54 protein-coding genes, 6 tRNA genes and 1 pseudogene (2 of these 61 cut by a window edge) are annotated in these 55,114 nt (G+C 65.5%); 40 read left to right on the top strand and 21 right to left on the bottom strand.

Annotation, left to right across the window (positions count from 1 at the left end; translation table 11 throughout):
- Positions 1–1,028, bottom strand: partial view of a hemolysin family protein gene (locus QZH66_RS01025; RefSeq protein ID WP_305804079.1) — the 5' portion only. It extends 283 nt beyond the left edge of the window; only the first 1,028 of its 1,311 coding nucleotides appear in the window; its start codon is at positions 1,026–1,028; its stop codon lies beyond the left edge, outside the window.
- 288 nt (positions 1,029–1,316) lie between these two features.
- Here QZH66_RS01025 and QZH66_RS01020 point away from each other — a divergent pair, with 288 nt between their 5' ends.
- Together QZH66_RS01020 and QZH66_RS01015 are read left to right on the top strand one after the other, a co-directional pair.
- Positions 1,317–1,943, top strand: coding sequence for a DUF47 family protein (locus QZH66_RS01020; RefSeq protein WP_305804078.1), 627 nt, complete (start codon positions 1,317–1,319; stop codon positions 1,941–1,943).
- A 12-nt stretch (positions 1,944–1,955) separates the two neighbouring features.
- Positions 1,956–3,077, top strand: a complete 1,122-nt coding sequence (locus QZH66_RS01015) for an inorganic phosphate transporter (RefSeq protein ID WP_305804077.1) — start codon at positions 1,956–1,958, stop codon at positions 3,075–3,077.
- A 266-nt stretch (positions 3,078–3,343) separates the two neighbouring features.
- Here QZH66_RS01015 and parE read toward each other — a convergent pair whose 3' ends face one another.
- Complete coding sequence (gene parE, locus QZH66_RS01010; protein ID WP_305804076.1) at positions 3,344–5,233, bottom strand: DNA topoisomerase IV subunit B; 1,890 nt, start codon at positions 5,231–5,233, stop codon at positions 3,344–3,346.
- A 165-nt stretch (positions 5,234–5,398) separates the two neighbouring features.
- Between parE and QZH66_RS01005 the strand changes: the two genes are divergently transcribed.
- The 8 genes from QZH66_RS01005 to truD all read left to right on the top strand — a co-directional run bounded on the left by QZH66_RS01005 (position 5,399) and on the right by truD (position 12,566).
- Complete coding sequence (locus tag QZH66_RS01005) at positions 5,399–5,647, top strand: hypothetical protein (RefSeq protein ID WP_305804075.1); 249 nt, start codon at positions 5,399–5,401, stop codon at positions 5,645–5,647.
- Between the two features lie 129 nt (positions 5,648–5,776).
- Entirely contained in the window at positions 5,777–7,441 is a 1,665-nt protein-coding gene (locus QZH66_RS01000; protein WP_305804074.1) for a CTP synthase, read from the top strand.
- 166 nt (positions 7,442–7,607) lie between these two features.
- Positions 7,608–8,444: a 3-deoxy-8-phosphooctulonate synthase gene (gene kdsA, locus QZH66_RS00995; protein WP_305804073.1), complete on the top strand. Its 837-nt coding sequence runs from the start codon at positions 7,608–7,610 to the stop codon at positions 8,442–8,444.
- 192 nt (positions 8,445–8,636) lie between these two features.
- The gene (gene eno / locus QZH66_RS00990) at positions 8,637–9,923 is read left to right on the top strand and encodes a phosphopyruvate hydratase (RefSeq protein ID WP_305804072.1); all 1,287 of its coding nucleotides are present in this window, start codon (positions 8,637–8,639) and stop codon (positions 9,921–9,923) included.
- Positions 9,924–9,928: 5 nt separating this feature from the next.
- Entirely contained in the window at positions 9,929–10,270 is a 342-nt protein-coding gene (ftsB, locus tag QZH66_RS00985; RefSeq protein ID WP_305804071.1) for a cell division protein FtsB, read from the top strand.
- Complete coding sequence (gene ispD / locus QZH66_RS00980; RefSeq protein ID WP_305804108.1) at positions 10,267–10,965, top strand: 2-C-methyl-D-erythritol 4-phosphate cytidylyltransferase; 699 nt, start codon at positions 10,267–10,269, stop codon at positions 10,963–10,965. The genes ftsB and ispD overlap by 4 nt, the downstream gene beginning before the upstream one ends.
- Before the next feature lie 57 nt (positions 10,966–11,022).
- A complete protein-coding gene (gene ispF / locus QZH66_RS00975) occupies positions 11,023–11,523 on the top strand; it encodes a 2-C-methyl-D-erythritol 2,4-cyclodiphosphate synthase (RefSeq protein ID WP_305804070.1) in 501 nt (166 codons plus the stop codon).
- Complete coding sequence (gene truD, locus QZH66_RS00970) at positions 11,520–12,566, top strand: tRNA pseudouridine(13) synthase TruD (protein ID WP_305804069.1); 1,047 nt, start codon at positions 11,520–11,522, stop codon at positions 12,564–12,566. The genes ispF and truD overlap by 4 nt, the downstream gene beginning before the upstream one ends.
- Positions 12,567–12,797: 231 nt before the next feature.
- Here truD and QZH66_RS00965 read toward each other — a convergent pair whose 3' ends face one another.
- Positions 12,798–13,337: a Smr/MutS family protein gene (locus QZH66_RS00965; RefSeq protein WP_305804068.1), complete on the bottom strand. Its 540-nt coding sequence runs from the start codon at positions 13,335–13,337 to the stop codon at positions 12,798–12,800.
- A 100-nt stretch (positions 13,338–13,437) separates the two neighbouring features.
- Here QZH66_RS00965 and surE point away from each other — a divergent pair, with 100 nt between their 5' ends.
- From surE to QZH66_RS00945, 4 genes are read left to right on the top strand one after another with little or no spacing between them, the layout of a single operon-like run.
- Positions 13,438–14,217 carry a 5'/3'-nucleotidase SurE gene (gene surE / locus QZH66_RS00960; RefSeq protein ID WP_305804067.1) on the top strand — a complete coding sequence of 260 codons (780 nt, stop codon included), beginning with the start codon at positions 13,438–13,440 and terminating at the stop codon, positions 14,215–14,217.
- Positions 14,214–14,891, top strand: coding sequence for a protein-L-isoaspartate(D-aspartate) O-methyltransferase (locus QZH66_RS00955; RefSeq protein WP_305804066.1), 678 nt, complete (start codon positions 14,214–14,216; stop codon positions 14,889–14,891). The genes surE and QZH66_RS00955 overlap by 4 nt, the downstream gene beginning before the upstream one ends.
- A gap of 17 nt (positions 14,892–14,908) precedes the next feature.
- Complete coding sequence (locus tag QZH66_RS00950; protein ID WP_305804065.1) at positions 14,909–15,523, top strand: DedA family protein; 615 nt, start codon at positions 14,909–14,911, stop codon at positions 15,521–15,523.
- On the top strand, positions 15,520–16,293 hold the full coding sequence (locus tag QZH66_RS00945) for a peptidoglycan DD-metalloendopeptidase family protein (RefSeq protein WP_305804064.1): 774 nt from the start codon (positions 15,520–15,522) through the stop codon (positions 16,291–16,293). Before QZH66_RS00950 ends, QZH66_RS00945 begins: the two co-directional genes overlap by 4 nt.
- Before the next feature lie 516 nt (positions 16,294–16,809).
- Here the strand turns inward: QZH66_RS00945 and QZH66_RS00940 are convergent.
- Both QZH66_RS00940 and yhbY read right to left on the bottom strand, forming a co-directional pair.
- Positions 16,810–17,190 carry an Mth938-like domain-containing protein gene (locus QZH66_RS00940; RefSeq protein ID WP_305804063.1) on the bottom strand — a complete coding sequence of 127 codons (381 nt, stop codon included), beginning with the start codon at positions 17,188–17,190 and terminating at the stop codon, positions 16,810–16,812.
- An 8-nt stretch (positions 17,191–17,198) separates the two neighbouring features.
- Positions 17,199–17,504 carry a ribosome assembly RNA-binding protein YhbY gene (yhbY, locus tag QZH66_RS00935; protein ID WP_305804062.1) on the bottom strand — a complete coding sequence of 102 codons (306 nt, stop codon included), beginning with the start codon at positions 17,502–17,504 and terminating at the stop codon, positions 17,199–17,201.
- Between the two features lie 65 nt (positions 17,505–17,569).
- Between yhbY and rlmE the strand changes: the two genes are divergently transcribed.
- The 15 genes from rlmE (at position 17,570) to QZH66_RS00860 (ending at position 32,378) form a co-directional block, all read left to right on the top strand.
- Positions 17,570–18,202, top strand: a complete 633-nt coding sequence (rlmE, locus tag QZH66_RS00930; RefSeq protein WP_305804061.1) for a 23S rRNA (uridine(2552)-2'-O)-methyltransferase RlmE — start codon at positions 17,570–17,572, stop codon at positions 18,200–18,202.
- Between the two features lie 54 nt (positions 18,203–18,256).
- On the top strand, positions 18,257–20,194 hold the full coding sequence (ftsH, locus tag QZH66_RS00925; protein WP_305804060.1) for an ATP-dependent zinc metalloprotease FtsH: 1,938 nt from the start codon (positions 18,257–18,259) through the stop codon (positions 20,192–20,194).
- A 138-nt stretch (positions 20,195–20,332) separates the two neighbouring features.
- Positions 20,333–20,515, top strand: coding sequence for a hypothetical protein (locus QZH66_RS00920; protein ID WP_305804059.1), 183 nt, complete (start codon positions 20,333–20,335; stop codon positions 20,513–20,515).
- Positions 20,515–21,414, top strand: a complete 900-nt coding sequence (gene folP, locus QZH66_RS00915; protein ID WP_305804058.1) for a dihydropteroate synthase — start codon at positions 20,515–20,517, stop codon at positions 21,412–21,414. Before QZH66_RS00920 ends, folP begins: the two co-directional genes overlap by 1 nt.
- On the top strand, positions 21,414–22,367 hold the full coding sequence (miaA, locus tag QZH66_RS00910) for a tRNA (adenosine(37)-N6)-dimethylallyltransferase MiaA (RefSeq protein WP_305804057.1): 954 nt from the start codon (positions 21,414–21,416) through the stop codon (positions 22,365–22,367). Before folP ends, miaA begins: the two co-directional genes overlap by 1 nt.
- Before the next feature lie 101 nt (positions 22,368–22,468).
- Positions 22,469–22,744, top strand: a complete 276-nt coding sequence (gene hfq / locus QZH66_RS00905) for an RNA chaperone Hfq (protein WP_305804056.1) — start codon at positions 22,469–22,471, stop codon at positions 22,742–22,744.
- 14 nt (positions 22,745–22,758) lie between these two features.
- Complete coding sequence (hflX, locus tag QZH66_RS00900; protein ID WP_305804055.1) at positions 22,759–24,084, top strand: ribosome rescue GTPase HflX; 1,326 nt, start codon at positions 22,759–22,761, stop codon at positions 24,082–24,084.
- 179 nt (positions 24,085–24,263) lie between these two features.
- The gene (locus QZH66_RS00895; protein WP_305804054.1) at positions 24,264–24,758 is read left to right on the top strand and encodes a CinA family protein; all 495 of its coding nucleotides are present in this window, start codon (positions 24,264–24,266) and stop codon (positions 24,756–24,758) included.
- A gap of 46 nt (positions 24,759–24,804) precedes the next feature.
- Positions 24,805–26,481, top strand: coding sequence for a 2-polyprenylphenol 6-hydroxylase (ubiB, locus tag QZH66_RS00890; RefSeq protein WP_305804053.1), 1,677 nt, complete (start codon positions 24,805–24,807; stop codon positions 26,479–26,481).
- A 162-nt stretch (positions 26,482–26,643) separates the two neighbouring features.
- Positions 26,644–27,291, top strand: a complete 648-nt coding sequence (gene lexA / locus QZH66_RS00885) for a transcriptional repressor LexA (RefSeq protein ID WP_305804052.1) — start codon at positions 26,644–26,646, stop codon at positions 27,289–27,291.
- Positions 27,292–27,468: 177 nt separating this feature from the next.
- The gene (gene recA / locus QZH66_RS00880; protein ID WP_305804051.1) at positions 27,469–28,506 is read left to right on the top strand and encodes a recombinase RecA; all 1,038 of its coding nucleotides are present in this window, start codon (positions 27,469–27,471) and stop codon (positions 28,504–28,506) included.
- Between the two features lie 115 nt (positions 28,507–28,621).
- Positions 28,622–29,113 (top strand): recombination regulator RecX, encoded by a 492-nt coding sequence (recX, locus tag QZH66_RS00875; RefSeq protein ID WP_305804050.1) that lies wholly within the window; start codon positions 28,622–28,624, stop codon positions 29,111–29,113.
- Positions 29,114–29,215: 102 nt separating this feature from the next.
- Positions 29,216–31,867, top strand: a complete 2,652-nt coding sequence (gene alaS / locus QZH66_RS00870) for an alanine--tRNA ligase (protein WP_305804049.1) — start codon at positions 29,216–29,218, stop codon at positions 31,865–31,867.
- A gap of 139 nt (positions 31,868–32,006) precedes the next feature.
- A complete protein-coding gene (gene csrA / locus QZH66_RS00865) occupies positions 32,007–32,210 on the top strand; it encodes a carbon storage regulator CsrA (RefSeq protein ID WP_305804048.1) in 204 nt (67 codons plus the stop codon).
- 75 nt (positions 32,211–32,285) lie between these two features.
- A tRNA-Ser gene (locus tag QZH66_RS00860) sits at positions 32,286–32,378 on the top strand.
- A gap of 1,004 nt (positions 32,379–33,382) precedes the next feature.
- Here QZH66_RS00860 and QZH66_RS00855 read toward each other — a convergent pair.
- From QZH66_RS00855 to QZH66_RS00805, 11 genes and pseudogenes are all read right to left on the bottom strand, one after another.
- A tRNA-Arg gene (locus QZH66_RS00855) sits at positions 33,383–33,459 on the bottom strand.
- Positions 33,460–33,509: 50 nt separating this feature from the next.
- A tRNA-Arg gene (locus tag QZH66_RS00850) sits at positions 33,510–33,586 on the bottom strand.
- Between the two features lie 50 nt (positions 33,587–33,636).
- Positions 33,637–33,713 (bottom strand) — tRNA-Arg (locus QZH66_RS00845).
- A gap of 50 nt (positions 33,714–33,763) precedes the next feature.
- A tRNA-Arg gene (locus QZH66_RS00840) sits at positions 33,764–33,840 on the bottom strand.
- A gap of 62 nt (positions 33,841–33,902) precedes the next feature.
- Positions 33,903–34,745, bottom strand: a complete 843-nt coding sequence (locus tag QZH66_RS00835; protein WP_305804047.1) for an alpha/beta fold hydrolase — start codon at positions 34,743–34,745, stop codon at positions 33,903–33,905.
- A gap of 83 nt (positions 34,746–34,828) precedes the next feature.
- A pseudogene (locus tag QZH66_RS00830) lies at positions 34,829–35,017 on the bottom strand (bifunctional hydroxymethylpyrimidine kinase/phosphomethylpyrimidine kinase); the annotation flags it as partial.
- A gap of 37 nt (positions 35,018–35,054) precedes the next feature.
- Positions 35,055–35,729, bottom strand: coding sequence for a YoaK family protein (locus QZH66_RS00825; protein ID WP_305804046.1), 675 nt, complete (start codon positions 35,727–35,729; stop codon positions 35,055–35,057).
- 51 nt (positions 35,730–35,780) lie between these two features.
- The gene (locus QZH66_RS00820) at positions 35,781–36,242 is read right to left on the bottom strand and encodes a hypothetical protein (RefSeq protein ID WP_345783817.1); all 462 of its coding nucleotides are present in this window, start codon (positions 36,240–36,242) and stop codon (positions 35,781–35,783) included.
- Between the two features lie 26 nt (positions 36,243–36,268).
- Entirely contained in the window at positions 36,269–37,669 is a 1,401-nt protein-coding gene (locus QZH66_RS00815; RefSeq protein WP_305804045.1) for a PhoH family protein, read from the bottom strand.
- Between the two features lie 81 nt (positions 37,670–37,750).
- Positions 37,751–38,230: a peroxiredoxin gene (locus tag QZH66_RS00810; RefSeq protein WP_305804044.1), complete on the bottom strand. Its 480-nt coding sequence runs from the start codon at positions 38,228–38,230 to the stop codon at positions 37,751–37,753.
- A 77-nt stretch (positions 38,231–38,307) separates the two neighbouring features.
- Positions 38,308–38,868: a glycine cleavage system protein R gene (locus tag QZH66_RS00805; protein WP_305804043.1), complete on the bottom strand. Its 561-nt coding sequence runs from the start codon at positions 38,866–38,868 to the stop codon at positions 38,308–38,310.
- Between the two features lie 160 nt (positions 38,869–39,028).
- On the opposite strand from QZH66_RS00805, the gene dapA reads away from it, so the two are divergent.
- Positions 39,029–39,922 carry a 4-hydroxy-tetrahydrodipicolinate synthase gene (gene dapA, locus QZH66_RS00800; protein WP_305804042.1) on the top strand — a complete coding sequence of 298 codons (894 nt, stop codon included), beginning with the start codon at positions 39,029–39,031 and terminating at the stop codon, positions 39,920–39,922.
- Between the two features lie 30 nt (positions 39,923–39,952).
- Positions 39,953–40,468, top strand: a complete 516-nt coding sequence (locus QZH66_RS00795) for a hypothetical protein (RefSeq protein WP_305804041.1) — start codon at positions 39,953–39,955, stop codon at positions 40,466–40,468.
- 73 nt (positions 40,469–40,541) lie between these two features.
- On the opposite strand, the gene fdxA is transcribed toward QZH66_RS00795, so the two are convergent.
- On the bottom strand, positions 40,542–40,865 hold the full coding sequence (gene fdxA / locus QZH66_RS00790) for a ferredoxin FdxA (RefSeq protein ID WP_305804040.1): 324 nt from the start codon (positions 40,863–40,865) through the stop codon (positions 40,542–40,544).
- Between the two features lie 334 nt (positions 40,866–41,199).
- Positions 41,200–41,274 (bottom strand) — tRNA-Glu (locus QZH66_RS00785).
- Between the two features lie 42 nt (positions 41,275–41,316).
- On the opposite strand from QZH66_RS00785, the gene pcnB reads away from it, so the two are divergent.
- From pcnB to pgi, 6 genes are all read left to right on the top strand, one after another.
- Positions 41,317–42,696 (top strand): polynucleotide adenylyltransferase PcnB, encoded by a 1,380-nt coding sequence (gene pcnB, locus QZH66_RS00780; protein WP_305804039.1) that lies wholly within the window; start codon positions 41,317–41,319, stop codon positions 42,694–42,696.
- A gap of 4 nt (positions 42,697–42,700) precedes the next feature.
- Complete coding sequence (folK, locus tag QZH66_RS00775; protein WP_305804038.1) at positions 42,701–43,189, top strand: 2-amino-4-hydroxy-6-hydroxymethyldihydropteridine diphosphokinase; 489 nt, start codon at positions 42,701–42,703, stop codon at positions 43,187–43,189.
- A 31-nt stretch (positions 43,190–43,220) separates the two neighbouring features.
- A complete protein-coding gene (panB, locus tag QZH66_RS00770) occupies positions 43,221–44,036 on the top strand; it encodes a 3-methyl-2-oxobutanoate hydroxymethyltransferase (protein WP_305804037.1) in 816 nt (271 codons plus the stop codon).
- Positions 44,033–44,875 (top strand): pantoate--beta-alanine ligase, encoded by an 843-nt coding sequence (panC, locus tag QZH66_RS00765; protein WP_305804036.1) that lies wholly within the window; start codon positions 44,033–44,035, stop codon positions 44,873–44,875. Before panB ends, panC begins: the two co-directional genes overlap by 4 nt.
- A 178-nt stretch (positions 44,876–45,053) precedes the next feature.
- Positions 45,054–45,434: an aspartate 1-decarboxylase gene (gene panD, locus QZH66_RS00760; protein ID WP_305804035.1), complete on the top strand. Its 381-nt coding sequence runs from the start codon at positions 45,054–45,056 to the stop codon at positions 45,432–45,434.
- Positions 45,431–46,966: a glucose-6-phosphate isomerase gene (pgi, locus tag QZH66_RS00755; RefSeq protein ID WP_305804034.1), complete on the top strand. Its 1,536-nt coding sequence runs from the start codon at positions 45,431–45,433 to the stop codon at positions 46,964–46,966. The genes panD and pgi overlap by 4 nt, the downstream gene beginning before the upstream one ends.
- A gap of 258 nt (positions 46,967–47,224) precedes the next feature.
- Here the strand turns inward: pgi and QZH66_RS00750 are convergent, their stop codons facing one another.
- Complete coding sequence (locus QZH66_RS00750; protein WP_305804033.1) at positions 47,225–47,797, bottom strand: response regulator transcription factor; 573 nt, start codon at positions 47,795–47,797, stop codon at positions 47,225–47,227.
- Positions 47,794–49,020 carry an ATP-binding protein gene (locus QZH66_RS00745; protein ID WP_305804032.1) on the bottom strand — a complete coding sequence of 409 codons (1,227 nt, stop codon included), beginning with the start codon at positions 49,018–49,020 and terminating at the stop codon, positions 47,794–47,796. Before QZH66_RS00745 ends, QZH66_RS00750 begins: the two co-directional genes overlap by 4 nt.
- A 115-nt stretch (positions 49,021–49,135) precedes the next feature.
- Here QZH66_RS00745 and ispG point away from each other — a divergent pair, with 115 nt between their 5' ends.
- The 3 genes from ispG to QZH66_RS00730 all read left to right on the top strand — a co-directional run bounded on the left by ispG (position 49,136) and on the right by QZH66_RS00730 (position 52,050).
- Positions 49,136–50,401, top strand: coding sequence for a flavodoxin-dependent (E)-4-hydroxy-3-methylbut-2-enyl-diphosphate synthase (ispG, locus tag QZH66_RS00740; RefSeq protein ID WP_305804031.1), 1,266 nt, complete (start codon positions 49,136–49,138; stop codon positions 50,399–50,401).
- On the top strand, positions 50,382–51,080 hold the full coding sequence (locus QZH66_RS00735; protein ID WP_305804030.1) for a phosphatase PAP2 family protein: 699 nt from the start codon (positions 50,382–50,384) through the stop codon (positions 51,078–51,080). Before ispG ends, QZH66_RS00735 begins: the two co-directional genes overlap by 20 nt.
- Positions 51,081–51,402: 322 nt before the next feature.
- Positions 51,403–52,050: a response regulator gene (locus tag QZH66_RS00730; protein WP_305804029.1), complete on the top strand. Its 648-nt coding sequence runs from the start codon at positions 51,403–51,405 to the stop codon at positions 52,048–52,050.
- Positions 52,051–52,148: 98 nt separating this feature from the next.
- Here the strand turns inward: QZH66_RS00730 and QZH66_RS00725 are convergent, their stop codons facing one another.
- On the bottom strand, positions 52,149–55,114 hold the 3' portion of the coding sequence (locus QZH66_RS00725) for an Rne/Rng family ribonuclease (RefSeq protein WP_305804028.1). 88 nt of this gene lie beyond the right edge of the window; only the last 2,966 of its 3,054 coding nucleotides appear in the window; the start codon falls outside the window, past its right edge — the gene reads right to left on this strand; the stop codon is at positions 52,149–52,151.

The raw sequence follows: 55,114 nt of genomic DNA, 5'->3' as shown, positions 1-55,114 counted from the left end.
AGCGCATCCTCATCGGCGTTTTCCGGCGCCTGCAGGCGGCCGACCACCGCGCCCATCAGGTCGCTGATGGTCACCAGCCCCTGGATTTCGCCATATTCATCCACCACCAGCGCCATCGACTGCTGTTCTTCGCGGAAGATCTCCAGCAGCTTCATCGCATGGGTGGATTCGGACACATACAGCGTCTCGCGCAGGTTCTGGAACAGCGACTCGTCCTCGCCATGCAGGCGGGTGACCAGGCTCTTCACTTCGAGGATGCCGGCGATGTCTTGGTCGTGGCCGCGATACACCGGGTAGCGCGAGAACGCGTGTTCGCGCATGGTCGCCAGGTTTTTTTCCACCGCCGCGGTGGTGTCCAGCCAGGCGATGCGGTTGCGCGGGGTCATCAGGCTGTCGGCGGTACGGTCACCCAGGCGCATGACCCGGTTCATCATGTCGCGCTCGTAGGAGTCGATCACGCCCTGTTCGTGGCTCTCGGCCACCAGCATGCGGATCTCCTCTTCCGTCACCGAAGCCGACTCGTCCTTGCCCAGCCCCATCGCCCGCATCACCAGCCGGGTCGAGCGCGACAGCAGCCAGACGGCCGGGGCGGCGATTCTGGCCAGTACCGACATCGGCATGGCCACCAGTCCTGCAATGTGCTCGGAGCGGGTCAGCGCCAGCCGTTTGGGCACCAGTTCGCCGAAAATCAGCGTCAGGAAGGTGATCAGCGCCACCGCCAGGGTTTTCCCCACGGCGTCGGCATAACTGAAGGTGGGGGCGATCCCGCGCAGCCATTCGGCAATGGCCAGGCCGATCGCTTCGCCGCCGAACAGGCCGGTCAGCACCCCGATCAGGGTGATGCCGATCTGCACCGTGGACAGGAAGTTCTCAGGTTTCTCCGACAGCGCCAGCGCCCTGGCCGCACGCTTGCTGGAGCCGGCCATGTGCTTCAGGCGACTTTTGCGCGACGTCATGACCGACATCTCGGACATGGCGAAAAACCCGTTCAGCAAGACCAGGGCAAGAACAATCAAAAACTCAAGCACGGGCAGCCTCCCCGGTTGATGGCAGGGGAGACGGGGTCAGGCAGGTGGGGAAACCTGCATCACCACGGTCGTGGAGTGCGCGCGGTTGCGGCGGGGGGGGAGGGTCGTCGTCCATAAGTTGCGCCCGGGGCGCCGGCGGATATTAACAAAAGCCGGGGATGCCCGCTGCAACCGGGCATTCACACGGCTCCGCGGGCCCTCGCCAGCCAGAGCTATTACCCGAGCGGGCCGGTAACGGTCATAATTCCCCGTGGTGCCGTCCTTCCCGCGACGGCGAATAGGTTCCTCATGTTTTCGTTGCAGACCATTTTCGGCTCCGGCAAGCAGTTCTACACCTTCCTTGACGAGGCCGCCCAAGCGGCTTCCGACAGCGCCAAGGCGCTGTACGAGATGATGCGCGAAGCTGACCGGCAGCCGGCACTGGATGCGTTCAAGCTGGCGCGTCTGCGCGAGCGCGCCGCATCGGACAAGATCAGCCAGGCGCTGGTGGACAGCTTCATGACCCCGATCGAGCGCGAGGACATCGAAGCGCTGGGTTCGGCGCTGTACAAGATTCCCAAGCAGATCGAGAAATTCGCCGATCGCTACTCGCTGGCGGTGCAGCACCTGGAGCACATCGATTTCGCGCCGCGCGCGGCGATGCTCGAGCAGGCGGCCGGGGTGGTGGTGGAAATGGTCAACGACCTGCGGCATATGAACCTGGACCGGATGACCGCGCTGAACGAGAAGCTGCGTGCGCTGGAAAACGAAGCCGACCGCCTGATGCTGGAGCTGTACCGCGACATCTACTCCGGTCGTCTGGACAACCTGCAGATGTTCCTGCTCAAGGAATTCTTCGAGATTCTGGAAAAAGCCATCGACCGTTGCCGTGAGGCCGGTGTGGTGGCGTACCAGATCGTGCTCAAGAACAGCTGACGGGGTCTGCTGATGCTCACCCTTGTCCTGGTGGTGATCTTTGCCGCGCTCGTTTTCGAGTTCATCAACGGCTTCCACGACACCGCCAACTCCATTGCCACGGTCGTGGCGACCAAGGTGCTTTCGCCCGGCTGGGCGGTGATGCTGGCCGCGGTCATGAACCTCATCGGCGCCCTGACCGGTACCGCGGTGGCGCTGACCATCGCCTCGGGCCTGCTGAACACCAGCGTGGTCGAGGTGACCCCGCAGGTGATCCTGTGCGCGCTGCTCGGCGGCATCATCTGGAACCTGATCACCTGGTGGAAAGGCCTGCCGTCGTCGTCCTCGCACGCTCTGATCGGTGGTCTGTGCGGTGCCGGCCTGGCCGCTGCGCACAACAACTGGGATGCGCTGGTGTGGTCGCAGAATGTCGGCGACTGGGCCCAGAACAAGGGCCTGCTGTGGAAGGTGTTCATCCCGATGATCACCTCGCCGATCGCCGGTTTTGCGCTGGGCGTGATCGTGATGATGCTGTTGTGGGCCATCATCGCGGCCATGTCGCGCGCCGGGGGCGTACTGCGGCGGCTGGCGCGTCCGCGCTGGGTCAACGCCTTCTTCGGCAAGGCGCAGATCGCCTCGGCGGCCTACATGGGGTTTGCCCATGGCCACAACGACGCGCAGAAGACCATGGGCATCATCGCCATGACCCTGATCGGCGCCGAGGCAACCGGGGCGTTGGACGACCTGCCGTCATGGCTGGCATTCATGCATCCGGCGGCCAGTGAAGGGCAGGGGATCGCAATGTGGATCGTGCTGACCTGTGCGGTGGTGATGGCGGCCGGTACCGCTTCGGGCGGCTGGCGGATCATCAAGACCCTGGGTCACAAGATGGTCAAGCTGCATCCGATCCATGGCTTCGCCGCGGAAACCAGTTCGGCCACGATCCTGACCCTGGCAGCGCACTTCGGCATGCCGGTCTCGACCACCCACAGCATCTCCACCGCGATCATGGGCGTGGGCTTTGCCAAGAACCCGAAGTCGCTGCGGCTGGGCGTGATCGAGCGCATCGTCTGGGCCTGGATCCTGACGATTCCCGCCGCCGGCGGCTGCGCCTACTTGACCCTGCGCCTGTTCGAGATGGCGGGCTGGACCTGACCGGAGCGCCCGCTCTGGCGGGTGGTCGGCGCAAACAAAAAGCCCACCTCTCAGGAGGTGGGCTTTTTCGTGGGGGCTGCTGCAGCGGGAAGTTGCGCGGCTTGCGGTTGCTTGATAACTGCCCGGTCGCGAACCGTGTCCAGCTGCACCGGATCAAACCGGCATCAGGTCGCAATGGGGCGAGGTCGCCGTTGGCTGCGGCCGCGCCACGCAGGTCCAGCTCGTGGCGACATTGGTGGGCCGCCACGGCGGGAATTGCGCCGGCTTCAGACCTCCAGTGAAGCCAGGTCGCCCTTGGTCTCCAGCCATCCCTTGCGGTCACTGGCGCGCTTTTTGGCCAGCAGCATGTCCATCAGCGCGTGGGTCTGTTCGCCGTCATCGATCGTCAACTGCACCAGCCGCCGGGTGTCGGGGTGGATGGTGGACTCGCGCAGCTGCGGCGGGTTCATCTCACCCAGGCCCTTGAAGCGGGTCACGCTGATCGCGCCCTTGAGCTTCTCGCGCTCGATCTTTTCCAGCATCGAGCGTTTTTCCTCTTCGTCCAGCGCATAGAACACCTGCTTGCCCACGTCGATGCGGAACAGCGGCGGCATCGCCACAAATACGTGGCCGGCGTTCACCAGGGCCGGGAAGTGCTTCAGGAACAGCGCCGCCAGCAGGGTGGCGATATGCAGCCCGTCGGAGTCGGCGTCGGCCAGGATCACCACTTTGCCGTAACGCAGGCCGCTGATGTCGTCCTTGCCCGGGTCGCAGCCGATGGCGATGGCCAGGTTATGGACTTCCTCGGACGCCAGCACGCTGCCGGACGCCACTTCCCAGGTATTCAGGATCTTGCCGCGCAGCGGCATGATCGCCTGGAAATCCTTGTCGCGGGCCTGCTTGGCGCTGCCGCCGGCCGAGTCGCCTTCCACCAGGAACAGTTCGGTGCGTGACAGGTCCTGGCTGATGCAGTCGGCCAGTTTGCCGGGCAGGGCCGGGCCCTGGGTCACTTTCTTGCGGGTGATCTGCTTTTCGGTTTTCAGCCGCGCACTGGCGCGGTCGATGGCGATCTGCGCGATCTTTTCGCCCAGTTCCACGTTCTGGTTGAGCAGCAGGCTGAAAGCGTCGTGGGCGGCGCCTTCGATGAAGCTGGCGGCCTGGCGCGAGGACAGCCGCTCCTTGGTCTGGCCGCTGAACTGCGGGTCGGTCATTTTCAGCGACAGCACGAACGTCACCCGGTCCCATACATCTTCCGGCGCCAGCTTCACGCCCCTCGGCAGCAGGTTGCGGAAGTCGCAGAACTCGCGCAGCGCCTCGGTCAGGCCGGTGCGCAGGCCGTTGACGTGGGTGCCGTGCTGGGCGGTGGGGATCAGGTTGACGTAGCTTTCCTGGATCAACTCACCTTCCGGCAGCCAGGCTGCGGCCCAGTCGACAATCTCCGATTCCTTGCGCAGGCTGCCGACGAAAAGCTCGGCCGGGAGCATCTCGCACGCGCCCAGTTCCGATTTCAGGTAGTCGCGCAGGCCGTCTTCGAAATACCAGGTGTCGCGCTCGCCGGTGGCTTCGTCGTGGAGCTTGACCGTCAGCCCCGGGCACAGCACCGCCTTGGCGCGCAGCAGGTGGCGCAGCGCGCGCACGTTGATCTTGGGGGAATCGAAGTAGCTGGGGTCCGGCCAGAACCGCAGGCGGGTGCCGGTGTTCTTCTTGCCGACGCTGCCGACCACTTCCAGCGGAGTGGCGCGTTCGCCGTTGCGGAAGGTGATGCGGTGTTCGCTGCCGTCGCGGCGGATGTGGATTTCCACCAGCGTCGACAGGGCGTTGACCACCGACACGCCCACGCCGTGCAGGCCGCCGGAGAACGTGTAGTTGCGGTTGTTGAATTTGCCGCCGGCATGCAGCCGGGTCAGGATCAGCTCGACACCCGGAATTTTCTCTTCCGGGTGGATGTCCACCGGCATGCCGCGGCCGTCATCACTGACTTCGCAGCTGCCATCCTTGAACAGGGTGACCTCGACGGTGCGGGCGTGCCCGGCAAGGGCTTCGTCCACCGAGTTGTCGATCACCTCCTGCGCCAGATGGTTCGGGCGGGTGGTGTCGGTGTACATGCCAGGGCGGCGCTTGACCGGGTCCAGGCCGGAAAGGACTTCAATATCGGCGGCGTTGTAACGGGCGTTCATGGATCTCGGGCAGTCGCAATGCGACGTAGGAGTGTGCGGGGTGCCGGCAAATTTTGCACGCAGGGCATTCAGTTCGCGGCCGGTGCCGGGGCGGTATCCTTGCCGCCACTGGAAATCACCTGCCAGCAACCCCATCTCAGCTGGCGAAAGCTCCGGAGGATAATGATGAAAGCTCGCGTATTACTGGCTCTTGCGGCTGTTGTGGCCGCCGTTGTTGCGGTGCCCGTCGCGTTGGCGCAGAGCGCTGGGCAGTCCACCGCCACCACTGCACAGGGTACCCAGGCCGACAAGGGCCAGAGCGAAGCCGAGCAGAAGGCCAAGCGCCGGGCGGCGGCCGCGGCCAAACAGAAGGCCGATGCCGACAAACCCGCTCCCCGCGAAGAGGAGGAGGAAGAGCTCAAGCGTCGCCGCTGAGCCTTTTCCGCATCGTTTGATGACGCCCCGGCGCTGTCCGGGGCGTCTTTTTTTGTGATTGCCGCATCTGCTGCTTGGGCATTGCCGTCACAACCTTTAAACTAGGGCTTTCCGGGAGGCGCTTCAGCCATGACCCCCCTTATTTTTGTTACCGGTGGTGTGGTGTCCTCGCTTGGCAAGGGCATTGCCGCCGCGTCGCTGGCCTCCATCCTCGAGGCGCGTGGCCTGAAGGTCACGATGATGAAGCTGGATCCGTACATCAACGTCGATCCGGGCACGATGAGTCCGTTCCAGCACGGTGAGGTCTATGTCACCGACGATGGGGCGGAGACCGACCTGGATCTGGGCCACTACGAACGTTTCGTGCGGACCCGTCTGGGTCGCAAGAATTCGATCACCACCGGCCGCATCTACGAGAACGTCATCCGCAAGGAACGGCGCGGCGACTATCTCGGCGCGACCGTGCAGGTGATTCCGCATATCACCGACGAGATCCGCCGCTGCATGGACGAGGCCACCGCCGGCTTCGACGTGGCGCTGGTGGAAATCGGTGGCACCGTGGGCGATATCGAGTCGCTGCCGTTCCTGGAGGCGATCCGCCAGGTGCGCACCGAACGCGGGCCGGAGAAGGCGCTGTTCATGCACCTCACCCTGGTGCCGTATATCGCGGCGGCCGGTGAATTGAAGACCAAGCCGACCCAGCACTCGGTCAAGGAGCTGCGTTCGATCGGCATCCAGCCGGACGTGCTGCTGTGCCGTTCCGAGCAGGTGATTCCGGATTCGGAGCGCCGCAAGATTTCGCTGTTCACCAACGTCTCCGAGCGTGCGGTGATCAGCGTGCCCGACGTGAGCGTGTTGTACAGCGTGCCGATGGGCCTGCATGCACAGGGGCTGGATGAGATCGTCGTCAACCAGCTGAAGCTGGGCGACAAGGCCGGCCCGGCCGATCTGTCCGAATGGGAGGCGGTGGTCGATGCCGCCTTGCATCCGCTGGACGACGTCACCATCGCCGTGGTCGGAAAATATGTCGATCACCAGGATGCGTACAAATCGGTGGGCGAGGCGCTCAAACATGGCGGCCTGCGTCAGCGCACCCGGGTCAACCTGAAATGGCTGGAAGCGCAGGAGCTGGAAGCCAGCGGTATGGACGCGCTCGATGGCGTCGATGGCATCCTGGTGCCGGGCGGTTTCGGTGATCGTGGCTTTGAGGGCAAGGTGCTGACTTCGCAGTACGCCCGCCAGCACCATGTTCCCTATTTCGGCATCTGCTACGGCATGCAGGCGGCGGTGGTGGATTTCGCCCGTCACGTGGCCGGACTGGAAGGGGCCAACAGCACCGAGAACGACCGCCAGTCGCCGCATCCGGTGATCGGCCTGATCACCGAGTGGCGCACCGCCAGTGGGGATGTCGAGCGTCGCGATGAAAAATCGGATCTGGGCGGCACCATGCGCCTGGGACTGCAGGAACAGCGCCTCAAGCCCGGCACCCTGGCCCACGAGCTGTACGGCAAGGATGTCGTCGCCGAGCGTCACCGCCATCGTTACGAGTTCAACAACCGCTATCGCACCCAGCTGGAAGACGCGGGGCTGGTGATCGCCGGCAAGTCGATGGACGACACCCTGGTGGAGATGGTCGAATTGCCGCGTGACCAGCATCCGTGGTTCCTGGCCTGCCAGGCGCATCCGGAGTTCCTCTCCACCCCGCGCGAAGGCCATCCGCTGTTCATCGGCTTCATCCGCGCCGCGCGCGAGAAGAAAGCCGGCGGCAAGCTGCTGCAGGAAGTGCGGGCGTGATTCGCGGCCGTTGTGGGGGCCGGGAAATCCGCGCCCCCATGACGGCAGCCGGAGTGCGCGGGCCACGCTTGCCGTGTGGTCGCGAGATTTCATGTTTTTCCCTACCCGCGCGCCCGGATACCAGTGGCGCGATCGCGGCCGACGCCGCCCCCAACGAGGCATTGCAATGAAACTTTGCGGATTTGAAGTCGGGCTGGACCAGCCGCTGTTCCTGATCGCCGGTCCGTGCGTGATCGAATCGATGCAGTTGCAGCTGGATGTGGCCGGCAAGCTGAAGGAAATAACCGGCAAGCTCGGCATGAATTTCATCTTCAAGTCCAGTTTCGACAAGGCCAACCGCACCTCCGGCACGGCGTTCCGCGGTCCGGGCCTGGAAGAGGGGTTGAAGGTGCTGGCCGAAGTGAAGCGCCAGATCGGCGTGCCGGTGCTGACCGACGTGCACGAGTACACGCCGATGGACGAGGTGGCCTCGGTGGTCGATGTGCTGCAGACCCCGGCCTTTCTGGTGCGCCAGACCGACTTCATCACCAGGGTGTGTGCGGCCGGCAAGCCGGTCAATATCAAGAAGGGCCAGTTCCTGTCGCCGTGGGACATGAAGCCGGTGGTCGAAAAGGCCAGGGCGACCGGCAACAACGCCATCATGGTCTGCGAGCGCGGCGCCAGCTTCGGTTACAACAATCTGGTCAGCGACATGCGCTCGCTGTCGGTGATGCGTGACACCGGCTGCCCGGTGGTGTTCGACGCCACCCATTCGGTGCAGCTGCCGGGCGGGCAGGGCAACAGCTCCGGTGGCCAGCGCGAGTTCGTGCCGGTGCTGGCGCGGGCCGCGGTAGCCGTGGGCGTGGCCGGCCTGTTCGCCGAAACCCATCCGGACCCGTCCAAGGCCTTGTCCGACGGCCCCAACGCGTGGCCGCTGCACAAGATGGAAGCGCTGCTGGAAACCCTGCTGGCGCTGGATTCGATCACCAAGAAGAACGGGTTTCTCGAGAATTCGCTGCTCTGATGGAGCCGGGCGCCAGGTTGCCGTTCAACTGGCCGGGGCCGAACGCTGCCTGCTTCTTGCTTCCGCGCCGCCCGACGGGAGCAGGCCCGTACCTGCGCGCGGTTCGTTTAAACTTGACGGCAGTGCTCACCCGCGCGACCCGCTGGGCAAGCCCGAAGCCCTACCCAACCCCAAGGCACCTATTACCTCACCATGACCAATATCGCCAAGATCCATGCCCGTGAAATCCTCGACAGCCGTGGCAATCCCACGCTGGAGGCTGAAGTCACCCTGGAGGACGGATCGTTCGGCCGCGCCGCCGTGCCCTCGGGTGCCTCGACGGGCACCAAGGAAGCGGTGGAACTGCGTGATGGTGACAAGACCCGCTACTTTGGCAAAGGGGTGCGCAGTGCCGTTGCCAACGTCAATACCACGCTCGCCAAAGCGCTCAAGGGCTTCGACAGCACCGACCAGGAAGGCCTCGACCGCCGGCTGATCGATCTGGACGGCACCGAGAACAAGGGCCGTCTGGGCGCCAACGCGCTGCTCGGGGTGTCGATGGCCAATGCCCATGCCGTGGCCGCCTCGAAGAAGCAGGCGCTGTGGCAGCACCTGGCGAACGGCCGCGACGTGAGCCTGCCGGTGCCGATGATGAACATCATCAATGGCGGCGCGCATGCCGACAACAACGTCGATTTCCAGGAATTCATGGTGCTGCCGGTCGGCTTCGATTCGTTTGCCGAATCCCTGCGCGCCGGGACCGAGATTTTCCATTCGCTCAAGTCGGTGCTCAAGGGCCATGGTCTGAGCACGGCGGTGGGCGACGAAGGCGGCTTTGCGCCGGACTTCCGCAGCAACGTCGAGGCCCTGGACACGATTCTCGAGGCGGTCGGCAAGGCCGGTTACACCGCAGGTGAGGACGTGCTGCTGGGTCTGGACGTGGCCTCCAGCGAATTCTATGAGAACGGCAAATACAACCTGGTCGGCGAGAACAAGCGCCTGACCTCGGAACAGTTTGTCGATTTCCTTGCCGACTGGGCCACGCAGTACCCGATCATCACTATCGAAGATGGCCTGGCCGAGAACGACTGGGCCGGATGGAAGTTGCTCACTGACCGCATCGGCAAGAAAGTGCAGCTGGTCGGCGACGATCTGTTCGTGACCAACCCGAAGATCTTCAAGGAAGGTATCGAGTCCGGCACTGCCAATGCGATCCTGATCAAGGTCAACCAGATCGGTACCCTGACCGAGACGCTGGAGGCGATCGCGATGGCGCATCACGCCAATTACGCGGCGATCATCTCGCACCGTTCCGGCGAGACCGAAGACACCACCATCGCCGACATCGCCGTGGCCACCACCGCCACCCAGATCAAGACCGGCTCGCTGTGCCGTAGTGATCGCGTGGCCAAGTACAACCAGCTGCTGCGCATCGAGGAATTCCTGGGTGCCGGTGCGCGTTACGTCGGCCGTGACGCGTTCGTGTCGCTGAAGCGCTGATTGCGATGCGTAACTGGCGCTGGCTGCTGCTGGTGCTTGCGGTACTGCTGGCGTGGCTGCAGTACCGCTTCTGGTTCGGCCCGGGAAATTCCGGCGAAGTGATGATGCTGGAAACCCAGGTCGAACATCAGAAGCGTGACAACGCGGGCCTTCAACAACGTAATGACGCGCTCGCCGCCGAGGTCAAGGATCTCAAGGACGGCGAAGCGGCGATCGAGGAGCGTGCGCGCAGCGAACTGGGCATGATCAAGCCCGGCGAGAAGTTCTACCGCGTGGTCGAAAATGCGCCGGTGGCAACCCGATCGCCAGCGGCCCCCGCTTCGGCCCCGCCGATGGATGTGCCCTGATGGCGCAGGTCTGGGTGGTGGTGCCCGCGGCCGGTCGGGGTACCCGTTTTGGTGGCCCGCTGCCCAAGCAGTATCTGCCCGCAGGAGGCCAGCCGGTGCTGGTGCATACGCTGGAGGCGCTGCTGCAGCATCCCGGCGTTGCCGGGGCGATGGTGGCCATTTCCGAAAACGATGCCGACTGGCCGGGCTGGAGCGAGATCGCCGGCAAGCCGGTGCTGACCTGTACCGGCGGCGCCAGCCGCGCAGCATCGGTGCTGGCCGGATTGCTGGCCTTGCCGGACAGTGTGCGTGCCGATGAGTTCGTGCTGGTCCATGACGCGGCCCGCCCCAATCTGGCGCAGGCGGATCTGGGCCGGCTGCTGGAGGTGGGGCGGCAGGATCCGGTGGGGGCGATTCTGGCCGCACCGGTGCGCGATACGCTCAAGCGTGCCGGCGATGACGGTGGCATTGACCGCACCGAGCCGCGTCAGCGCCTGTGGCGTGCGTTGACGCCGCAGCTGTTCCGCCGTCACCAGCTGATCCGGGCGCTGCAGGATGCCGCCGCCGCCGGCGTCGAGGTGACCGATGATGCGATGGCCATGGAGCGGCTCGGTGCCCGCCCGTTGCTGGTCGAAGGCGCCGAGAGCAATTTCAAGATCACCACCCCGGCGGATCTTCTGCGCTTCGAATTCGAACTTTCCCGCCGCGCCGTCTGACCGTTTCCTGGTCGCTGTGCGTGGCCGTATCGCCCCTTCCAGAAGTCCATTGCCGCCATGAATCCATCTGTTTCCATTCCCGCCATCCGCATCGGCCAGGGCTACGACGTGCACGCCTTCGGTGAGGGCGACCACCTCATGCTCGGCGGCGTGCGCGTGCCGCATCGCTGCGGCGTGCTGGCCCACAGCGATGGCGATGTGATCATCCATGCACTGTGTGATGCGATGCTCGGTGCGCTGGCGTTGGGCGATATCGGCCTCCACTTTCCGCCCTCGGACGAGCGCTGGAAGGGAGCCGACAGCAGCCAGTTCCTGACGCATTGCAATGAGCTGCTGCGTGAGCGCGGCTGGCAGGTCGGCAATGCCGATATCACCGTGATCTGTGAGCGCCCCAAGGTCGGGCCGCATGCGCTGGCCATGCGCGAAACACTGGCGAACCTGCTGGGTATCGAACTGGACCGGGTCAGCGTCAAGGCCACCACCAGCGAGAAGCTGGGGTTCATCGGCCGCGAGGAAGCCATCGCCGCACAGGCGGTGACGCTGCTGGTGGCGCTGTGAGTGCGCTGCCGCTGGCGTTCGGGGCGCCGGTGCTGAATGCGGCGATCCGCACCCTGCCGGAAGATTTCCAGGTCGACGAACTGGCGGCCTTCGAGGCCACGGGCGAGGGCGAACACCTGCTGCTGGATATCCGCAAACGCGGCGCCAATACCGTGGCGGTGGCCAAGCGCCTGGCGCAATGGGCCGGCTTGCCGGAGATGGCGGTCAGTTATGCCGGCCAGAAGGACCGGCATGCGGTGACCACCCAGCGCTTCAGCGTACACCTGCCCAAACGGGTGGCACCGGAACTGGCCACGCTTGAATCGGGCGAGATCCAGGTCGTGGCGTCAACCTGGCACAACCGCAAGCTGCAGCGCGGGGCGCTGGCCGGCAATCGCTTCAAGCTGGTATTGCGGCAGGTGCAGGGTGACCCGACGGCGATTGCGCGGCGTCTGGATACGATTGCCGCACGCGGTCTGCCCAACTGGTTCGGGGAACAGCGCTTTGGCCGCGATGGCGGCAACGTGCCGGCGGCGCTGGCGATGTTTGCCGGGCGCCGGGTGCGCAAGGACCAGCGCTCGATGTTGCTGTCCGCGGCCCGCTCGGCGCTGTTCAACCGGGTGCTGGCGGCGCGGGTGGGGCAGGGCAGCTGGGATCAGCCGCTGGAGGGCGAGGTATGGATGCTCGATGGCAGTCGCAGCGTATTCGGCCCGGAGCCGTTCACCGAGCTGTTGGCCGACCGCTTGGCACGCTTCGATATCCATCCCAGTGGCCCGTTGTGGGGTGAGGGCGGGTTGCGCAGCAGCGGTCACGCGCTGGAAGTTGAACAGCAGGCGGTGGCTGACGAGCAGGCGCTGGCGCTGCGCGCCGGGCTGGAACAGGCCGGACTGAAACAGGAGCGGCGTGCACTGCGCTTGCGACCGGCATCGCTGCAGTACCAGTGGCTGCAGCCGGAAATGCTGGAAATCACCTTCGCGTTGCCCCCGGGTTGCTATGCCACCGCGGTATTGCATGAGCTCGGCGAAGTGCGTGATGCCAGCCATGGTGGCGCGCCCGAAGCCTGAGTGACCGGTAAGGGCGCCGGGCTCTCCGGTCTTTGTAGGGCCGGGTGACGTGCGGCTCTTTTCCGTTTCAATGCCGGGACCGCCGCAAGGAAGGCCCCGGGCGGTTTGCGCGCTCGACGACGGCACGCGGGCGTGTGCGGATGATTGGCGGGCGCTTGTGCCGCGCCGGTACGTCGTCGAGCGATACCCGGCTCCGCAGGGCCCGCTTCCGCAGGCCGAGGCGCTGCCACCCTAGCGGTGGGCCAGCAACACCAGCAGCGCACCGGTGCCGCCCTGGGCGGGTGGGGCGGAATGGAAGGCGAGCACATCGCTGCGCTGGCGCAACATGCGGTCGACCAGGTTTTTCAGCACCGGCGCACCCCTGTCCGACTGCAGGCCTTTGCCGTGGATGATGCGCACACAGCCGTGTTCGTGCGCCTGTGCCTCCCGCAGGAAATGGCGCAGCAGCGTTTCCGCCTGCGCGGCGGTGGCGCCATGCAGGTCAAGCTCATCCTGTACCGAGTACTGCCCGCGCTTGAGCCGCTGGAACATGCGCGCCGGCAGGTTTTCGCGGCGGTAGCTGGCGGTGTCGCCGGCTTCCAGCGGCGTGGAGGCACCAAGCAACTGCGCGAACTCGCCGCGTGCCTGCTGGTCGTCCTGTTCGGCCATGCGCGCCCGTGGCCTGGGACGTGGCCGTACCACCGCGGGCACGTCGATCCGGCGCAGCGGCGTCACCTCGCCGATCGCCGAACGGAACAGCGCGCCATCATCTTCATCTTCTGGGTGTGACATCGCTACAGCGTAACGTGACCGTGGTTTCAGGCAAGGACCGTTTGCAGGGGGGAAGGGATCGGACGCATCCGGTATCATGGTCTGGTTTTCGAGGAACACCATGCGCGTACTTGTTAGCAATGACGATGGCGTCGACGCTCCCGGCATCAGGATGCTTGCCGAGGAACTGCGGGGCGCCGGACATGAAGTCACCGTGGTGGCACCGGATCGCGACCGCTCCGGGGCCAGCAACTCGCTGACGCTGGACCAGCCCATCCGCTTGCGGCGTATCGATCACTACACCTGCGCGGTGGCGGGCACGCCGACCGATTGCGTGCACCTGGCGCTGACCGGCATGCTTGAATTCGAGCCGGACATGGTGGTCTCGGGCATCAACAACGCCGCCAACCTGGGCGATGACGTGATCTATTCCGGCACCGTGTCTGCGGCGATGGAAGGGCGCGGGCTGGGCTTGCCGGCGGTGGCGGTGTCTCTGGTCACCCGCAACCACGACGCCAAAAATTTCCAGACCGCGGCGCGCGCGGCGGTGGAGATCGTGGCACGCCTCATCGCCGACCCGCTGCCTGCCGACACCATCCTCAACGTCAATGTGCCGGACCTGCCGTGGGCGCAGATCCGTGGTTTTGAAGTCACCCGTCTGGGCAATCGCCATCGCGCCGAAGCCTGCATCCCGCAGAGCGATCCGCGCGGCAATACCGTGTACTGGATCGGTCCGGCCGGCGGTGAGCAGGATGCCGGTCCGGGAACCGATTTCCATGCGGTGCGCACCGGGCATATTTCGATCACGCCGATCCAGGTCGACCTGACCCGCTACCAGGCGCTTGAAAAAGTCGCCGGTTGGGTAGCCGGGCTCACCGCCTCATTGGACAGCACGGCATGACCCCACGACTGCGGTTGCAGCCGGAGGCCGTCGGTATCGGCATGACCTCGCAGCGGGTGCGCGACCGCCTGGTCGATCGCCTGCGCGAAGCCGGCATCGCCGACGAACCCACGCTCAACGCGATCCGCGTGGTGCCGCGCCATCTTTTCATTGATGAGGCGCTGGCCTCGCGCGCCTATGAGGACACCGCGCTGCCGATCGGGCACGGGCAGACCATCTCGCAGCCGTGGGTGGTGGCGCGCATGACCGAGGCGGTGTTGCAGGTGGCGCCGAAGAAGGTGCTCGAGGTCGGAACCGGTTCCGGTTACCAGGCCGCCGTGCTGGCCGCGCTCGGGCTGGAGGTCTATACCGTCGAGCGCATTGGCGAGCTGCTGCGCCAGGCGCGCAAGCGCTTCCGCCAACTGGGGATGAACATCCGCAGCAAGCACGACGACGGCCGCGTCGGCTGGAGCGAGCATGCCCCGTATGACGCCATTGTCGTCACCGCCGCCGCCCCGGCGCTGGTGGAGGCCCTGCTCGAGCAGCTGGCGGTCGGGGGGCGACTGGTGGCCCCGGTGGGAAGTTCGGGCGGGCAGGCGCTGATGCAGTTGACCCGTCGCGAAGATGGCACTTTTGAACAGCAGGATCTGGCTTCCGTCAGTTTCGTGCCGTTGTTGTCAGGCATGTTGGACTGAATGCGGAGCATCACCGGATGAAGATTTTTGGACCGTTGTACGAGCGTGCGATCGGCTGGGCCAACCACCGGCGGGCGCCGACCTATCTGACCCTGCTCAGTTTTATCGAGGCGATCATTTTTCCGGTGATGCCGGAGGTGATGCTGGCGCCGATGTGTGTGGCGCAGCCGCGGCGCGGCTGGTGGTTTGCAAGCTTGAGCCTGGCCGGCTCCATGGCCGGTGCGATGGTGGGCTACGCGCTGGGTCACTTCGCCTATGAGGCGCTCAAGCCGATGTTCGCGGTGCTGGGCATGTTGGGCGGTATCGAATCCGGGATCGCGCTGGTACAGGCGAAAATGGCGGAATCGCCGTGGGCCGTGTTCACCTTCCTGGTGCTGGGCGGTTTCATGCCGATTCCGATGAAGGTCTTCACCTGGGCGTCGGGTATTGTCGGTGTGCCGTTGCCGCAGTACGCATTGAGCATGCTGGTCGGGCGCGGCAAGCGGGTGTTTTTGCTGGCCGCGATGATCCGGATCGGCGGTCCGCGTGCCGAATCGGCACTGCGGCGCTGGATTGAACCATTGGGCTGGGTAGCTACCGCGCTGGTCGCAGCGGGCGTGGCCTGGCTGGTCTGGAGGGCGAAATTCGCATGAGCGCAGCAGTTATGAGCAACACAATCCGGATGGTGGCGATGGCGTTGCTGGTGACCACGTTGGGTGCCTGTGGCACCGCGACCGTGGTCAGGCCGGCAGGTGCGGGCTCCAGCACGGCGGCTGCGCCCCGTACTTCGGTGGCCAAACCCGGCCAGACCGCGGTGGTTAAGCGTGGCGATACGCTGTACGCGCTGGCACGGATCCACAACATCACCCCGCGTGATCTGGCCGCCTGGAATGGTCTGTCCGAGCCGTACACCATCTATCCGGGACAGCCGTTGCGGCTGTATCCGGGCGGGACGGCCGCCAGTTCACGGCCGTCCACGGCAACCGCGGCGGGAACCCCGGCGACGCGGCCGCCGGCCGCCGCCACGCCGGTGGCCGCTCCGGTCAACAGTGGTATCGGCTGGCGCTGGCCGGCTGATGGCGTCGTGGTCGGGCGCTACGTGGCGGGCGAGGCCACCAAGCAGGGGGTGGATATCGCCGGTGCCAGTGGCCAGAGTGTCCGCGCGGCCGGTCCCGGCGTGGTGGTGTATTCCGGCGCCGGGCTGGTGGGGTACGGCGAACTGATCATCATCAAGCACAACGAGCAATGGCTGTCGGCGTATGGCCACAACCGCAAGCGGCTGGTGAACGAGGGGCAGAACGTCAAGGCCGGCGAGCAGATTGCCGAAATGGGGCGTACCGGTGCGGCACGCGACATGCTGCACTTCGAGATCCGCTACAACGGCAAGCCGGTGGACCCGCTGCTGTATCTGCCGGCAAGGTAACCGGCGTATTTTTCCCGGTCGCTCGGATCCCCCGGTCCGGCGCCGCACGCCAGGTGTCCGCTGGCGGGTGGGGCTGGTGGCCGCGAGCGGCGCCGAATGCCCCCGTGCAGCCGCACTCCGTTGGGCCCGACGGTGACAGGGCGCGCGGGCCCGGCATGCGCGGTGCGCGAACTGCGAGCGCTTGCGCCACCCGGCAGGCGCTGTCGGCGGAGTGGCGGCAACGGCAAGCCGGCAGCGATCGACAGGTGGATCAACCGGGGCAATCTCATTGCCCGGCGGTTTCGCGCAGCGGTCCTGGCGCAATCTCCCGCCGTCATGCTTTCAATGCGCTGCCAGCGGCCGCGTGCGTCTGGGCAACGACGGGGTGGCTGTCGCCGGTTGTCCTTCAGCAACAACGGCTTGGCTGGCGTGCATCGGGCTGGGTCGGGCTGCCCGGTCCGGTGTTGGCCGTTGGCCGCGTCAGTTCCGGACGCCGGCGCGATGCGGCGGCCTGCCCTGCAATGACAGACCGGTGGATCAGGCCTGCGGCTCGAGGATGAATCCGGCCACCACACGCCGCCCTTCACCGGCAAGCACATTGAACGTGCGTGCGGCCGAAGCATTGGTCATGACTTCAATGCCGATGCCGCGGGTGAGGCAGGTGGCCATGATCGCTGCCGGGGGGAACACCTGGCGTGCGCCGGTGCCGAGCAGGACCAGTTCCGGGTTGAGTGCAAGCAGCGGCTGCAGGTGCGCGGTGGTCAGTTCGGCAAGCGCGGCCACCGGCCAGTCCTCGGACAGGCTGTCCGGGGTGAGAATGAAGCTGTGGGTGAGTACCCGCTCGTTCACCCGCGCCACGCTGCCGTCCGCCGAGCGGAGCGCGTACTGGTAGTCGGGCAGTTCGTGGTTCAGTTGCATCGGGTTGCTCAGCCGCGCGGCAGGACGATCTGCCGGTGTTCCTTGCTTGGGCGATACAGCACGGCGACGTGGCCGATGCGCTGTACCAGGGCGCTGCCGGAGCGCTGTACCAGCTCGCCGATCATGGCGTCACGGGCCTCGCGGTCGTCAGCGGCGATTTTCACCTTGACCAGCTCGTGGTGTTCCAGCACCTCGTCCAGCTCCGTGAGGAAGGCCGGCGTAACGCCCTTGCCGCCGATCTGCAACAGGGCTTTCAGGTCATGGGCAACGCCGCGCAGGAATCGGGTCTGGGCCGAGGTAAGGGCGATAGACATGCAGGAATACAAGGTAATCAAGGGGGTTCAGGGTATCATGGCCACCCGATCCGACCCTATTTCCAATGGCTTCCCGCAGCAAAAGCAGCCAACGCTGGTTGAAAGAACACTTCGCAGATCCCTTCGTCAAGAAGGCGCAGGCCGAAGGCATGCGTTCGCGCGCGGCCTACAAGCTGGAGGAGCTGCTCGAACGTGACCGGTTGCTGAAGCCCGGCATGCTGGTGGTGGACCTGGGAGCCGCCCCCGGCGGGTGGTCGCAGCAGGTGCGCAAATCCCTGGGCGATCGCGGCCGGGTGCTGGCGCTGGACATTCTGGAGATGCCACCGTTGGCCGGCGTGGAGTTCCTTCACGGCGACTTCAGGGAGCAGGACGTCCTATCGCGGTTCGAATCCATGCTGGGTGGGCATCCGGTAGACCTTGTGCTGTCGGATATGGCCCCCAATAAGAGTGGCATGGACGCGGTGGACCAGCCGCGGATGATGCACTTGGCCGAGCTGGCAATGGATTTTGCCGACACCCATCTCAAGCCCGGTGGAGCTTTCCTCATCAAACTGTTCCAGGGTGTCGGGTTTGACGATTACATCCGCCAGATGCGGCGCCGTTACGACAAGGTCGTCATCCGCAAGCCGGAAGCCTCGCGCAAGCGTTCGCCGGAAGTGTATGCCCTCGGTCAGGGCAAGCGTACGCAGATCAAGTAAGCTCACCACGAATCAGAATTATCTAGGAATAAAGGGGCACCGGAGTCAATGAGGATGAACGACTTGACCAAAAATCTGTTGTTGTGGGTGGTCGTCGCCGTCGTGCTGATGGTGGTGTTCCAGAGTTTTTCGCCGCGCACCGGCGCGGTGGCGCCCGGCGATGCCAGCAACTACACCCAGTTCCTGCAGGAAGTGGATTCGGGGCGGATCAAGTCGGTGGAAATCACCGACAACAGCACCCTGACCGCCACGGCGATCCGCTTCAAGCGCAGTGATGGCAGCGAAGGCTCGCTGTTTGCCCCGCGCGATGAAAAGCTGATCGATCAGCTGGTCAGCAAGAACGTGCCGCTGACACGTCAGGAGCCGGCCACGGGCCCGAGCTTCTGGTCGATCCTGCTGCAGTTCCTGCCGGTCGTGCTGCTGATCGGTTTCTGGATCTTCATGATGCGGCAGATGCAGGGCGGTGGCGGCGGTGCCAAGGGCGCCATGTCGTTTGGCAAGTCGCGCGCCAAGCTGCAGGGCGAAGACCAGATCAAGGTCACCTTCGCCGACGTGGCCGGTTGCGATGAGGCCAAGGAAGAAGTGGGCGAGCTGGTCGAATTCCTGCGTGATCCATCCAAGTTCACCAAGCTGGGCGGCAAGATTCCGCGTGGCGTGCTGATGGTGGGCCCGCCGGGTACCGGTAAAACCTTGCTGGCGCGTGCGATTGCCGGTGAAGCCAAGGTGCCGTTCTTCTCGATCTCCGGTTCGGACTTCGTGGAAATGTTCGTCGGCGTCGGTGCCAGCCGCGTGCGCGACATGTTCGAGCAGGCCAAGAAGCAGGCGCCGTGCATCATCTTCATCGACGAAATCGATGCCGTGGGTCGCCATCGCGGTGCCGGCCTGGGCGGCGGTCATGACGAGCGCGAGCAGACCCTGAACCAGTTGCTGGTGGAAATGGACGGCTTCGAGGGAGGCGAGGGCGTGATCGTCATCGCCGCCACCAACCGTCCTGACGTGCTCGATCCGGCGCTGCTGCGCCCGGGCCGTTTCGACCGCCAGGTCGTGGTGGGCCTGCCGGACGTGCGCGGCCGCGAGCAGATCCTCAAGGTGCACATGCGCAAGCTGCCGCTGGCCGACGATGTCGAGCCGATGGTGATCGCGCGCGGCACCCCGGGTTTCTCCGGTGCGGACCTGGCCAACCTTTGCAATGAGGCGGCACTGTTCGCGGCACGCAAGAACGAGAAGGAAGTCCGCATGGACGACTTCGACCGGGCCCGCGACAAGATCCTGATGGGCGCCGAGCGCCGTTCGATGGCGATGAGCGAAGAGGAAAAGACGCTTACCGCCTATCACGAGGCCGGCCACGCCATCGTCGGCCGCCTGGTGCCCGAGCATGACCCGGTCTACAAGGTCACCATCATTCCGCGCGGCCGTGCGCTGGGTGTGACCATGTATCTGCCCGAGGGCGACAAGTACTCGATCAACCGGGTGGCGATCGAATCGCAGCTGTGCTCGCTGTATGGCGGCCGTGTGGCCGAAGAGCTGATCTTCGGTGCCGACAAGGTCACCACCGGTGCCTCCAACGATATCGAGCGGGCCACCAAGATGGCGCGCAACATGGTCACCAAGTGGGGCCTGTCCGAGCAGCTCGGTCCGATCGCCTATGGCGAGGAGGATGACGAGGTGTTTCTCGGCCGCTCGGTCACCCAGCACAAGAGCGTTTCCGACGATACCGCGCGCAAGATCGATGAGGTGGTGCGCGCGATTCTCGACAAGGCGTACGCCAAGACGACCGAGCTGCTGACCGCGAACCTGGACAAGCTGCACGCGATGACGCAGTTGCTGCTGCAGTACGAAACCATCGATGCGCCGCAGATCGACGCGATCATGGAAGGCCGCGACCCACCGCCGCCGATGGGCTGGACCAAGTCCAAGGAAGACGGTGACAAGAACGACAAGAACGATCCGCGGCCGTTGCCGCCGATTGTCGGACCTGCCGAACAGGTGTGATGCGCAACAGGCCGGGGAAACCCGGCCTGTTTGTCTGTGGAGGCGCGGCGTTGCGGTATCCGGCGGTTGGCCATCCGCGCTGCCGCTGCGCGACAATAGCGGTCTGTCGCTACGACCGTGATTTTTCAGGAGTCCGTCATGTCCACCCCGCCTCCCCAGCCGGTTTCCCTGCTCCGGGAAATGGTCATCGCCACCGTCGTCGGGGTCGCGACAGGCATGTACACCGGCAACATCGTCGTCGGTAGTGCGGTCGGCATCGGGCTCGGTACCGTGCTGAGCATCGTCAAGACACTGCGCAGCGGTCGCGGAGGGCGCTCGTGATGTTCGACCTGTCGCCGGTACTGGACTGCGGTGGGCGCCTGTTGCGGCTGGACCGGCCGCGGGTGATGGGCATCGTCAATGTCACCCCGGATTCGTTTTCCGATGGCGGCGAGCACCCTACTGTGGAGGCGGCGCTCGCCCATGGCCTGAAGCTGGTCGCCGAGGGCGCCGACATCCTCGACATCGGTGGCCAATCGACGCGGCCGGGCAGCGCGCCGGTGCCGCTGGAAGAAGAGCTGCGCCGGGTGGTGCCGGTCATCGAGCGTCTGGCGGCGCAGACGGCCGTGCCCATCAGCATCGACACCTTCAGGCCGGAAGTGATGCGTGCGGCCGTGGCTGCCGGTGCCGGGCTTGTCAATGATGTCTATGCCCTGCGTCAGCCGGGGGCCTTGGCCGCGGCCGCCGCGCTTGGCGTGCCGGTGGTGCTGATGCACATGCTGGGCGAGCCCGGCACGATGCAGCAGGACCCGCAGTACGATGACGTCGTCGCCGAGGTCCAGCGGTTTCTGGCCGAACGTATTTTTGCCGCCGAAATGGCCGGAATCGAAAAGAAGCGGATCGTCATCGATCCCGGTTACGGCTTTGGCAAGAGCACCGCACACAATATGACGCTGCTGGCGGGTTCGTCGCGGCTGCTGGATCTGGGAGTGCCGATGCTGGCCGGGTTGTCGCGCAAGCGCAGCATCGGTGAATTGACCGGGCGTGAAGTGCCGGGCGAGCGCGTGGCCGGCTCGGTCGCCGCGCACCTGATTGCCGCCCAGCGTGGGGCGATGATCCTGCGCGTGCACGATGTGGCCGCCACCGTGGATGCGCTCAGGATCTGGGAAGCGGTTGCCGCGGTGCCCGAGCCCCGGCGCCGCGATGCGCCGGCCTCCCTGCGTTGGCCGGACGAGGACTGATGTCCGCCGACCGCCGGCCGCTGGCCATCGCGTTGATGGGGCCGACGGCGTCCGGGAAAACCGCCACCGCCCTCGCTCTGGCCGAACGCCTGGGCGGTGAGATTGTCAGCGTCGACTCGGCGCTGGTATATCGCGGGCTGGATATCGGCGCGGCCAAGCCCGATGCGGCCGAACAGGCGCGCGTCCGCCACCATCTGCTCGACCTGCGCGACCCGTGGCAGACCTATTCGGCCGCCGAATTCGCCAGCGATGCGGCGGCGGCGGTGACCGATATCGTCGCGCGCGGGCGGGTGCCGATTCTGGCCGGAGGTACCGGGCTGTACTTCCGTGCGCTGCTGGAAGGGCTTTCGCCCATGCCGCAGGCCGATCCGGCCATACGCGCCACACTTGCCGCCGAAGCCGCGCGTGCAGGCTGGCCGGCGCTGCATGCGCAGCTGCACCAGGTGGATCCCGCAGCGGCACGCCGCATCCACGCCACCGACCCGCAACGCATCCAGCGCGCACTGGAAGTGTTCCGGCTGACCGGCAGGCCGATCAGTGAATGGCAGGCGATGGCGGGCCGGCAGCGCTTGCCGGTACGCATACTCAAACTGGTGCTGGCGCCCGCCGACCGGGCCGTACTCCACCGCCGCATCGAGATGCGTTTCGACATGATGCTGGCGCACGGATTTCTGGAGGAGGTGCGGCGGTTGCGCGCGCTGCCACAGATGGGCGCGGTGGCCGAGCCGCTGGATCTGCCGGCGATCCGCGCCGTCGGTTATCGCCAGGCCTGGCAGCATCTGTCCGGGCAGCTGGAGATTGGCGAATTCCGTGAGCGCGGCATCTTCGCCACCCGGCAACTGGCCAAGCGCCAGCTGACCTGGCTGCGTGGCGAGCTGGATGCGCGCTGGTTCGATCCAGCCACCGACATGCAACGACTGAATGCGGCGGTTTCGGCCTTCATGGGCCGTTGAGGCGATGCCGCGCAGGCGCGCGCCGTGTAACATCGCGCTATTCGGGAGGCTGGGGAGGCCGTGGTTCCCGGATCCATAAGAACAATAACGAGGAGTAACAGATGTCCAAGGGGCAATCTCTGCAGGACCCGTTCCTGAACGCACTGCGCCGCGAGCGCGTGCCGGTATCGGTGTACCTGGTCAACGGCATCAAACTGCAGGGCACGATCGAATCGTTCGACCAGTTCGTGGTGCTGCTGCGCAATACCGTCAGTCAGATGGTCTACAAGCACGCGATTTCCACCGTCGTGCCCGCGCGCAACGTGCGGGTCGGTCCGGGTGGGGGTTACGTGCAGTCGAACGAGGATGCTCAGGTTGCTGAAGACGACAACGGGTAAGACAGGAGCGGCGCGTGTTTGACCGTTCGAAAAAGGGCGAACACGCGCTGTTGATCCAGCCGCACCGCGGGCGGGTGGAAGAGGATGTGCTTGAGGAATTCACCGATCTGGCGCGCTCGGCGGGCGCCACCATCGCCGCCACCATCAACGCGCGCATGGACCGGCCCAATCCTTCGACCCTGATCGGCAGTGGCAAGCTGGACGAGGTCAAGGCCGCCGCGGAGGCGACCGGGGCCGACCTGATCCTGGTCAACCATGCGTTGTCGCCGGTGCAGGAGCGCAACCTGGAGCGCTTCCTCGAGCGCCGCGTGATCGATCGTACCGGGCTGATCCTGGATATCTTTGCCCAGCGTGCACACAGCCACGAAGGCAAGCTGCAGGTGGAATTGGCCCAGTTGCGCCATCTCGCCACCCGGCTGGTGCGCGGTTGGACCCATCTTGAGCGCCAGCGCGGTGGTTCGATCGGTCTGCGTGGCCCGGGTGAAACCCAGCTGGAAACCGACCGCCGGTTGCTGCAGATACGGGTGGAACAGCTGCAGAAGCGGCTGGAGAAGGTCGAGGTGCAACGCACCCAGATGCGGCGCGCGCGGGTGCGCAGCGAGCTGCCCCGGATCGCGCTGGTGGGCTATACCAATGCCGGAAAATCGACCCTGTTCAACGCGTTGACCGGCGCGCAGGCCTACGCCGCCGATCAGCTGTTTGCCACCCTCGACCCGACCGTGCGTCGCATCGCGCTGCCCGGCGGCAACGTGGTGCTGGCCGATACCGTGGGGTTTGTGCGCGATTTGCCGCACGAACTGGTCGCCGCGTTCCGTTCCACGCTGTCCGAGGCGCGCGAAGCCGACATGTTGCTGCATCTGGTCGACGCCGCCGATCCGCTGCGCGAGGAGCGCATCGCCCAGGTGGATGAAGTGCTGCAGGCGGTGGGTGCCGGTGAGCTGCCGCAGCTGCTGGTGTTCAACAAGATCGACCGCATCGAGGGCGCGGAAGTCCGTCACGATGCGCAGGATGGCGTGCCGGACCATTCACGGCGCGAGCGGGTGTGGATCTCCGCACGCGATGGACGCGGGCTGGAGTTGCTGCAATCGGTGCTGGGCAAGCGTCTGGGCCTGCAGCATGTGACCGGGACGTTGCGACTGCCTCCGGAAGCCGGTCGCTTGCGCTCGCGCCTGCATCAGCTGGAAGTGATCCGCAGTGAGCAGGCCGATGACGAGGGGTGGCTGCTGGAGGTGGATATTCCCATTGCCGAAGCCGAGCGGCTGGCCGCCAGCGCGGATGGCGCAGCGATCCGCCCGTTGTTGCCCGCGCGTGAACCGGATTGGTGGCTGCCGGCCCGCTGAGTCGGGCGCCTTTGCAGCGTTTTCACTGCGCCAGGCCGCCCACGGGTGGCCTGGCGCGTTTCAGCGGGGCAGCGGCAGCGGGCGAGTTGACGGCAACGTTGGCCAGGGACGTGGCGGACGCCGCGGGCAGCACGCGCCGTTTTGCGCTAAAACAGTGTGATTCCGCAAAAGAAGCCACCATGCCTGTGATGTCAGATATCGAACTGCACCAGCTTGCCGAACGCCTGGGCGAGCGCCTGCGTGCCGGCCGCGATCGTGTTGCGACGGCTGAAAGCTGCACTGGCGGCTGGATCGCCAAGGCGATGACCGGCGTGGCGGGATCTTCGGACTGGTTCGACAGCGGCATGGTCGCCTACAGCTATGAGGCCAAGCAGGCGTTGCTGGGTGTACGCCCGCAGACCCTGGAAACCCAGGGGGCGGTCAGCCGTGAAACCGTGCTGGAGATGGTGTCCGGCGCACTGGTCAACTCCGGCGCGAGCGTGGCCGTGGCGGTGACCGGGATCGCCGGGCCGGGCGGCGGCAGCGCCGACAAGCCGGTGGGCACGGTCTGGATCGGCTGGAAGCGGCGCGGCGGTTACACCCACGCCGAAGTGTTCCACTTCGATGGGGATCGCGATGCGGTCCGGCGGCAGACGGTGACCTGTGCGCTGCAGGGGCTGGAGGCGCTGCTGTGAGCTGCGCCCGGTGGTGGCCGCGCCATGGCGGCAAGGGCGCCGGCTGATGTGGGACACGCTGGCCACCGTCCGTGACCTGGGGCGTCTGCAGGAAATCGCTGCGGTCCTGATCCGCTACGGCTTTGGCGACATCGTCCGGCGCATGGGCATGGCCGAGGTGCTGGAGCGGGCAGGGCGACTGCTGCACTGGAGTGATCCGGAGCAGATGTTGCGCATGTCAGCGCCGGTACGGGTGCGGCGGGCGATGGAGGAGCTCGGTCCCACCTTCGTCAAACTCGGGCAGGTGCTGGCGACCCGCGTGGATCTGTTTTCGCCCGAGTGGATTGCCGAATTCAGTGAGCTGCAGAATGCGGTGCCGGCGCTGCCTTACGCACAGGTGCGCGAGCAGCTCGAACGGGATCTGGGTGAGCCGCCCGAGCAGGCGTTTGCGCGGCTTGACGAGCAGGCGCTGGCGGCCGCATCGCTGGCCCAGGCCCACCGCGCGTGGTTGCATGACGGTACCGCGGTGGTGCTGAAGATCCGCCGCCCCGGCATCCGTGAGGTGATCGAGGCCGACCTGCGCCTGCTGGCGCGACTGGCCGACATCATTGAAGCGCGCATCTCCGACCTGCGCCGCTACCATCCGGCCGACGTGGTGCAGCAATTCACCCAGTCGTTGCGCGGCGAGCTCGACTTCGCCGCCGAGTGCCGCCACGCCGAACGGATCGCCAGCAATTTCAAGGGGCACGGGGAGATGCTGGTGCCTCGCGTCTACTGGCAGTGGACCTGCGAAAGCCTGAACGTGCAGGACTTCGTCGACGGCATTGGCGGGCGCGATCTGGCCGGCGTGGACGCCGCCGGGCTGGACCGGGTTGCGCTGGCCCGCACCGGCGCCGGCATCATCCTGAAAATGGTGCTGGAAGACGGCTGCTTCCACGCCGATCCGCATCAGGGCAACATTTTCTACATGCGCGATGGCCGCATCGCGGTGATCGATTTCGGCATGATCGGGCGCCTGTCTGAGCAACGCCGTTTCCAGGTCGCGCAGTTGCTGTATGGGCTGGTCAGCCAGGACCCCGAATCGGTGACGGACGTGCTGCTCGAGTGGGCCGGTGGCGTCGAGGTCGACGAATCGCGGCTGCAGCAGGATATCGGCAGTTTTGTCGACCAGTACCGCGGAGTGCCACTGAAAGACCTGCGTATCGGGATGATGCTCGGCGACGTCACCAGCCTGCTGCGCCAATACCGTTTGACCCTGCCGGCCGACCTGGCGCTGATGATCAAGACTTTTCTCACCCTGGAAGGACTGGGGCGCCAGCTGGATCCGGATTTCGACATGGCCAGCGTCGCCCGCCCCTACCTGCAGCGGGCGATGCGCCAGCGCTATGCGCCTGCGGCGGTGCTGCGCCGCGGCCGCCGCAGTCTGTTCAGCGCGATGGATCTGGTCGGGGAGCTGCCGCGCGACCTGCGCCGGCTGATCCTGGCCGCCCGCCGCGGACGCATCCAGCTCAATGTCGAGACCACGGCGCTGAAAGGCTTCGGCGACCAGGTCAATCGATCGGCGAACCGGCTGACCGTGGGTATCGTCACCGCCGCGCTCATCATCGGCTCCTCGATCGTCATGAACAGCGTGGGCGGCAGCGCCAGTCGCTGGTTGCTGGGCATCGGCGTGGCCGGATTCATCGGCGCGGCGCTGTGCGGGATGTGGATCATCATCTCGATCTGGCGCAGCGGACGGCATTAGTCGCGGGCAGTTGCGGCCCCCGTACCGGCCGGTTACCTGCGGCGCAACCCTGCTGGCGGTTGCGCTCTCCCATGGGGCTGGACGTGCACGGCTGTGGGCCCATTGCGATTTGCACGCACGGATCATTGACGGGGTCGGCAGTTAGTAGCAATACTACTAAACATGAACCTGACCGACACCCAGCAGGCCATCCTGGCGATGATCACCGAACGGATCGAATCCGACGGGGTGCCGCCTTCGCAGACCGAAATTGCCCGGGCCTTCGGTTTCAAGGGGGTACGCGCCGCGCAATACCACCTTGAAGCGCTGGAACAGGCCGGCGCAATCCGCCGCATACCGGGCCAGGCCCGCGGCATCCGGCTTGTGCTCGCGCCATCTGCTCCCGTCTCCCACGTGCCGGCTCCGTCCCCGGCCGTGCCGGATGACGTGTTGCGCTTGCCGATTCTGGGGCGGGTCGCGGCCGGTTTGCCGATTGGCGCCGATATCGGTTCGGAGGATTTCGTGGTGCTGGACCGGGTGTTTTTCTCGCCGGCACCTGACTACCTGCTCAAGGTGCAGGGCGATTCGATGATCGACGAGGGTATCTTTGACGGCGATCTGATCGGTGTGCACCGTACCCGCGATGCGCGGTCCGGACAGATCGTCGTGGCACGCATCGACGACGAGGTCACCGTGAAGCTGCTCAAGATTGGCAAGGACCGCATCCGGCTGCTGCCACGCAATCCCGATTACGCTCCCATTGAAGTGTCGCCAGACCAGGACTTCGCCATTGAAGGGCTGTATTGCGGCCTGTTGCGGCCAAACCGCTGACGCGCGGCTTAGTCCCAGCGCCGGCCCCGTGTTTTTCCTACCCCCGGCGCGCGCTTTGGCCGCTGCCCGGATCCCTCCCCGATAAATAATCTGGCCGTACCGCTCCCAGTCTCAGCTCTTGCGATACGGCATCACTACAGTGAACCCATGACGAAATCAGCGACGAGGACCAACCCGATGGACGAGAACAAGAAGCGCGCGCTTACCGCTGCCCTGAGTCAGATCGAGAAGCAGTTCGGCAAGGGCTCGGTGATGCGCATGGGCGACCGGATCATCGAGGCCGTGGAGGTTATCCCGACCGGTTCGCTGATGCTGGATATCGCATTGGGAATTGGCGGCCTGCCCAAGGGGCGCGTGGTGGAGATCTACGGCCCCGAATCCTCGGGCAAGACCACGCTGACCCTGCAGGCAATCGCCGAATGCCAGAAAAAGGGCGGCACCGCGGCCTTTATCGATGCCGAGCATGCGCTGGACCCGATCTATGCCGCCAAGCTGGGTGTCAACGTCGACGATCTGCTGCTGTCCCAGCCCGACACCGGCGAGCAGGCGCTGGAGATCGCCGACATGCTGGTGCGCTCCGGTTCCGTCGACATCGTGGTGGTCGACTCGGTGGCCGCCTTGACGCCGCGCGCGGAAATCGAAGGGGAGATGGGCGACCAGCTGCCGGGTCTGCAGGCCCGTCTGATGAGCCAGGCGCTGCGCAAGCTGACCGGCAACATCAAGCGTTCCAACACGCTGGTGGTGTTCATCAACCAGCTGCGCCACAAGATCGGCGTGATGATGCCGGGGCAGAGTCCGGAAGTGACCACCGGCGGCAACGCCTTGAAGTTCTACGCCTCGGTGCGTCTGGATATCCGCCGTATCGGTGCGATCAAGAAGGGTGACGAGATCATCGGCAACCAGACCAAGATCAAGGTGGTCAAGAACAAGCTGGCGCCACCGTTCAAGCAGGTTGTCACCGAGATCCTCTATGGCGAAGGCATCAGTCGCGAAGGTGAGCTGATCGACATGGGGGTGGAAGCCAAGCTGGTCGACAAGGCAGGTGCCTGGTACAGCTACGGCGAAGAGCGTATCGGACAGGGCAAGGACAACGCCCGCGGCTATCTGCGTGACAACCCGCAAGTGGCGGCACGGCTGGAGGCCGAGCTGCGTGAGCGTTTCCAGCCGGAAGAGGTCTCACCTGGCGAAGAAGAAGCTGACATCGCGGCAGAGTGAGTTTTCCCGCGGGAGCGGGCGGCGCCGTCAGTGACGCCTGCGCGCTCCCGCGTTTTGTGCAAACCAGGAGGGCCTGCGCCAGGGACGGCGCGATCTTCGCTGGAGATGAATCCATATGATCGATCACGAGGTTCCAGCGGGTCGCCGCAAGCGGCGGGGGCAGGAGCAGACGCCCGTGCAGCGGGCCTTGGCACTGCTGGTGCGGCGCGAGCATTCGCGCAAGGAGTTGAGCCGCAAGTTGCAGGTGCGGGGCATCGAACCCGAAGCGATCGAAGCGGCAGTGTCGCAGCTGGCCGACGCGGGCTGGCAGGATGACGCGCGCTTCGCGGAAATGCTGGTGCGCAGCCGCGCCAGTGGAGGTTACGGGCCGTTGCATATCAGGGCCGAGTTGGGGACCCATGGTCTGGATGGCGACCAGGTCGAGGCCGCAATGGCCTCGTTTGATGGCGACTGGGTGGAGAAGGCAAGGGATCTGGTACGGCGTCGTTTTGGCGAGGCGGGGCCGGTTGACCTCGCGCAGCGGCGCAAGGCCGCCGACCTGCTGGCCCGGCGCGGGTTCGACGGTGGCTGCATACGCCATGCCACGCGTTACGATCCACAGGACTGAGCGGTCCGGGCCTGCTACCCTTTGGTGTTTCGGCTGTCCCGAATTGCCAGCGTCCCTCGCGGACGCCCCGGCAGCCGCTCGCCCGCCCAATGCCAGTCCCCCATGAACGCACCCGCCAAACTCACCACCTCCCAGATCCGCAGCGACTTCCTCGAATTCTTCAAGGGCAAGGGCCACACCATCGTGCCGTCCGCGCCGCTGGTGCCGGGCAATGATCCGACCCTGTTGTTCACCAATTCCGGCATGGTGCAGTTCAAGGACGTGTTCCTTGGCGCCGAGAAGCGCAGCTATGTGCGCGCGGCCGACGTCCAGCGCTGCCTGCGGGCCGGTGGCAAGCACAACGACCTGGACCAGGTCGGTTACACCGCGCGCCACCACACCTTCTTCGAAATGCTGGGCAACTGGTCTTTTGGCGATTACTTCAAGAAGGACGCCATTGCCTGGGCTTGGGAGCTGCTGACCCAGGTCTGGAAGCTGCCTGCCGAGCGCCTGCTGGTCACCGTGTACCAGACCGATGACGAAGCCTACGCGCTGTGGCGCGACATGGTCGGCATCCCGGAAGACCGCATCGTGCGCATCGGCGACAACAAGGGGGCGCCGTTCGCCTCGGACAACTTCTGGCAGATGGCCGAGACCGGCCCGTGCGGCCCGTGTACTGAAATCTTCTATGACCATGGCGACCACATCGCCGGCGGTCCCCCGGGGTCTCCGGACGAAGATGGCGATCGCTTCATCGAGATCTGGAACCTGGTGTTCATGCAGTTCGACCGCCAGCCCGACGGCACCCTGGTGCCGCTGCCGGCGCCGTGCGTGGACACTGGCATGGGCCTGGAGCGTCTGGCCGCGATCCTGCAGCACGTCCACACCAATTACGAAATCGACCTGTTCCAGGCGCTGATCCGCAAGGCCAGTGAACTGACCGGCATGGCCGACCTGGAGAACAAGTCGCTGCGCGTGATCGCCGACCATATCCGCGCCTGCTCGTTCCTGATCGTCGATGGCGTGCTGCCGTCCAACGAAGGCCGCGGCTATGTACTGCGCCGGATCATCCGCCGCGCCCTGCGCCATGGCTGGATGCTGGGCGTGCGCCAGCCGTTCTTCAGCAAGCTGGTACCAACCCTGGTCGAGCAGATGGGCGAAGCCTATGCCGAGCTGGCGGCGCAGGCCGATACCGTGGTGCGCGCACTGCAGGCCGAAGAAGAACGTTTTGCGGAAACCCTCGACTCGGGCATGAAGATCTTCGACGACATCGCCGCCAAGGTCAGCGATGGCGTGATCCCGGGCGTGGATGCCTTCCGTCTGTACGACACCTATGGTTTTCCGGTCGACCTGACCGCCGACATCGCCCGCGAGCACGATATGACGGTGGACATGGATGGCTTCAATGCCGCGATGGAGCACCAGCGCGAGACCGCGCGTGCGGCCGGCAAGTTCGGCGCTGGTGTGAGCCTGCCCGCCGATCTGGTCGCCACCCTTTCGCCGACCGTGTTCCTCGGCTACGACCGGCTGCAGGCCGATGGCCTGACTGTGGTCGCGCTGCTCAAGGACGGCCGTCCGGTGGATATCGCCGATGCCGGTGACGAGGTCGTCGTGTTCACCACGCAAACGCCGTTCTATGCCGAATCCGGTGGCCAGGTCGGTGACACCGGCGTGCTGTCAGGGGCGGATCTGCAACTGCAGGTGGGTGACACCCAGAAGTTCGCCGGCCAGTTCCATGGCCACGTCGGCAGGATCACCCAAGGCAGCCTGAGGGTGGGTGACCGCGTGACCGGCCAGGTCGATGGCCTGCGCCGCAACGCCACGATCCTCAACCATTCGGCCACCCATCTGTTGCACGCTGCCTTGCGTGAAGTGCTGGGCACCCATGTGCAGCAGAAGGGCTCGCTGGTCGCGCCAGACCGGCTGCGCTTCGATTTCTCGCACTTCCAGCCGATCACCGCCGAAGAGCTGGCGCTCATCGAGCGCAAGGTCAACGAGCAGATACGCGCCAACAGCGTCGCCGAAGTGCACAACATGGGCATGCAGGAAGCGCTCGATTTCGGCGCGATGGCGCTGTTCGGGGAGAAATACGGTGAGCACGTGCGCGTGTTGAAGATGGGTGAGTACTCGACCGAGCTGTGCGGCGGTACCCATGTCACGCGTACCGGCGACATCGGGCTGTTCAAGATCACCTCCGAAGGCGGCGTGTCCTCGGGCGTGCGCCGCATCGAAGCGGTGACCGGACAGGGGGCGCTGGATTATGTGGCGGCTGAGGAGCAGAGCCTGCGTGATGCGGCCAGCCTGCTCGGTGGCAACGCCAGTGATGTGGTCGACAAGATCCGTCAGCTCGGTGAGCGCCAGAAGAAGCTCGAGCGCGAGCTTGAAGGATTGAAGGCCAAGGTCGCCTCCGGTGCCACGGCAGACCTGGGCGCTGCAGCGGTGGACATCGCCGGTGTGAAAGTGCTGGCGGCGCGGCTGGAAGGTTTCGATGCCAAGGCGTTGCGCGATGCGGTGGACCGGCTGAAACAGCAGCTGGGCAATGCGGTGATCCTGCTGGCCGGTGTGCAGGACGGCAAGGCGGCCTTGGTGGCAGGTGTGAATGGCTCGGCAATGGGCAAGGTCAAGGCCGGGGAACTGTTGGCCCACGTCGCCGGTCTCACCGGGGGCAAAGGAGGAGGGCGTGCGGACCTTGCCCAGGGCGGTGGCGAAGATGGTCCAGCGCTTGTTGCAGCTCTCGAGGAGGTGCCGGAGTGGGTCAAGCCGCACTTGGCCTGAACGTAGTTCCGTCCTAGTCTTGAAGGTCGTTCAGCCCTGACGTTACTATCGGGAGTCTTTTCCCTTTGTCGTGGGGCGCATTGAAACCAGCGCGCCAATGCCGGCGGGAATCCCAGCCGGTTCCATGGAGATTTGCAAAATGTTGATCCTGACTCGCCGAGTAGGCGAAACCCTGATGATCGGAGATTCGGTCAGCGTGACCGTGCTCGGCGTCAAGGGCAACCAGGTGCGTATCGGTATCACCGCTCCGAAGGATGTGGCGGTGCACCGTGAGGAGATTTTCCAGCGCATCCAGCGTGGTGAAGAGCCCGCATCGCCCGGAAATGAAGAAAGTTCGGAATAAGGGTTTACCTGAGGCCCTATTAACCGGTATTCTTCGCGGCCTGCTACAGAACAACGCGGCAGGCAGAAAAATTCTGGAGTGATGCCCGAGTGGCTGAAGGGGCTCCCCTGCTAAGGGAGTATAGGGTTAATAGCTCTATCGAGGGTTCGAATCCCTCTCACTCCGCCAGTTACGAAAAAGCCCCTGTTTCAGGGGCTTTTTTGTTGTCTGGAGTTTTCCCGGGCCGCCATTTTTTCCGATTGCCAGCTCCCGACTTGCCAGACTCTCCGGAAGGGTGGGGCGAAGGTTCTCGATGAATTTGTGATGGCCCAGGCTTGCTGCCTCATCGCCCGGTTGGCGGGTGCACCGAGGCGCCGCGGTCACTGGCGTTCCTGGCGTTGGGTTGCCGGTGTGCTGGAGCGTATCGAGCCGGGCCGGCCGGGAGTTCGTCGATCTGGCCGGCGGCGCTCACAGGCGAGGCTTTTGCCAGTATCGAAAGCGGCGGGTGTGTGGCCGAGGCAATCCGCGATGCGCCCCGCGGTGCTGCTGCCAGCTGGGGACGTCACCGTCGCTCGCCTGGAAAGCGCGATCGCGTTTGCTGCAGGACGTGGCGCTTGTTTCGGCGACTGGGCTGCTTCATCTGTGCTGGCACTCTGCACCAGCCGCAGGACCGGGAGTCGCGGATTCAACGTGCCACTGCGCTCGTTTCTGCGTGGCTCTGGATGTGGTGCGCGGTCGTGCCGGTTGCATCCCTGTGGCCGGGTAAGGCCTCGCTGCGGTCTCGGCTATCGACGTCCCGTCGGTCAGAGGCCGCTGGGCAAGGCGCCGGATCTGCGCATTCTGTAAGTGCCCATGTGGCGTGTACCCGTAACCGTGGCCCTGCAAATCGCTGCGACGCTTCGGCGTAGGTGCTCTGCAGGGCTTGGGAGTTGTTTCTTGTGGTCGCTGTGTTGCGTCCATGTGGCGCCAGCGGTCGCGCAGCTGATCGAGTGCCCGCCAGGCACCAGCCGCAGTGGAGCCGGGCGCAGCGCCAATACGGGCGTCGGCTGTTGCATCGTGCCGGCGTGCACCGGGCGGCGGAGGCGGCAGATGGACTGCAAGTGGATCTCAGCGTCCCGCAGTCAGTGGCCGGGCCGAAGTCTTGTTGCCTGCGCAAAAAAAAACAGCAGCCAAGGGCTGCTGTCTTGATGTAATGGTGCGCCCGGAGAGATTCGAACTCCCGACCGCCTGGTTCGTAGCCAGGTACTCTATCCAACTGAGCTACGGGCGCCTTTACATTATTTGGTTTGAAGCTGCAGAGGTGGACTCTGCTTTCTGACGTGGTGCGCCCGGAGAGATTCGAACTCCCGACCGCCTGGTTCGTAGCCAGGTACTCTATCCAACTGAGCTACGGGCGCCTTTACATTATTTGGTTTGAAGCTGCAGAGGTGGACTCTGCTTTCTGACGTGGTGCGCCCGGAGAGATTCGAACTCCCGACCGCCTGGTTCGTAGCCAGGTACTCTATCCAACTGAGCTACGGGCGCCTTTACATTATTTGGTTTGAAGCTGCAGAGGTGGACTCTGCTTTCTGACGTGGTGCGCCCGGAGAGATTCGAACTCCCGACCGCCTGGTTCGTAGCCAGGTACTCTATCCAACTGAGCTACGGGCGCGTCGTCAGGAGCGGAATTATGCGGATGCGCCGCGCATGCGTCAATCCCTTTGTGAAATTTTCTTAATCATTTCCGTCATACAGCACGTTTACAACGCGTTCTGGTGATTTCATCCATGAAAAATGATCCGCTGGTGCATGCAGCTGCGCTCGGGAAAGCGTTTCAAGTCGATGGGTGGCGGCGGGCATTTTTTCCAGCAGCGCCTGCGTGGAGCTGACCGGTGCCAGCCAGTCGCTGTCGAAGACCACGGCAGTTGCGGGTGCATCCACGCGCCTCAGCGCCTGCTCGAGGTCGACTGCCATTCCTGATGCGGCATAGCGGTTGCTCAGGCCCACGCTGGACCAGTCGCGGATCAGGCTGCGCGCTTCATTGCCGCCGAAGCCGAGCGCGCGGCCGGGCATCACGCCGCGTCGCTGCGCCAGCCAGGGCAGGACGCGATAGGCCAGTGGAAGCAGATAACGGCGGGGTGCGGGAAAGCTGCGCCACCAGGGAGTTCCGCTTGCCACCAGCCACAGGGCGAGCCACTCGCTCTGTGCCAATCCTGCGTGGCAGCACGCCAGTTGCCCGCCCAGGCTATGTCCGCCCAGTATCCGGGGCAGGTCGGGCAGCTGCCGGGCGATCGCCATGGCGCTGGCCGGCAGGTCGTATTGCAGCAGTTCCCGATAGCCCCAGTCCTGCGTACGTGACGGGCGCAGGCTGCTGCTGCCATTGCCGCGCCATTCGTGCAGGAATACGGCGATGCCGCGGGCGGCCAGGGCATCGGCCAACGGCAGGTAGTGACGGGCTGAAACCCCGAGTGCGGGCAACCACAACAGGCTGGCGCGCGGTTGCGCGGGGAGCCGGCTGATCAGCTCGAAGCGGTGTGCGTCGGTGCTGGCAACCTTCAGCGTGCCCTGCCTGATCATGCCGGTCGCGCGGCGCCGAAATGATCCAGCACCACGATGTCGCCGCGCCCGGGCTGATAGCCCGACTGCAGGCCGCGGGTGACCAGGAATTCCAGTGCCGTCGCATGCACTGCGATTACCCCGCGGATATGTTGCGCGGTGAGTGCGGCGATCGCGGAACGGCCATGCACGCGGTGCGCGGCAAAGGTCTTCAGGTTGGCCTGGATGCCGGCGCCGCCGTCCGAATCGGAACCGGCGATGGTCAGTGCGGAAACAGGAATGGAAGTACGCATGCGACGATTGTGCAACGTTTGCCGCGGGCTTGCTGGGTCAGCCGCGCAGGCGCAAGAGCTGCCATTGCCGGTAAAGCATGTAGATCACCCCGGTGGCGCCGGTCACAGCAGCCGGCGCCAGCAGGGCGTCGTAGCCGAAGCGTAAAAACAGCCACGTGCCGATCATGCCGCCGCCCAGGAAACCGCTGATGATCAGGCCGCTCAATGTGAGGCGGCGGATGGGCAACGGCAGGCCGCGCAGCAGGTGGCCCAGGCCGATGCCCAGATCGGTGAACATGCCACTCAGGTGGGTGGTGCGCACGACGGCGCCGCTGAAGGTTGTGGCCATCGCGTTCTGCATGCCGCACGCGCCAGCGCAAGCCAATGCACCCCACACCTGCTGGTGTTTGAAAAGAGGGATGGCGGCCAGCAGCAGCAGCGCTTCGACCACCAGAACCACACCATAGCGGCGGCCGAGTTGCAGCACGCTGTCCTGGATCACCATCCCGCTGAACGTCGCCCCGGCACAGAATGCCAGCAACAGGCTCCACAGCCAGGCCACGCTGCTCCATTGGCCCTGCACGAATGCCATGCCCAGTTCGCTGGTGGTGCCGGTGAGATGGCTGACGGCATGCCGTTCAAAGCCGAGGAAACCGACGACATTGACCATGCCGGCGACACACGACAGCAGAATCGCGCCTATCCATACCCAGCGTGGCAGCTGCATGCCCATGGTGATTGCGGCTTGTGGCCGGGCGGGCAGTGACCCGGCCGGCCGTCACCGTCAGAAGCTCCCGTTTATGGCGATGTCGGAAAACTGCCCGCTCTGCGGATCGAACACGGCCCCCCAGAAGCGCGCGCCGCCGTCGCAGATGCGCACGGCTTCGCGTACCGGGTTGATTGTCGGATGGTCGGGCAAGGTGAACGCGTTGATGTAGATCAGCTGCCGCCCCTGCGATTCGATGCCAACGTACTGCCGGTCGGATTTTTCCGGCTCGGCAATCTGCGGCTGCAACTGTGACAAGCGCATTTCCAGCTGTTCCACCTGGGCGCGGCTGGGCGCCCAGTAGCCGCTGACGCCACCGGCATGCTTGCCGGGGCTGTCACGCGAGCAGGTATCCAGTACTTGGGCGGCGACCAGCGGACGGGTAACCACCCACGACTGCCCGGCCTTGATCGCGGTAGGAACGCTGCCATGGCGAACGTTGGGCGTGCAGGCCGCGAGTGCGGTCAGTGCCGTGAGCATGGCGGCGATTGCGGGAAAGCGATATGTCACAGAACCTCCGAAGCGTAGTCGGCCAGACGCGAGCGCTCCCCGCGGCGCAGGGTGATGTGCGCGCTGTGTGGCCAGTTCTTGAAGCGGTCCACCGCGTAGGTGAGGCCTGAGGTGGTTTCGGTCAGGTAGGGCGTGTCGATCTGCTCGACGTTGCCCAGGCAGACGATCTTGGTGCCGGGGCCGGCACGCGTGATCAGGGTTTTCATCTGCTTCGGCGTCAGGTTCTGCGCCTCGTCCAGAATCAGGTAGCGCGACAGGAACGTGCGTCCGCGCATGAAGTTCAGCGAGCGGATCTTGATGCGGCTGGCCAGCAGGTCGTTGGTGGCCGCGCGGCCCCAGGCCCCGCCATCCTGGTTGTGCGTCAGCACTTCCAGGTTGTCGGTGAGCGCGCCCATCCATGGCGTCATCTTCTCTTCCTCGGTGCCGGGCAGGAAGCCGATGTCCTCGCCGACGCTGACCGTGGCGCGGGTCATGATGATCTCGCGGTAGCGCTGCTGGTCCATCGTCTGCACCAGGCCGGCGGCCAGCGCCAGCAGGGTCTTGCCGGTGCCGGCGGTGCCGAGCAGGGTGACGAAATCGATTTCCGGGTCGAGCAGGGCGTTGAGTGCGAAGTTCTGCTCGCGGTTGCGCGCGGTGATGCCCCACACCGAATGGCTGCCATGGCGCACGTCGTTGATCAGCGACAGGGTGATGCGGCCGTCAGCCTCGACCTTGGAGACACGCATCTCCACCGCGTCTTCGCCGGGCAGGTAGGCGTACTGGTTTGGATACCACTCCTCGTCGGCCGTGGCGCGGATCTCGTAGCGGGTACGGCCCTTGTCGTTCCAGCTGCGCAGATCGTCGGTGTGCTTCTTCCAGAAGTCTTCCGGCAGCTCGGTGGCGCCGGTGTAGAGCAGGTTGAAATCGTTCAGTGCGCGATCGTTCTCGTAGTCTTCCGAGACGATGCCGGCAATGGCGGCCTTGATCCGCAGGTTGATGTCCTTGGAAACGAACACCACTGGCAGATCGGGACTCTGTTCCTTCAGGGCCAGGATGGCGCCAAGGATGGCATTGTCGGGAATGACCGCGCCAAAGCTCTTGCCAGCGTTGAAGTGGCTGGTCTGGAAATGCAGGTTGCCGGCACTCTGCGCGCCGCGCAGCTGCAACTCTTTCGGCCGCAGCAGCGGAATGCCGCTGGCGATGCCCTCGATACCGGCCGCCTCCACCAGTTCGTTGAGGAAGCGGCTGACCTGGCGCGCATTGCGGCTGGCCTCCGAGGTGCCCTTCTTGGCGTAGTCCAGTTCCTCGATCACCTGCATCGGCAGGTACACGTCATGCTCTTCGAACTTGAACAGCGCAGTCGGATCGTGCATCAGCACGTTGGTATCCAGCACGTAGATGCGTTTGCCTCTGGTCATCGTGGATTCCTGGTGGCGGGACAGGGTCGAGCCATCACGCCTGCGGGGCAGGGTGATGGGGCATGCAGGGAACGGGGGTGGTCACCGGGTTTGCGCGGCCTTCAGCGCGTCGAGCACCGCATCGGCGTGGCCGGCCACCTTGACCTTGCGCCACGCCTGCACGATCCGGCTGTCCGGCGCAATCAGGAAGGTGCTGCGTTCAATGCCGCGCACCTGCTTGCCGTACATGTTCTTCATCTTGATCACGTCGAACGCGTTGCACAGCGCTTCGTCGCTGTCGCTGATCAGGGGGAAGTTGAACCCCTGTTTGGCGCAGAAGTTGTCGTGCGATTTCAGCGAGTCGCGGGACACGCCCAGCACTTTGGCGCCGAGCCGGCTGAATTCGGACAGCCGCGCATTGAAATCGATGCCTTCGGTGGTGCAGCCCGGGGTGCTGTCCTTCGGATAGAAGTACAGCACCAGCCAGTGGCCGGCGAGGCCGCCCAAGGTGGTGTGGGCGCCGCCGGAAAGTGCCAGCGGCAGGCTGAGGGTGCTGTGGTCCAGGGTGTCGCCGATGTTCATCAGATCCTTCCGGAGCCTGGGGTGGTTCCATTGCAGGCACATGAAACGCCGCGTGCCGGTGACGGGCACGCGAACACTCAGAACTTCATCGGGTCCATGATCGCGTCCAGGTTGAGATGGTCGCAGAACTCGAGGAAATCGTCGCGCAAGGCGGCGATGTGCATGTTGTCGGGCACGCCGATGGTGATCTGCGCGGAAAACATTTCCGCACCCGTCTGCATCGCCTGGTAACGGGTGCTCTGCAGGTTTTCGATGGTGATGCCCTGGCGGTCGAAGAAATCGGCCAGCTGGAACAGGATGCCCGGCTTGTCGGCGGCGATGACTTCCACGATATAGGGCAGCAGGTTGGACTGCGCCTGCTTGGCCTCGGTGCGATACCACACCAGCTTCAGCCCTTCCTCGCGTTCGAGACGGGTCAGCATCGCTTCGAGCTTGGCGACCGAATCCCAGGAGCCGGTGGCCAGTGTGGTCACCGACACATCGCGGCCCACGGTGGACAGTCGCGCGTCGACCAGGTTGCAGCCGCTGTCGGCAATGCGGCGGGTGACGGACAGCAGTGGAGACTCCGGATGCGTCGTATAGGCGTTGATCAGGAGGTGGTTTTCAGTCGGCAACGGACGGGGAGTGGGGTCGGTCAAGGCGATTCCGGTAGTACGGGTGAGTCTGAACGGCGCCCGCGAAGGCCCGTTTGCCAGTGTCCAGCATACTTGCCCGTGCTTTCGACCCGCAAGTAACATGCTTCAGTTCACGAACCTGCCTGCTGGCGGGCCTCTTTACCCCACGAAGAGCAACGGTTCCTTGTCCCTTTCCGGCATCATTACCGCGCTGGCGACGCCTTTCCAGGCCGACGGCGCACTCGACCCCGATGGCTGGCAGCGGTTGCTGCAAATGCAGCTGGCGGGCGGCGTGCATGGCGTTGTGGTGGCCGGTTCCACCGGTGAAGCGGCCATGCTGTCCGACGACGAATACGAGGCCCTGCTGCGCAGTGCCGTCGCCTTTGTCGCCGGCCGGGTGCCGGTGCTGGCCGGTACCGGTCTTTCGGGAACCGCCAAAACCATCGAGATGACCCGGCGTGCCGCACACAATGGCGCCACCCATGCGCTGGTGGTCACGCCACCGTATGTGCGTCCGACCCAGGCCGGGTTGCTTGCACATTATCTGGCGGTTGCCGAGAACGGTGGCCTGCCGGTGGTGCTGTACAACGTGCCCGGACGCACCGGTTGCGATCTGCTGCCGGAAACGGTGGCGCAGCTGGCGCAGCACCCGAATATCGTCGGTATCAAGGAGGCGGTGGGCGAGGTGGGTCGCGTCAAGGCGTTGCTGGCGCTGCGCAGCGACAGCTTCGCCATCCTCAGTGGCGACGACGGCAGTGCCTCGCGTTCGATGCTGGCCGGTGCTGATGGTCTGGTGTCGGTGGGGTCCAATGCGCTGCCGGCGTCCTATCGGCAGATGTGCGATCTGGCACGTGCCGGTGAGCGCGCCGCCGCCGAAGCCTGGGATGCGCGTCTGCAGCCGTACCATGAATTCTGTGGCATCGAATCCAACCCCATTCCGGTCAAGGCACTGCTGCAACGCGCCGGTATCGGCCACGGACTGCGCTTGCCGCTGCTGCCGTTGTCGCCCGCGCACCATGCCACCGCCGACCACCTTGCTGCCGACGTTCGCGCGTTGGAAGAGCTATCCAGCCGCTGACCATCAGTGGCCTGACCCAGGAGATTCACCATGCGTCACTCCGTTTCCCTCGTTCGCGCGCTGTCTCTGGCTTTGTTGGCCACCGTTACCGTGGCCGCCACCACCGGCTGCTTCAGGAAGGGCGCGCGCGGCGATTACGCCTTGCCGGCGGAAACCCGCCCGCTGGAAGTCCCGCCGGACCTGACCCTGCCCAATACCGCTGGCGCGGCCCAGGTGCCGGCACTGGCCTCGACAGCGGCGCGCCCCACCCCGGTTGCCGGCCAGGCTGAAGCCGGCCACAGCGGCTTCACCGTCAGCGGTACCCGTGACGAGGCGTTCGGCAAGGTGGGCGATGCATTGGCCGCCATCGAGGGTGTGACTATCGCCAGCCGTGCGCAGCTGCTGGGTTCGTATGACGTCGCCTACGAAGGCAGCAACTTCCTGGTGCGCGTGGTCGCAGTGGACGCCGGCGCCTATGTGTCGGCGGTGGATCCGCGCGGCCTGCCGGCGACCGATCCGGCCGCGGTCAAACTGGTGGCTGAGCTTAAGACCCGCATGGGCGGCTGATCCGGCTCTGGTCGGATGGCAGAACGGGCGCCGCGGCGCCCGTTTCTGTCTGTGTGGTGTCCCGGTGAGCGGCTCAGCGTTCCAGCAGCTTCAGTTTGTCCGGTTTGCCATTCCACTCCTCCGCATCGGCGGGCGGGTCCTTGCGGATGGTCAGTACCGGCCAGGCCTTGGCCAGTTCGGCATTCAACGCGACAAATCCCTCCTGGCCGGCGGGAACATCGTCTTCCGGGTAGATGGCGTTGACCGGACATTCCGGCTCGCAGAGGGTGCAATCGATGCACTCGTCCGGGTCGATGACCAGAAAGTTGGGGCCTTCATGGAAGCAGTCCACAGGACAGACTTCCACGCAATCGGTGTGTTTGCACTTGATGCAGTTTTCGGTAACGACGAAGGGCATGGCAGGATCCGGCTTTAACCATGCCAATTCTAGAGCAGGATGCTGCCCTGGGTTCGGATCGTTCTCATTTGCCTGTGAGGTGGGACGGGGTGCCGCAGCGCACCGGGCCGCAGGTTTCCGTGGCGCATGTGCCGGAGCGGTGAAGTGCGGGCCCAAGGTGGATTGCAGCGCCGCGGCCCGGGCAGGCAGGCATCACCGGCCCGCTTCCGTGGATACCGCCGCTCCCCCGGCGGGGGTATGCCCGCAATGGAAAATGCGGGGTGCCCGCAGGACCCGGGCGGGCGGAAAACAAAAAGCCCCGCATGGCGGGGCTTTTATGTAGCGCTGACGGAGTTGGTGCTCCCTAGGGGACTCGAACCCCTGTTTTAGCCTTGAGAGGGCCACGTCCTAACCTCTAGACGAAGGGAGCATTTTGTCGCGTCCGGCGCAGCGCGCTAGTATATTGACCTGGATGCCATTGGGCAATCCCAAAACCTCAACCGGAAGCGCCAACATCAATTCCCCAGTTACAACGCCGTTCTCCCTGCGGACCATTCCGCGCGATCAGCACACCATCTCCCGCAAGGACATCAGCCCCAACGCGCTGCGCGTGCTGTACCGCTTGCGCGATGCCGGGTTCGGCGCCTACCTGGTGGGTGGCGCGGTGCGGGACCTGCTGGTAGCTGGACGCCCCAAGGATTTCGACGTGGCCACCAGCGCCACGCCGGAAGAGGTCAAGCATCTTTTCCGCAATTGCCGGCTGATCGGCCGCCGGTTTCGCCTGGCGCATGTGGTGTTCGGCCGCGAGATCATCGAGGTCGCCACCTTCCGCGCCAACAGTGACGATGGCAGCGGTGATCGCGAGATGGAAAACGGCATGCTGGTGCGGGACAACGTCTACGGCAGCATCGAAGACGATGCCGTGCGTCGCGACTTCACCTGCAACGCGTTGTACTACGCCATTGAAGACTTCTCGGTGCGGGATTATGTCGGTGGCTTCGAGGACGTGCAGGCGCGGCTGATGAAGCTGATAGGCGATCCCGAGCAGCGTTATCAGGAAGATCCGGTGCGCATGCTGCGCGCAGTGCGGCTGGCGGCAAAGCTCGACTTCGAGATCGAGGCGGCCACCGCCGCGCCGATTCCGCGGCTGGCAGGATTGCTCGCCGATTCCGCCCCGGCACGGCTGTTTGAGGAAGTGCTCAAGCTGTTCCTGTCCGGGCATGCTGTGGCCAGCTTCGAAGGGCTGGAACGGTATGGCCTGCTGGCGGTGCTGTTCCCGGAAACTGCGGCGGCGCTGAAGAGCAATCGCAGTGGCGCGCTGCGGCGGATGCTGATCGAAGGCCTGCGCAATACCGATACGCGGGTCGCCAACGACGAGCCAGTGTCGCCGGCGTTCCTGTTCGCGCTGTTGTTGTGGCCGGCGTTCTGCCGCTCGATGATCCTGCTGCAGAAGCAGGGACTGGCTCCCGAAGAAGCCCAGCGCCGCGCCGCGGACCGGGTGACCCTGCACCAGCTCACCACCATCGCGTTGCCGCGGCGTTTTTCGTTGCCAATGCAGGAAATCTGGCTGTTGCAGTCGCGTTTCAGTTCGCGCCAGCGCAAGCGGGTGATCCGCACCCTGAGCCATCCGCGCTTCCGCGCCGCGTTCGACTTCCTTGTGCTGCGGCAAACCGCTTCCAGCGAGCATGCCGACGACATCGCGTTCTGGCAGTTGACCCAGCAACAATCCGTACATGAGTTCGACCCGTCAGCGGATGTCTCCCTCATCGATGAGGGGGGTGAAGGTGATGCTCCACGTCGTCGTCGCCGGCGTCGACGCACCAGTAGCGGTGGTGTGGCGTCGGGCGAGTAAGGGCATGGTGAGGGCGAGTATCGGTCTGGGCGCCAACCTCGGTGACGCCGAAGCCGCGGTGCGCGCGGCGATGGTCGCGCTGGACCGGCTGCCTGCCACCCGTGTGGTCGCCTGTTCGCGGCTGTTCCGCACGCCGGCATGGGGCAATGAGGCGCAGCCGCCTTTCATCAATGCCGCGGCGGTGGTTGATACCGGTCTTTCCGCACCGGAGCTGCTGCAGGCGTTGTTGCAGACGGAGCGCGCGTTTGGTCGCATCCGCCTGCCGGGTGAGCGCTGGGGGCCGCGTACGCTGGATCTGGATCTGCTGTTGTACGGCGAGCAGGTCATTGCTCTGCCGCACTTGCAGGTGCCACATCCCTATCTGCATGAGCGTGCTTTCGCGCTGTTGCCCTTGGCCGATATCGCTCCTGACGCGGTCATCCCGGGCCGTGGCACGGTGCGCAGTGCCCTGGATGATCTGAAAACCTGCGGTATCGCCCCGATAGGGGGATAATGCACGGCTCATCGCCATCCGTTATCAATTCATGAGCTCCCACGCAGACAGCAAGCCCTGGACCGTTCCCGCGCTGGCCGAGGCCAAGCGCAATGGCCAGAAGCTGGTGATGTTGACCGCCTACGATGCCGGTTTCGCCCGCACCTTCGATGCCAATGGTGTCGACCTGATCCTGGTTGGCGATTCGCTGGGCATGGTGGTGCAGGGTCACGATTCGACCTTGCCGGTCACGGTGGACGACATCGCCTATCACACCGCGGCCGTGGCCAAGGTGCTGCAGCGCGCACTGCTGGTCGCCGACCTGCCGTTTGGTGCCGACGCCACCCCGGAAAGAGCATTTGAGGCATCGCTGCGCTTTCTGCAGGCCGGCGCGGAGATGGTCAAGATCGAGGGCGCAGGCTTCAAGCTGGACATCATCCGGTACCTGGTGGAGCGCGAAATCCCGGTGTGTTCGCATCTGGGGCTGACGCCGCAATCGGTGCTGCGCCTGGGCGGTTACCGGGTGCAGGGCCGCGGCGATGCCGCCCGGCAGCTGCGCGATGATGCCGCCGCCGTGGTCCAGGCCGGTGCCAGCATGATCGTGCTGGAATGCCTGCCGACCCCGCTCGCCGCACTGGTCACGGCCGAAGTGCCGGTGCCGACCATCGGCATCGGTGCCGGTGCGCAGTGCGATGGCCAGGTATTGGTGATGCATGACATGCTGGGTCTGGACAGCGGCCATCGCCGTCCCAAGTTCGTCAAGGATTTCCTTGCCGAAGGCGGCTCGGTTGCCGGTGCCACCCGGGCCTTCGCCGACGCCGTGCGCGCCGGAACCTTTCCCGACGCAGAACATGCCTACGCCTCATGATTGAAACCGTTACCGAACTTTCCCGGCTGCGCGACATCGTCACCGGCTGGAAGCGCGCCGGCCTGCGCGTGGCACTGGTCCCGACCATGGGCAACCTGCATGCCGGCCACTATTCGCTGGTCAAGCTGGCGCGGCAGCATGCCGATCGCGTGGTTTCCAGCGTGTTTGTCAATCCGACCCAGTTCGGCCCGAACGAGGACTTCACCCGCTATCCGCGTACGCCCGAGGCCGATACCACCGGGCTGGAGCAGGCTGGATGTGATGTGCTGTGGCTGCCCACGGTCGAATCGATGTACCCGTTTGGCGTGGAGCTGGCTGCCAATGTGCATGTGCCGGGCATCAGCAGCCTGCTCGAAGGCGCGCATCGGCCGGGCCACTTCGATGGCGTATGCACGGTGGTGTCGCGGCTGTTCAACCAGGTGCAGCCGGATGTGGCCGCGTTCGGGCGCAAGGACTACCAGCAGCTGGCGGTGATCCGGCAGATGGTGGCCGACCTGGCGTTCCCGATCCAGATCATCGGCGGCGATATCGTGCGCGAGGACGACGGGTTGGCGATGAGTTCGCGCAACCAGTATCTGACGGCCGACACGCGTCCGAAATCCACCGCGATCCGGCGCGTGCTGGTGGCGATGCGGGATGCCAGCCGGTCCGGTGCGCCACGGCCGCAAATCGAGGCCAATGCGGTTGCCCGGCTCCAGGCCGAAGGTTTCGAGGTGGACTATGCGGTGGTGCGGCGGCCGGATCTGAGTGAGCCCGATGAGCACAGCACCGGTGAACGTGTGGCCCTGATCGCCGCCCGGCTGGGTACCACCCGGTTGATCGACAACATCGAGTTCTGATGGCCGCAGGACAGTCGCTGTCCAGCATGGCCCTCGGGTGGGACCGCAAATGGCGCCGTGGTGGCGCCATTTGCATGCCGGGAAGTGCAGGCCAGATGCACCACCGGTGGCAGTTCTGGCAGGGGCGACAGCGGTGCTAGACTGCGCGCCTTCCCCTGCCGGCAGTTCCGCGATTCCCATGCAGCTTTCCTTGCTTAAAACCAAAATCCACCGCGCCACCGTCACCCATTCCGAACTGAACTACGAAGGTTCCATCGCGATCGACGACGATCTGCTGGCCGCCACCGGCATCCGTGAGTTCGAGCAGGTGCATATCTGGGACGTCACCAATGGGGCGCGTTTCTCCACCTATGCGATCCGCGCCGAAGCCGGCAGCGGCGTTGTGTCGCTGAATGGCGGCGCTGCACGCCATGTGCAGGTGGGTGACATCATCATCATTGCCGCTTTCGCCAGCATGAGCGAAGCTGAGGCCGATGCGTTCCGTCCCAAGCTGGTCTATGTGGATGGCAACAACCGCATCACCCACACCAACGATACGATTCCCACGCAGGCCGCATGATCAAAAACACCGGATTCGACGCGCTGCACTCGCATGCCCAACGTTTGCGCGGTACGGGCATCTCCTCGCTGTTGGCTTCCGAGCCGGACCGTGCGGTGGCGCTGGCGGTGCGCGTCGGCCCGTTGTACTGCAACTTTGCGCGGCAGAAGTACGATCGCGCGGCATTGGATGCGCTGTTGCAGCTGGCCGCCGAGCGCGATGTCGCCGGCGGTTTCCAGCGACTGTTCCGTGGCGAGAAGGTCAATGTGACCGAAGACCGTGCCGCGCTGCACACCGCCTTGCGGGGCGACAGCTGTGACGCGCCGGCCGCGCGCGCGGCCTATGCCGAGGCGGCGCGGGTGCGCCAGCAGATGGGCGAACTGGTCCGCGCGCTGGAAAGCACCCGCGTCACCGATATCGTCAGCGTCGGCATCGGCGGCTCCGATCTCGGCCCGCGACTGGTGGCCGATGCGCTGCGTCCGGTGACCGGCGCGCGGTTCCGGGTGCACTTCGTCTCCAACGTCGATGGCGCGGCGATGCAACGCACGCTCGCCACGCTGGATCCGGCCACTACCGCCGGCATCGTGATTTCAAAAACCTTTGGCACCCAGGAAACCCTGCTCAACGGGCAGATCCTGCATGACTGGCTGGGTGGCAGCGAACGTCTGTACGCGGTCAGCGCCAACCCGGGGCGTGCGGCCAAGGCGTTCGCGATCGCACCGGAGCACGTGTTGCCGATGTGGGACTGGGTCGGCGGTCGCTACTCGTTGTGGTCCGCGGTGGGGTTCCCGATTGCGCTGGCCATCGGTTTCGAGTGCTTCGAGCAGTTGCTGGCCGGTGCCGCGCAGATGGACGAGCATGCGCTGAACGCACCGCTCGCGCAGAACCTGCCGGTGCTGCATGCACTAACCGATATCTGGAATCGCAACCTGCTCGGGTACGCCACGCAGGCGGTGATGACCTATGACCAGCGTCTGGCGTTGCTGCCGGCCTATCTGCAGCAGCTGCTGATGGAGAGTCTGGGCAAACGCGTGCAGCTCGATGGCAGCCCGGTGGCCTGCGACACCGTGCCGGTATGGTGGGGCGGGGCGGGCACCGATGTGCAGCACAGTTTCTTCCAGGCGCTGCACCAGGGCACCAGCGTGGTTCCGGCCGATTTCATCGGTTGCGTCCACAACGATGATCCCTACGTGCTCAACCACCAGGCGCTGATGGCCAACCTGCTGGCGCAGACCGAGGCGCTGGCCAACGGCCAGGGCAGTGACGATCCGCATCGCGATTACCCGGGCGGCCGCCCGAGCACGCTGATCCTGCTCGATGCACTGACTCCGCACGCGCTGGGCGCGCTGATCGCGATGTACGAACACGCCGTGTACGTGCAGTCGCTGATCTGGAACATCAACGCCTTCGACCAGTTCGGCGTGGAGCTGGGCAAGCACCTGGCCAGCCAGTTGCTGCCGGCGCTGCAGGGACAGGCCGCCGCGGTCACGGACCCGGTGACGCGCGAGTTGCTGGCACAGCTCACGCGCCAACGCGCGCCTGAAGTGCGGTGATCGGCGCCTGGCACCTCCGCCAGTCCTCTCTGTAGCGCGCATCCACCCCATCGCGGCGGATGCCGGCGGAGCGCGAAGCAGCTGAGCGAAGTCCGAATGACCCACTGTGCGGCCCCTCGGAGCCCTTGGGCGGAACAGCTCCCCTTGTAGACCAGGCGGGCAGCGGCGCCGCCAGGCGGCGCGGAATCCCGGTGATGGTGGGCGCCCGCAGGGATCGCCCGGCAAATCAGGGGCTGATACGCGAATGCGTGGAGGCGATCACGCGCCGGGGCTGGGGCGCTTGGCCAGTTTGCGCTGCAGTGAGCGCCGGTGCATGCCGAGCAGGCGCGCGGCCGCCGACACATTGCCGCCGGTTTCGTGCATCGCCTGCTGGATGTGCTCCCACTGCAGGCGGCTGATCGGGGTCATCGCATCGGGCGGTTCGAGTTCGCCGTCATCAGCCGGGCCGTCGTCATCCTCGCCCAGCGCGCGCAGGATCATCTGTACCGTGGCCGGCTTGGGCAGGTAGTCGTCGGCGCCCAGCTTGATCGCCTCCACCGCGGTGGCGATGCTGGCATAGCCGGTCACCAGCAGGATGCGCATATCCTCGCGCAGCGCGCGCAGCGGCTGGATCAGGGTCAGGCCGGATTCGGCGCCCAGTTTGAGGTCGATCAACGCGAACGCGGGCGGTTGTTGCCGGGCCAGCAGCAACGCCGAGGGGGTGTCGCTGGCGGTAACGGTTTCCAGGCCCTGGCGGGCGAGGCTGCGCTGCAGGGTACGCAGGTAGAGCTGGTCGTCGTCGACCAGCAGGCCATGCGTTGCCGGGTTGGCAGCGGGGACGAAGGAGGTCATGCGGCAGTCTCTCGAGGGAACAGGGGCAGGCGGAAGCCGACGCGGGTGCCGGCGCCGTTGGCCGGGCGCATCCACAGCTCGCCTTCCAGGCGCTCAATCGTAGCGTGGGACAGGGCCAGGCCCACGCCCAGGCCGTCGGTTTTTCCGCTGTTGAACAATGTCCCGGGCAGCACCGCCTGGCGCGCGTCGAAGCCGTGGCCGTAGTCGCGCACTTCGCCGACCAGGTGGTCGCCTTCGATGCGCAGTGACAGGTCGACCTGTGGCCGCCCGGCCTTCTCGCCGGCATCGGCGGCATTGTTCAGCAGCACCATCAACAGGTGGCCGATGCCCGGGTCCAGGGGCAGCTGCAGCGGCGCATCGTCATTGCGCTTGAGGGCAATGGTGGGGCGCACCAGGCGCCATTGCTCCAGCACCTGCGGCAACGTCACCGGCTCGCGTCCGGGCACATTGCCGGCCGCCGGTTTGGCCAGCGCCAGCACCCGCTCGCGGCATTGCACCAGCAGCTCGCGCAGTGTTTCCACGTCGTCACGCACTTCACTGCTTTCGCTCTGTTCGGCAATGTCGTCGGTCAGCAGGGTCATCGTCGCCAGCGGCGTGTTCAATTCATGCGCGACCGACGCGGCGTGGGTCGCCAGCGCGACAATGCCTTCATTGCGGGCAAAGCGCTCGCGCAGCAAGGCGAGTTCACGCTCGCGTTCGCGCAACGCAAGCGCAAGGCGGGTGGAGAAGACCAGCACCACCGCGCTGGAAATCAGGAAGCTGGCAGCCGTTCCCCACAGATGCAGCGCCATCACGTCGAAGCGTCCGCCCTGCAGCGGCATGCCGAAGATCGCGCTGAGTGCATAGCCGCCCACGCAGGCCGCCGCCACCGCCAGTGTCCAGCGCAGCGGCAGGGCCAGCGCCGCCAGCGCGATCAGGATCAGGAACAGCGAGCCGAACGGATTGGCGATGCCGCCGCTCCAGCCGATCATCCAGGTCAGCACGGTCACATCGACCAGGATATGGCCGAAGGCGGTCACAGGCGCGGGGTCGGCGTCGTGTACCCGCAGCTGCACATACAGGTTGAACAGCGCCAGCACCGCCACGCCGGCCCACAATGGCTGCTGGGGCAGTTCCAGCCGCAACAGCCAGGTGGCTACCAGGATGGTGGCCGCCTGTCCGGCTGTGGCCAGCCAGCGCAGGCTGCACAGGGTGCGCAGGAATGAGGTGTCGTGGGTTTGCATGGTGTGAATCGTATGCGTTCGCCGATGCCAGTGCCTGCAACCATCCGCTACAGGGCCGGGTATCAGCGTGGGCGATTCATGGCCGGGCAGGCACGGGCCGCGCTAAAATGGCGCCATGCATGACGCCGTGACCCGACCGACTCCGCCCACCGATGCTACCGCGTGGCCCCGCCGCATTACCCGCTCCGTCGATATCGGCGGGGTGAAGGTGGGCGGAGGCTCGCCGATTGTGGTGCAGTCGATGACCAATACCGATACCGCCGATGTCGCTTCCAGCGTCAAGCAGGTCGCAGAACTGTGGCGTGCCGGATCGGAAATGGTGCGCTTGACGGTCAACAATCCCGAGTCGGCCGCTGCCATTCCGCGCATCGTCGAGAAGCTGGCGATGATGGGCATCGAGGTGCCGCTGATCGGTGATTTCCATTACAACGGTCATCAGCTGCTGACCCGGGAGCCGGCCTGCGCCGAGGCCTTGGCCAAGTACCGGATCAATCCGGGCAACGTCGGTTTCGGCAAGAAGAAAGACACCCAGTTCGCACAGCTGATCGAGTTTGCGATCCGCTACAACAAGCCGGTGCGCATCGGCGCCAACTGGGGCTCGCTGGACCAGGCGCTGGCCGCGCGGCTGATGGACGAGAACAGTCGCCGTGAGCAGCCGTGGGATGCCAGCCGGGTACTGCGCGAGGCGTTGATCCGCTCGGCGCTGGAGTCGGCCGAAACCGCGGTGGAACTGGGCCTTGCGCGTGATCGCATCGTGCTGTCGGCCAAGGTCAGCGGCGTACAGGAACTGATCGCGGTGTACCGGGATCTTGCCCAGCGCTCCGACTTCGCCCTGCACCTGGGCCTGACCGAAGCGGGCATCGGCAGCAAGGGCATCGTCGCCTCGGCGGCGGCGCTGGCGGTGCTGCTGCAGGAGGGTATCGGCGACACCATCCGCATCTCGCTGACGCCCGAACCGGGGCAGTCGCGCACGGCCGAGGTGATCGTCGCCCAGGAGCTGCTGCAGACCACCGGGCAGCGGGCGTTCACCCCGCTGGTGACGGCCTGTCCCGGCTGCGGTCGTACCACGTCCGAATTCTTCCAGGAGCTGGCCGGCGTGGTGCAGAACCATGTCCGCGCGAAGATGCCGGAATGGAAGGTCAGCCATCCCGGCGCCGAGAACATGACCCTGGCGGTGATGGGCTGCATCGTCAACGGACCGGGTGAGTCGCGTCACGCCAATATCGGCATTTCACTGCCGGGTACCGGCGAGGCGCCGGCGGCGCCGGTGTTTGTCGATGGCGAAAAGACGGTGACGCTGCGCGGCGAAAACATCGCCCAGGAATTTGTGACCCTGATCGACGCCTACGTCGACCAGAAGTATGCGCGCCAGCGCGGATAATCCCATTCCCGAGGAAGCGGCCGGCTTCCGCCACTGGCTGCGCCGCAACAGCTGGCGTTTTGTCCTGTTGTTTGTCGGGGTGTTGCTGCCGTTGGCGGTGTTTGTCGCACTGGCCGATGAAATCCACGAGTTCGAAGCCTTCCATTTCGACCATGCGCTGTTATGGCGGATGCACGCGATGGCATCGCCGCGACTGGATGCCGGCGTTGTCTGGATCTCCCGGCTCGGCTACCAGTGGGGCGTGATCCCACTGGATATGCTGCTGGTGGCGCTGCTGCTGGCGCGCCGACATTGGCGCGAGGGCAGCTTTGCGGCCATCGCGGTGGTGGGGTCGGCGCTGCTCAACCTCGCCAGCAAGCCGTTCTTCCAGCGTGACCGTCCCGGGCTGTGGGAGTCGATTGCGCCCGAATCCAGTTTCAGCTTCCCCAGTGGCCACGCCATGGGCTCGATGACACTGGTGGCCATCCTAGTGCTGCTGGCGTGGCCCACGTGCTGGCGCTGGCCGGTGCTGCTGCTGGGGGCGCTGTTCGCGGTTCTGGTGGGATTTTCGCGCGTCTATCTGGGCGTGCATTACCCGTCCGACATCCTCGGCGGCTGGTGCGCTGGGCTGGCGTGGGTGGTCGGTGTGTACCTGTTGCTGTTCCGCCGGCGAGCGCCCTGGTCGGCGATCGGGCGCTGATGCTTTCGCGCAAGAGCCGGCGGAGGTCGGAAAAATCCTAGCCTGGGATGGGCGGAGCCCTGATAGATCGGGCGGCTTGCGCGCCCGACAATGGCCGCGCCAACCGCAGGCCACCCGCCCGCATCCGTCTGGATGCAATGGGTGAGGTCACTCGAACCTGCGTGCCGGACCTTGAGTAAGTCCGGCTTGGCCACTTTCTGGTTGATAATGGCGCGTGTGCGTGAACCGGCCGGCGGCGGGAGTGAAGGGGGGATCCTCCGTTTGTCGGGTAGCAAACGCGAAATGGGGCGGGCTTATTTTTCTGCTGTCGGGGGATGCTGGAATGACCATCAGGGTTTTTCTTGTTGACGACCACGCATTGGTGCGCACCGGCATCCGGATGATTCTTGCCGGCGAAGTCGGCATCGAAGTCGTCGGTGAAGCTGAAAGTGGCGAGGAAGCCTTGCCGCAGATCCGGCAGCTGAAACCGGATGTGGTGCTGTGTGATCTGCATCTGCCCGGGGTCAGTGGGCTGGAAGTGACCGAGCGCATCATCAAGGGCAACCACGGCACCCGGGTGGTGATCGTGTCGGTGCTGGAGGATGGCCCGCTGCCCAAGCGGCTGCTGGAGGCCGGTGCCTCGGGCTACGTGGGCAAAGGCGGTGATGCCCAGGAGCTGATCCGTGCGGTGCACGACGTCGCCCTGGGGCGCCGCTATCTGGGCAGCAGCGTGGCGCAAAACCTGGCGCTGGCCAATCTCGAAGGCGGTGGCTGTCCGTTCGACGCGCTGTCTCCGCGTGAACTGGAGGTCACGTTGCTGCTGACCCAGGGATTGCGTCAGGAGGAGATCGCCAAACGCCTGAGCCTGAGTGCCAAGACGGTCGTTACGCACAAGGCCCGCCTGTTCGAGAAGATCGGAGTGCAGGACAACATCGCCCTGGCGCGTCTGGCGACCCAGTACGGCCTGCTCGATCCGGCCAAGCCGTTCTGAGATCGCGAAGCGGGAGTGTTTTCCCGGCCATCGGATGCATGACAAAGAAGCGGCCCGTGGGGCCGCTTCTCTGTTTCAACACTTGCCACCTGCGCCGGTCAGCTGGCGCGATGGTCCTTGTCGTCGCCTCCGGCGGCTTTGCCCGCGTCGTCGTTGCCTGCATCGGCGTGCGCCGGCTTCTCCAGCGCTGCCTTCGGCTCGACCGGTGCAGCCTCTGCGGCAGGCGCGGACGCAAACAGGTAGCCGTTCTGCGGTTGCGGGGCCGGCGCGGCTTCTGTGACGGGAGCGATGGTCGCCGCTTCGACGACCGCTGCCGGAATGGCCGGCTGCTCGGCAGGCAGCGCGTCCAGCATGCTGGTCTGCACCGGCTCGCTGCGCACCGTCGGAGCCGGAGCTTCGGCGGCGGCAACTTCCACTTCCGCTGCGGGCGGGGCGGTGATGACCGCTGCCGGTTCCGCTGCCACTGGCGCCATCGCGACTTCGGCCGACTGCTGCAGCGGGGCGCTGACCGGCACGACCGGGCGCTGCACGGTTTCGCTGGCCAGCGGCTGCTTCACCACCGGTGATGCGGGAACGGCCGGCTGCGCTGCGGCGGGCGGCTGGATCACGACCGGAGCCGAGGCGGTCTCATCGTCGAAGTCGAACTCGGGATGATGGCCGCTCGGCTGCGGGCCGGCGGCGGTATTGTCGCCTTCACTGTCATCGGCACCATCGTCATCGTGGCCAGTGGTTTCGGTGCCGTGGCCAGCCTCGCTGCCGCCACGACGACGGCGACGACCGCCCCGACGACCGCGACGACGGCGCGCACTGCCTTCACCGGGGCCTTCATCGGCCGCGGTCGAGGCGGTGGCGCTTTCTTCAGCCACGGTCTGCACCAGGGTTTCATCAGCGGCAACCGGAGCCTGGGCTTCGGTGGCGACGATGGCCGTAGCTGCCGGTGCGGGAAGGGTGATCACTTCGGCGGCCACTGCGGGCACTGTCGCAACGGCCGCAACGGCCGGATTGGCCGCGGGACTCGGGTGCTGCGGTGCCGGGTTGCGGCCGCTTTCCTGCTGCTTTGCCGGCTTCTCGCCCGGGTTCAGTGCGGCTTTTTCTGTTTCGTTCTGGCCCTTGGGGTTGGTCTGCTGACGCGGCTGCTTGGACTGCTTGGGCTGCTGCTCATTGCGCGGCGGCTTGGGCGTCTGCGGCTGTTCGTTGCGCGGCTTGGCCGACTGCGGATTGGCTGCCTGGGGCTGCGCTGCAACGTTTTGGCGACGCTCATCCCGACGCTCGTCGCGCTTGCCGTTGTTGCCGCCATTGCGACCCTGCGACGGGGTGTTGCCGTTGCCGCTGCGGTTGCTGTCCCGGTTGCCATCGCGGCGCGGATTGCGATCATTGCGGTTGTTGCGAGCACCGTCCTGGCGCGGACGCGATGCCGGCTCGGCCTGGGCCGGTTCCGCACCGAAGATGCGCTTGAGCCAGCCGATCACGCCGGTGGCGGCCGGAACCGCGACGGGCGCAGCCACGACGGCCGGGGCCGGGGCGGCTTCCGCAATCTCGCGGACCGGTGCCGGCTGGCTGTGCTTGACCTGGGTGACCGCCGGTGCCGGCGGGATGTTGAGCTGGGCCTTGGTCAGGGCATGCACCGGCAGCTTGCGCGGGGTGCCGCGCTGGTAGCTCGGGCGGCCACTTTCCTCGCCCAGCTCGTTTTCACGCAGGCGCGTGACTTCGTAATGCGGTGTATGCAGTTGCTCGTCGGCGACGATGACGATCGGGGCATCGTGGCGGTTTTCGATCTCGCGCAGCGCACTGCGCTTCTCGTTGAGCAGGTAATTGGCGATTTCCACCGGAGCCTGGACCAGCACCTGCCCGGTGTTCTCCTTCATCGCGTGCTCTTCGGCGACGCGGATGATGGACAGCGACAGCGACTCGACGCTGCGCATGCGGCCATGGCCGTCGCAACGCGGGCAGACGATCTGGCTGGACTCGCCCAGGCTGGGACGCAGGCGCTGGCGGCTCATTTCCATCAGGCCGAAGCGGGAAATACGGCCCAGCTGCACACGCGCACGGTCGTACTTGAGGGCGCTCTGCAGGCGGTTCTCGACTTCACGCTGGTGCTTGGACGAGGACATGTCGATGAAATCGATCACCACCAGGCCGCCCAGATCGCGCAGGCGCAACTGGCGGGCCACTTCTTCAGCCGCTTCCAGGTTGGTCTGGAACGCGGTGTCCTCGATGTCGCTGCCCTTGGTGGCGCGCGAGGAGTTCACGTCGACGGCGGTCAGCGCTTCGGTCTGGTCGACCACGATCGAGCCGCCCGAGGGCAGGCGCACGTTGCGCTCATAGATCGCCTCGATCTGCGACTCGATCTGGAAGCGGTTGAACAGCGGAATGTCGTCTTTGTAATGCTTGAGCTTGCGCAGCGTCTGCGGCATCACCTGCTGCATGAACTCGCGCGCGGTCTCGTACAGCTCTTCGGTGTCGACCAGGATCTCGCCCACGTCGGCGCGCAGGTAGTCACGCAGGGCGCGCACGATCAGCCGCGATTCCTGGTAGATCAGGAATGGCGCCGGCTTGGTCAGTGCGGCTTCGGCGATCGAACGCCACACCTGCAACAGGTAATCCAGATCCCACTGCAGTTCCTCGGCATCGCGGCCCACGCCGGCGGTGCGGATGATCACGCCCATGTCCTCGGGGATGTCGAGCTTGTCCAGCGCGTCCTTCAGTGCCGCGCGGTCCTCGCCTTCGATCCGGCGCGACACGCCGCCGGCGCTGGGGGAGTTCGGCATCAGCACCATGTAGCGGCCGGCCAGCGAGATGAACGTGGTCAGCGCGGCGCCCTTGTTGCCGCGTTCATCCTTGTCCACCTGCACCACGATTTCCTGGCCTTCGCGCAGGAGTTCCTTGATGCCGGCCTTGTTGGGATCGACGCCGGTCTGGAAGTAATCGCGGGAAATTTCCTTCAGCGGCAGAAAGCCGTGACGGTCGCCACCGTATTCGACGAAGGCCGCTTCAAGCGACGGCTCCAGCCGGGTGATGCGCCCCTTGTAGATGTTGGACTTCTTCTGTTCCTTCGACGGTTGCT

Source organism: Stenotrophomonas sp. YIM B06876 (genome assembly GCF_030711595.1).
In the GTDB taxonomy this organism is placed as follows: Bacteria; Pseudomonadota; Gammaproteobacteria; order Xanthomonadales; family Xanthomonadaceae; genus Stenotrophomonas.
This window is presented reverse-complemented; position numbering and strand designations above follow the sequence as displayed.

Bases quoted from the DNA above. Each gene is read 5' to 3' on its own strand.
- QZH66_RS00940 (WP_305804063.1), bottom strand. From the start codon at position 17,190: ATGCAACTGAACCACGAACTGCCCGACTACCAGTACGCGCTCCGCTCG.
- recX (WP_305804050.1), top strand. From the start codon at position 28,622: ATGATCGATCACGAGGTTCCAGCGGGTCGCCGCAAGCGGCGGGGGCAG.
- yhbY (WP_305804062.1), bottom strand. From the start codon at position 17,504: ATGTCTATCGCCCTTACCTCGGCCCAGACCCGATTCCTGCGCGGCGTT.
- pcnB (WP_305804039.1), top strand. From the start codon at position 41,317: ATGCCATTGGGCAATCCCAAAACCTCAACCGGAAGCGCCAACATCAAT.
- lexA (WP_305804052.1), top strand. From the start codon at position 26,644: ATGAACCTGACCGACACCCAGCAGGCCATCCTGGCGATGATCACCGAA.
- QZH66_RS00815 (WP_305804045.1), bottom strand. From the start codon at position 37,669: ATGACCAGAGGCAAACGCATCTACGTGCTGGATACCAACGTGCTGATG.
- panD (WP_305804035.1), top strand. From the start codon at position 45,054: ATGCAGCTTTCCTTGCTTAAAACCAAAATCCACCGCGCCACCGTCACC.
- kdsA (WP_305804073.1), top strand. From the start codon at position 7,608: ATGAAACTTTGCGGATTTGAAGTCGGGCTGGACCAGCCGCTGTTCCTG.
- panB (WP_305804037.1), top strand. From the start codon at position 43,221: ATGAGCTCCCACGCAGACAGCAAGCCCTGGACCGTTCCCGCGCTGGCC.
- QZH66_RS00730 (WP_305804029.1), top strand. From the start codon at position 51,403: ATGACCATCAGGGTTTTTCTTGTTGACGACCACGCATTGGTGCGCACC.
- QZH66_RS01005 (WP_305804075.1), top strand. From the start codon at position 5,399: ATGAAAGCTCGCGTATTACTGGCTCTTGCGGCTGTTGTGGCCGCCGTT.
- QZH66_RS00920 (WP_305804059.1), top strand. From the start codon at position 20,333: ATGTCCACCCCGCCTCCCCAGCCGGTTTCCCTGCTCCGGGAAATGGTC.
- ftsH (WP_305804060.1), top strand. From the start codon at position 18,257: ATGAACGACTTGACCAAAAATCTGTTGTTGTGGGTGGTCGTCGCCGTC.
- ubiB (WP_305804053.1), top strand. From the start codon at position 24,805: ATGTGGGACACGCTGGCCACCGTCCGTGACCTGGGGCGTCTGCAGGAA.
- QZH66_RS00820 (WP_345783817.1), bottom strand. From the start codon at position 36,242: ATGCTCACGGCACTGACCGCACTCGCGGCCTGCACGCCCAACGTTCGC.
- QZH66_RS00955 (WP_305804066.1), top strand. From the start codon at position 14,214: ATGACCCCACGACTGCGGTTGCAGCCGGAGGCCGTCGGTATCGGCATG.
- pgi (WP_305804034.1), top strand. From the start codon at position 45,431: ATGATCAAAAACACCGGATTCGACGCGCTGCACTCGCATGCCCAACGT.
- parE (WP_305804076.1), bottom strand. From the start codon at position 5,233: ATGAACGCCCGTTACAACGCCGCCGATATTGAAGTCCTTTCCGGCCTG.
- QZH66_RS00795 (WP_305804041.1), top strand. From the start codon at position 39,953: ATGCGTCACTCCGTTTCCCTCGTTCGCGCGCTGTCTCTGGCTTTGTTG.
- QZH66_RS00745 (WP_305804032.1), bottom strand. From the start codon at position 49,020: ATGCAAACCCACGACACCTCATTCCTGCGCACCCTGTGCAGCCTGCGC.
- QZH66_RS01000 (WP_305804074.1), top strand. From the start codon at position 5,777: ATGACCCCCCTTATTTTTGTTACCGGTGGTGTGGTGTCCTCGCTTGGC.
- surE (WP_305804067.1), top strand. From the start codon at position 13,438: ATGCGCGTACTTGTTAGCAATGACGATGGCGTCGACGCTCCCGGCATC.
- miaA (WP_305804057.1), top strand. From the start codon at position 21,414: ATGTCCGCCGACCGCCGGCCGCTGGCCATCGCGTTGATGGGGCCGACG.
- fdxA (WP_305804040.1), bottom strand. From the start codon at position 40,865: ATGCCCTTCGTCGTTACCGAAAACTGCATCAAGTGCAAACACACCGAT.
- QZH66_RS00735 (WP_305804030.1), top strand. From the start codon at position 50,382: ATGCGCGCCAGCGCGGATAATCCCATTCCCGAGGAAGCGGCCGGCTTC.
- hfq (WP_305804056.1), top strand. From the start codon at position 22,469: ATGTCCAAGGGGCAATCTCTGCAGGACCCGTTCCTGAACGCACTGCGC.
- QZH66_RS00945 (WP_305804064.1), top strand. From the start codon at position 15,520: ATGAGCGCAGCAGTTATGAGCAACACAATCCGGATGGTGGCGATGGCG.
- ftsB (WP_305804071.1), top strand. From the start codon at position 9,929: ATGCGTAACTGGCGCTGGCTGCTGCTGGTGCTTGCGGTACTGCTGGCG.
- alaS (WP_305804049.1), top strand. From the start codon at position 29,216: ATGAACGCACCCGCCAAACTCACCACCTCCCAGATCCGCAGCGACTTC.
- ispF (WP_305804070.1), top strand. From the start codon at position 11,023: ATGAATCCATCTGTTTCCATTCCCGCCATCCGCATCGGCCAGGGCTAC.
- csrA (WP_305804048.1), top strand. From the start codon at position 32,007: ATGTTGATCCTGACTCGCCGAGTAGGCGAAACCCTGATGATCGGAGAT.
- panC (WP_305804036.1), top strand. From the start codon at position 44,033: ATGATTGAAACCGTTACCGAACTTTCCCGGCTGCGCGACATCGTCACC.
- QZH66_RS00835 (WP_305804047.1), bottom strand. From the start codon at position 34,745: ATGATCAGGCAGGGCACGCTGAAGGTTGCCAGCACCGACGCACACCGC.
- ispG (WP_305804031.1), top strand. From the start codon at position 49,136: ATGCATGACGCCGTGACCCGACCGACTCCGCCCACCGATGCTACCGCG.
- folK (WP_305804038.1), top strand. From the start codon at position 42,701: ATGGTGAGGGCGAGTATCGGTCTGGGCGCCAACCTCGGTGACGCCGAA.
- QZH66_RS00895 (WP_305804054.1), top strand. From the start codon at position 24,264: ATGCCTGTGATGTCAGATATCGAACTGCACCAGCTTGCCGAACGCCTG.
- QZH66_RS01020 (WP_305804078.1), top strand. From the start codon at position 1,317: ATGTTTTCGTTGCAGACCATTTTCGGCTCCGGCAAGCAGTTCTACACC.
- QZH66_RS00825 (WP_305804046.1), bottom strand. From the start codon at position 35,729: ATGGGCATGCAGCTGCCACGCTGGGTATGGATAGGCGCGATTCTGCTG.
- QZH66_RS00810 (WP_305804044.1), bottom strand. From the start codon at position 38,230: ATGAACATCGGCGACACCCTGGACCACAGCACCCTCAGCCTGCCGCTG.
- QZH66_RS00950 (WP_305804065.1), top strand. From the start codon at position 14,909: ATGAAGATTTTTGGACCGTTGTACGAGCGTGCGATCGGCTGGGCCAAC.
- folP (WP_305804058.1), top strand. From the start codon at position 20,515: ATGTTCGACCTGTCGCCGGTACTGGACTGCGGTGGGCGCCTGTTGCGG.
- QZH66_RS00750 (WP_305804033.1), bottom strand. From the start codon at position 47,797: ATGACCTCCTTCGTCCCCGCTGCCAACCCGGCAACGCATGGCCTGCTG.
- rlmE (WP_305804061.1), top strand. From the start codon at position 17,570: ATGGCTTCCCGCAGCAAAAGCAGCCAACGCTGGTTGAAAGAACACTTC.
- recA (WP_305804051.1), top strand. From the start codon at position 27,469: ATGGACGAGAACAAGAAGCGCGCGCTTACCGCTGCCCTGAGTCAGATC.
- QZH66_RS01015 (WP_305804077.1), top strand. From the start codon at position 1,956: ATGCTCACCCTTGTCCTGGTGGTGATCTTTGCCGCGCTCGTTTTCGAG.
- eno (WP_305804072.1), top strand. From the start codon at position 8,637: ATGACCAATATCGCCAAGATCCATGCCCGTGAAATCCTCGACAGCCGT.
- QZH66_RS00965 (WP_305804068.1), bottom strand. From the start codon at position 13,337: ATGTCACACCCAGAAGATGAAGATGATGGCGCGCTGTTCCGTTCGGCG.